Origin of the sequence: Pseudomonas sp. PS01298 (assembly GCF_029959745.1) — a bacterium.
Classification (GTDB): domain Bacteria; phylum Pseudomonadota; class Gammaproteobacteria; order Pseudomonadales; family Pseudomonadaceae; genus Aquipseudomonas; species Aquipseudomonas aylmerensis.
Genome location: NZ_JASCPP010000014.1, coordinates 1 through 57,671 on the forward strand (window position 1 = coordinate 1; position 57,671 = coordinate 57,671).

The following is a 57,671-nucleotide window of genomic DNA, read 5'->3' on the forward strand; positions in this document are numbered from 1 at the left end:
CCTCAATCCCCTGTGGGAGCTGGCTTGCCTGCGATAGCGGTGTATCAGAAATAGATGTGCTCACTGACCCACCGCCATCGCAGGCAAGCCAGCTCCCACATTGGAACGCCATATGTTTTGAGATTTGTGTTGGTTTCCGGGCTAGCATTGGCCCTTGTCTTCATTACTGTTACTCGCTTCGGATAGCCCTCCATGACCGCCCATCGAATTGGTTTCCTGATTTGGCCCAGCACGAAAGCACTGACGCTTGCGCTGGCTGAGGAGGCCTTGCGCGTTGCTCAGCGGGTGCATCCGGATGTGGTGTATGAGCTGTCGTTCCTGCTCGCCGAGCCTGCGACCGATGGCGCCTGGCAGCTGCCGGGCGAGCCGTGGGCGGGCAAGCTCGAAGGCTTCCAGAAGCTGTTCCTGCTGGCGGACGAACCGCCGACCGTGATCGCCTCCCAACTGAGCACCGCGCTCAAGCAACTGGTGCGCGCCGGGTGTGTGATCGGTGGCCTGTCGGCGGGTGTCTACCCGTTGGCCCAGCTCGGCTTGCTCGACGGCTACCGCGCCGCCGTGCACTGGCGCTGGCAGGACGATTTTGCCGAGCGCTTCCCCAAGGTCATCGCTACCAGCCACCTGTTTGACTGGGACCGTGATCGCCTGACCGCCTGCGGTGGCATGTCGGTGCTCGACCTGCTGCTGGCGGTACTGGCCCGTGACCACGGCGCCGAACTGGCCGGTGCAGTCTCCGAGGAACTGGTGGTGGAGCGCATCCGCGAAGGCGGCGAGCGCCAGCGTATTCCTTTGCAAAACCGCCTGGGTTCCAGCCATCCGAAGCTGACCCAGGCGGTGTTGCTGATGGAGGCCAACATCGAAGAGCCGTTGACCACCGACGAAATCGCCCAGCACGTGTGCGTGTCGCGACGACAGCTCGAAAGGATCTTCAAGCAATACCTCAACCGCGTTCCCAGTCAGTACTACCTCGAGTTGCGCCTGAACAAGGCGCGCCAGATGCTCATGCAAACCAGCAAGTCGATCATCCAGATCGGCCTGTCCTGCGGCTTCTCCTCGGGGCCGCACTTCTCCAGCGCCTACCGCAACTTCTTTGGCGCCACCCCGCGCGAAGACCGCAACCAGCGGCGCAGCAGCAGCCCGTTCGAGCTGTCGTCGGTACCGTCCGAACGCGGCTGAGGGTTACTCCTCCATGTCTACCGGGGTGTCAGGTGGCGCCAGCGGGAACCCCTGTTCGTCCTCCATGGCTTCTTCCACGCCCAGTTCGTAGCCCGTCTGTTGATAATAGCGGCGCAACAACGCAAGGCTCTGCGCCGACAGCGGGTTGTCACTCAGGTCGGAGTCGTCGTTGAGTGGCAGGGGCATTTCCAGCAAGTCACTGGGCAGGTGCTGGATCAGGTTGCTGCTCAGGTCGAGCGCTTGCAGGCGCCCCAGCCCGAAAACGCTCTCGGGCACTTCACTCAGCCCGCAGTTGTGCAGGTACAGCGCCTTCAAGCGCGACAGGTTGCGCACATCCGGCGTCATGCCGAGCATGTTATCGCTCATGTCCAGATGCTCCAGTCCCCCCATGCCCGCCAGTAGCGCCTTGCTGCGAGGGGTCAGTTGTATGCGGTTGTCGGAGAGCGAAAGTTGGCGCAGGTGCTGCAGGCTGAAGATGGGCTCGGGAATATCCCCCAGGGCATAACGCTCGACGGTCAGGTGCGTGAGGTTGGGCAGGCACCTCAGCAGCTCGTCAATGCTCTGGTTGGACCGCTCGCCGATCAGCTCCAGCAGTGTAACGTGAGGAAGCTGCGCATTCAGTTGCGGCAGATCCCCCAGCAACTGGGCATGAAAAACCAGCTTGTAGCTGTGTCGAGGCGGGAGTTCGCCGCCTTCGTCCAGCTCGGTTTCCCGGCGCCAGCAACGTTCCAGCAGGTCCTTGAAGTGGGCGCGTCGCAACTGCTCCTCGGCGCGGGTGCCCATGTCCAGCACGGTATCCAGAATCGGATCACGCTCGGGGACATTGAGCACCCATTCCTGAAGCCGGGTACTCATCTGGTGGTATTCGGCCTTCAGTCGTGCCATGGCCGGTAGCGCCGCGTCGATATCGCCTGGCAGTTGAAAGAAGATGCGCCCCAGCTCGGTATCCGTGAGGCTGGGATACAGCGTCTTGAGCTGACGCAATACGGTGTAGGGCGGGCTGATTTTCCAGGCGTTATCGGTGCCCTGGAAGTGGATTTTGACCTGTTGCAGGGTTTGGGCTGACAACGGGTTATTGGACAGGTCGAAGGCGGCCGACAGGTCGGCGCGCAACGTGAACAGCTGCGCCGGCACTTGGGTGATCTGGTTGTGGCTCAAGTCGATAGCCGTCCTCGGCGTGGCGGGCGATAGCAGGCTCGCCGGGATGTGGGTCAGCCCCGTGTTGCTCAAGGACACCTGGCCGAGCCTGTTCAAGCGGCGCACATCCGGCACCTCGCCGAGTGGGTTGTGGCTCAAGTCGAGGGATTCCAGCTGGCTCATCGCAGCCAGTGCATTGGCGGTGGAGGGTGACAGGCGGAGGCCGTTGCGGCGCAGGCGCAGGTACGTGAGCTGGCGCAGTGACGCGATGCCGAGGGGAAACTCTGCCAGCGCATATCGATCGAGGGTCAGGCGTTTCAGGCCTGGAAATGCCTGCAGGAATGACCCCGGTTGCAGGGGCGCGCCACTGCCCTCCAGCACCAGCGCCGTCACATGTGGAAGTGTGATGCGCAGCGTTGCAAGTGTGCCGCTGACGGGCATGGCGAGGGTCAATGCATAACCGGGGGCAATCCCGTGATGCTGGGGATCCAGCGGCACTTCCCGACGCCACCCCGCTTCAATGGCCTCGATGAAGCGCGCGCGGTTGATGCGTTCTGCATGACTGGCAAGCGGGTCGTTTGCCCAGGGCGTCATATCGGTGCGAATGGCCTGGTACTCGATTTGGAAGCGCATCAAGGCGAGCCTGCCGGCCTCCAGGTCACCTGGCAGGGCAAACACGAAATGATTGATTTCGTCGTTGCTGAAGCTTGGGTAGAGCTGTTTAGCCAGCGCGAGGTCGGCCAAGGGCGCGTCGATTTCCCAGCGTTTGCCAGTGCGATGGTAATAGGCTTTGACGCGCTCCATCGATGCCTTTGTCAGCGGATTCGCAGACAGGTCGAATTTATCGCTGGTGGCTGCCGGCAGGTTGAACAGCGCGTCTGGCAGTTCGCGCAGCTGATTCTGCGAGAGCAGGGCCAGCTCCAGGCTCGGACGGTTGAGGAGGCCGCGCGGCAGTGCGCTGATGCCGGTCCTGCTCAGGTCCAGGTAGCGCAGATCCGGCATGCGCTCGACGCTGGGGACCTGATTCAAGGGGTTTTTGTACAGGTCCAGCGTAACCAGGCGGCTCATGGCGCTGAGTGCCGTCAGCTGTTCGGTCGTCAGGGTCAGCTGGCAGTCGCTGAGGATCAGCTCGTTCAAGTGGGGCATCGAAAACACGGGGGCGGGAAGCTGCTCCAGCCCGACGTGGCGGATCGTCAAGTGACGCAGCCTGGGGAACAAACGCAGAAAATCTTCGACCTGCTGAGTGCTGTGGTTGCCTTGCAACTCCAGCAGAGAAACATGGCTGAAGCGCGCGCGCAGTTGCGGCAGCGGGCCCTGCAGCGGGACCGGCAGGCTGAGCCGATGGCCATTGCGCGCGGGCGTTTCGAAGTGATCGTCGATCTCGGTTTCGCGGCGCCAGGCCCGCTGGATTTCGTGGGCCCACAGACGGCGGTCACGTCGTGCGTAGTCGTACTCCTCGGCACTCAGCGGGGCGCCTGTCTGTGGGTGCAGACGAGGTGTACTTCCCACCCAGCGCGCCAGGTCGTGGGTCATCCTCAGGTATTCGGTTTGCAGCGAAAGCAGGGTGGCCAACGCGCCACCGGGTTGGCTTTCGAGGCTTTGCACCAGCTCGCGGATCTGCGCGGTGGACAGCGCCGGCAGCAGGTCATGGGCAAGCTCTTCAGCGGACACCACGCGGTTTTCGTCCAGCCCCAGAGGCGCGACCGCGCGGTAACCCGCATCGCCGCCACGCAAGCGCATGAACTTTGGGTCGTACTCAGGTTTTTGCGCGGGGTCGGTGTCGAGTAGTCGACGCAGGGCGTCGCGCCCCAATGCATGTTCGGCGAGGGTCTGTTTGAGCCGCTCGCCTTGGCCGATATGGAGGTTCAGTGCAGTGCGCCGGCTGTCTGGCAGGGCCTGGAGAATCGCGGTGTAAACGTCGCTTTGGCCAAACAGTTCGGTCTGGTCCGCATACGGGACGTATTGGCCGTCGGCCGTGGCGACCAAGGTCCGGCTGATTTGCGCGTCAGGCGGGCCGATGGCGTCCAGCAAGGCACCATCGATCCGGTATTGGCGGACTTCAAGGCGCGTGCCCGGCTGCCATCCCGGTAGATTTTCCAGTGAGTGCAGGGCCAGCGTGGCGGTGTCCGGGCTTTCGACGGTCTCCAGGTACAAACCTTCATACGCGCGGGTGGTCCTGACCTCCTGTTGGCCCCAGTGCGCCAGGTCGCGCAGGCGCTTGGGGAGTGTTCCGGCATCGATTGCCCGCAGTTCCTCGCCACTGGCACTGGCAAGGATTTCTTCGCCGACGCTGGTAGGCAGCCCGGCCTCGGGCGCCGCGTCGAGGATCTTTTGCACGCGGGAATGGCGGGCGCGATCTTCACCGCGATAGCGCGAATCGAACAGCGAGAAGCGCTTGTCGTAAGCCAGGCGCGCGAGCTTTTTGCGTAACACCTTTGCCCGGGTTTGCGCCGAGGCGGGCGGTGTGCCGAAAGGCTCTTCCAGCAGGGTCTTGCGCTCCTGTTCATCCAGGCTTTCCAGAAGGATCTGCAGCAGGTCGCCGTTTTTCATCTGGGCCTGGTGGACTTGCACCACGCTGGCCCCGTCGGCCCTGGCGAATTCCCAAAGTGTGTGGCCCTGGGCGTCGAGGAAACGCAGGGTTTTGGTCTGCGGCCATAACCCATAGCTGACCAGCAGTTGCAGCTGGGTTTGCGCGTCGGCCTGGTGAGAAATGGCCGGGTCGTCGCTGTTCATCTGCGTAATGAAATCCTGCAGGTCCTGGTCGATCCTGAAACGCTTGAGGGTGTCGGCCAGCAGCGGTGGCGCCGGCTGCTGGTTGAGGTGCAGGTGGCGCAAGCCGTTGTCGTGGGTGTCGCTGACCCGGCGCGCCTGTTGCAGGCGGCTGTCGCTGAGGCCTTCGGTCCGGTAGCCGAGGCGGCGCATCAGGGTGGTGCTGTCCCAGCTCAATGGGCGTTCAAGCTCCGTTACCCAGGCGCCTTCGCCGTTGGTCATGACCTGTGGGCGGTAGGCGCTGGCGCGCTGGGGGTGCTTGAGGGTGTAGCGGGCAGATTCGGCCTCATGGTGCACTGCATAGTGCTCCTCGCCCAGGCGCAGGATCGATTCGCCGTGGTGCTGATACAGTCCCTGCTCATCGGGCCGCGCGCCCTTGGGCAGTTTTATTGCCCTGCGATAGGGGGCAAGATCCGGCTGCCACAGGCGCGCTGAGCCATCGGGCCGCGTCACGGGTTTCAGGCGCTCGAAGAATCTGCTCAGTTCGGCAGGTAGCGCGGCGCGTAGCAGGTCCTGGGCGATGGGTATGCCGATGGCAAACATCCCCAGTTGCACCAGTTGCTCAACCAGCGCCAGGGTATGCCCCAGGGCTTCGCGCTGCAGGCCTTCGACCCAGTCGAAGGCACCTTCGAAGGCATCGTCCAGCACCTGGTAGGCGGTGTAGCCGAGCATCAGCGCGCCCAGTGGCGGCACGAACGGCACGGCGATAAAGGCGATGATCTGCAACAGCGTGCTGCCGACTTTTTCAATCAAGGCCCAGCGTTCCCAGCGGGCTTTGCGGTCGGTGCTGGCGGTGGAGACGGCGCGGCTGCGGGCGTCATCGAGCAGTTTGCTGAGTTTCATCTGGTAGAGGTGTTCAAACAGGTCGCGCTCGATCTTTGCCGCGCGAAATTGCAGGTTGGGTCCGGCTACCGGGGTCTGGCGCCAGCTGGGCAGCGGGTCGCCGGGGGTATGGGCATGCCAGGTCACCTGGGTGAGGCGCTGATTGAGGTCGGCGAAAAACAGGCTCAGGTCTGCGGCGCCGATAAAACGACTGAAGAAGCGCTGGTAGTCGGGCGTGCGCAGCTTTTCGCAGAGGGCGAGCCTCAAGGCGCGGGTGCTGGGGTACTGCTTGATCGGGTGTTCGGGGTCGTCCGGGATCCAGGCGATGACCGGCACCACCCGCCGGCTGGCGTCCAGGTCTTCGGCAAACAGCACGATGCCGGTGAGGCGCGTCGACATGATCACCAACTCGTAACACAGCAGGGGCTTGCAGCCGTTGGCACTGCTCGGCTGGCCCTGCAGCAGGCCCATGAGGGTGTCGTGGCTGGCCTGGGGCAGGTCTTGTTTAAGCACGGCCATGTACAGCGCCAGTTCGAGGCTCGCCAGGTGGCTGCGCTTGATCGTGTGCTGCAGGCTGGCCTGGGCTACCGGGTTGTCCAGCCCGAGGTAGTCGCTGAGATAGCGCTGGTAGCGCTCGCCGATGTCCAATGTCCTGCAGAGGGTGGTGAACTGCGCAATCGAGAGCTTCGCGCCGATGGCCGGCAGTGGCTGGAACTGCCCGCCAGCGCCAGGACGCGTGGTGAAACCGGAGTTGGCGTCATAGCCGTCGACCGCCGTTTCGGACTCTTCGAAGTTATGCAGGGCGGCATCCAGCAGCGACACGCTCCAGGTGCGCGCGGCCCCGGGTTTGAGCGTAAACCCGGCGAGCGTCAGGGGAATGTAGAGCTGCAGGTAGGTGTTGCGCACGTCTGGCTCGAGGCCGTACTGATCCTTGAGTGCCGTTTGCAGGATTTCGGCGGCAAAAACCTCGGGGCTTTTGAGGCGCTCCATGGCCTGGTCCACACGGTTTTGTGCGCTCCAGGCCTGGCTGTTGAGGCGTTTAAGTGCTTGGTGCTGTTGCTCACTGGCATTTTTGAAGCCGTCGGCGAGGATCAACGCCGGCTGGGCCAGGGCATTGCGTTTAAGGGCCGAGGCGGCGCCCAGCCAGTCGGGCAGGGCATGTTTGAGGATTTCGTAATGCGGTACGGTGCTGCTGGGCTGTTCGGCCATGGGTCGTTCCTTGACGATCGCTGGGAGGTTGCAGCAAAACAGCTGGCAGGGTGGGCAGGGTGGTAGACAGTTAGCGCCGCAGGGATTTGCACGCATCCACCGATCAGCCTGCCCACGGAGGGCGCGCACGGTTTAAACTGCGCCATTGCGACGCTATTTGTCGCATTGGCGTAAACCCGCGTAAAACCGGGGTTGGCGCTATAAGAAGTTGTCGCTTGGCGACAAGGTCGCGCTGAAAACTGTCCTTACAATCCCTGCATCGCCCGCCAGTTCCAGGCAGGCGTTCCTCTTCAGGAGACTCCGATGTCCGTTGAGCAAGCCCCGGTGCAACGTGCCGATTTCGACCAGGTCATGGTTCCCAACTATGCACCTGCTGCCTTTATTCCCGTGCGTGGCGAAGGCTCCCGCGTCTGGGACCAGGCGGGTCGCGAGCTGATCGATTTTGCCGGCGGCATCGCGGTCAACGTATTGGGCCACGCCCACCCGGCGCTGGTCGGTGCACTGACCGAGCAGGCCAGCAAGTTGTGGCATGTCTCCAACGTCTTCACCAACGAGCCGGCCCTGCGCCTGGCCCACAAGCTGATCGACGCCACCTTTGCCGAGCGCGTGTTCTTCTGCAACTCCGGCGCCGAAGCCAACGAGGCCGCCTTCAAGCTGGCCCGTCGCGTCGCGTTCGACCGTTTCGGCACTGAGAAGTACGAGATCATCGCCGCACTGAACAGCTTCCACGGCCGTACCCTGTTTACCGTCAACGTCGGTGGCCAGTCGAAGTATTCCGATGGATTCGGTCCGAAAATCACCGGCATCACCCACGTGCCTTACAACGACCTGGACGCGCTGAAAGCCGCTGTCTCGGACAAGACCTGCGCCGTGGTGCTGGAACCGATCCAGGGCGAAGGCGGCGTACTGCCGGCCGAACTGGCCTACCTGCAAGGCGCCCGCGAGTTGTGCGACGCCAACAACGCGCTGCTGGTGTTCGACGAGGTGCAAACCGGCATGGGCCGCAGCGGCCACCTGTTCGCCTACCAGCACTACGGTGTGGTGCCGGACATCCTCACCAGCGCCAAGAGCCTGGGCGGCGGCTTCCCGATTGCGGCGATGCTCACCCGTGAAGACCTCGCCAAGCACCTGGTGGTCGGCACCCACGGCACCACCTACGGCGGCAACCCGCTGGCCTGCGCGGTCGCCGAGGCGGTGATCGATGTGATCAACACGCCCGAGGTGCTGGCCGGCGTCAACGCCAAGCACGACCTGTTCAAGGCGCGCCTGGAGCAGATCGGCAAGCAGTACGGCATCTTCACCGAAGTGCGCGGCATGGGTCTGCTGATCGGTTGTGTGCTGAGCGATGCCTTCAAAGGCAAGGCCAAGGACGTGTTCAACGCCGCCGAGAAAGAAAACCTGATGATCCTGCAAGCCGGCCCCGACGTGGTGCGTTTCGCCCCGAGCCTGGTGGTGGAAGACGCGGACATCCAGGAAGGCCTGGACCGTTTTGAGCGTGCCGTGAAGACGCTGACACACGCTTGATGGACCGTTCGGTGCCCAAACGATTGGGCATCGAACCTAAATTTTTGTGCCGGGCCTCTTAATTGGAGCTGTGTAGATCCAATGTGGGAGCGGGCTTGTTCGCGAAAGCGGTGGTTCAGTCACCTGAAATGCTGAATGACACACCGCTTTCGCGAGCAGGCCCGCTCCCACACTTGACCTCACTGGTTTCAAGACCGTGCCTGGCATTTTTTCCTGTGAGTTTTTCGAGTTAAGGAGTGACACCATGCTGGTGATGCGCCCCGCGCAAATGGCTGATCTGGGCGAGGTACAGCGTCTGGCTGCGGACAGCCCGATTGGTGTCACCTCCTTGCCGGATGATGTCGAACGCCTCAGCGACAAGATCGCCGCCAGCGAAGCGTCCTTCGCTGCCGAGGTGAGTTTCAACGGTGAAGAAAGCTATTTCTTCGTGCTTGAAGACACCGAGACCGGCAAGCTCGCCGGCTGCTCGGCCATCGTCGCCTCGGCCGGTTACTCGGAGCCGTTCTACAGCTTCCGTAACGAAACCTTCGTGCACGCTTCCCGCGAATTGAAGATCCACAACAAGATCCACGTGCTTTCCCAATGCCACGACCTCACTGGCAACAGCCTGCTCACCAGTTTCTACGTGGTGCCGGAACTGGTCGGTTCGCCGTGGTCGGAACTCAATTCCCGTGGCCGCCTGTTGTTCGTCGCCAGCCACCCCGAGCGCTTTGCCGATTCGGTGGTGACCGAGATTGTCGGCTACAGCGACGAGAACGGTGATTCGCCGTTCTGGGACGCCATCGGCCGCAACTTCTTCGACCTCAACTACGCCGCCGCCGAGCGCCTGTGCGGGCTGAAAAGCCGCACCTTCCTCGCCGAGCTGATGCCGCATTACCCGATCTATGTGCCGCTGTTGCCGGACGAAGCCCAGGAAGCCATGGGCCAGGTCCACCCGCGAGCGCAGATCACCTTCGACATCCTGATGCGCGAAGGCTTCGAGACCGACCACTACATCGACATCTTCGACGGCGGCCCGACGCTGCACGCGCGGGTGTCGGGGATTCGCTCGATTGCCCAGAGCCGCGTGGTGCCGGTGAAGATCGGTGAGATGGTCAAGGGCGTCGGCCGCCAGTACCTGGTGAGCAACGCGCAATTGCAGGATTACCGCGCGGTGATGCTGGAGCTGGACTACGCGCCCGGCAAACCGGTGACCCTGGACCTGGCAGCGGCCGAAGCCCTGGGCGTCGGCGAAGGCGCGAGCGTGCGCCTGGTAGCGGTTTAAATAGAGTTTCGCGGGTGGCTGACAACAGCGGCCCGTTCGAGGAGATAGCATGATCGTTCGTCCCGTACGCAGCAGCGATTTACCGGCCCTGATTGATCTGGCGCGCAGCACCGGCACCGGCCTCACCACCTTGCCGGCCAACGAAGAGCGCCTGACCCACCGGGTTGGCTGGGCGGAAAAAACCTTTCGCGGCGACGCCGGGCGCGGCGATGCCGACTACCTGTTCGTGCTCGAAAACGACGAAGGCCGCGTGGTGGGTATTTCCGCCATCGCCGGCGCGGTCGGCCTGCGCGAGCCCTGGTACAACTTCCGGGTCGGCCTGACCGTCAGTGCATCCCAGGAACTGAATATCTACCGTGAGATTCCGACGCTGTTTCTGGCCAACGACCTCACCGGCAACTCCGAGCTGTGCTCGTTGTTCCTGCACGCCGATTACCGCAACGGCCTCAACGGCCGCATGCTGGCCAAGGCGCGCCTGCTGTTTATCGCCGAATTCCCACAGCTGTTCGGCAACAAGATCATTGCCGAGATGCGCGGCGTGTCCAACGATGCCGGGCGTTCGCCGTTCTGGGAGAGCTTGGGCCGGCACTTCTTCAAGATGGAATTCAGCCAGGCCGACTACCTCACCGGCGTGGGCAACAAGGCCTTTATCGCCGAGCTGATGCCGAAGTTTCCTCTGTACAGCTGCTTCCTTTCCGAGGACGCACGCAATGTGATCGGTAAGGTTCACCCCGATACCGAACCGGCGTTGAGCATGCTCAAGAGCGAGGGCTTCAGCTACCAGGGCTATGTCGATATCTTCGACGCCGGCCCGGCGGTGGAGTGTGAGACCACCAAGATCCGTGCCGTGCGCGACAGCCAGTCGCTGGTGTTGGCCATCGGCACGCCAGGTGACGACGCTACGCCGTTCCTGATTCATAACCGCAAGCGCGAGGAGTGCCGCATCACCGCCGCTCCAGCCCGTCTGGCGGCAGGTACGCTGGTGGTCGATCCGCAGACCGCCAAGCGCCTGCAACTGGTGGTGGGTGATCAAGTGCGTGCTGTTCCGTTGTCTGCTGCCCGGGAGTCCAAGTAATGAATTCGCTGTATATCGCAGGTAGCTGGCTGGCCGGCCAGGGTGAACTGTTTGAATCGCGCAACCCGGTGACCCAGCAAGTGCTGTGGGCCGGCAATGGCGCCACCGCCGAGCAGGTCGAGTCTGCCGTGCAGGCTGCGCGCCAGGCATTTCCGGGCTGGGCCCGGCGTCCGCTGGAAGAACGCATCAGCGTGCTCGAGGCCTTCGCCGCGACCCTGAAAAGCCGCGCCGATGAAATCGCCCGCTGTATCGGTGAGGAAACCGGCAAGCCGTTGTGGGAATCGGCCACTGAAGTCACCAGCATGGCCAACAAGATCGCGATCTCGGTGCAAAGCTACCGCGAGCGTACCGGCGAGAAGAGCGGCCCGCTGGGCGACGCCACCGCTGTGCTGCGACACAAGCCGCATGGCGTGGTGGCGGTGTTCGGCCCCTACAACTTCCCGGGGCACTTGCCGAACGGGCATATCGTCCCGGCGCTGCTGGCGGGCAATACCGTGCTGTTCAAGCCGAGCGAGCTGACCCCGAAAGTCGCCGAGCTGACGGTGCAGTGCTGGATCGACGCCGGTCTGCCGGCAGGCGTGTTGAACCTGCTGCAGGGCGCACGCGAAACCGGGATCGCCCTGGCGGCCAATCCGGGGATCGACGGCCTGTTCTTTACCGGTTCCAGCCGCACCGGCAATCACCTGCACCAGCAATTCTCCGGGCGCCCGGACAAGATCCTGGCGCTGGAAATGGGCGGCAACAACCCGCTGGTGGTCGACGAAGTGGCCGACGTCGATGCGGCGGTCTACACCATTATCCAGTCGGCGTTCATCTCGGCCGGCCAGCGCTGCACCTGTGCGCGTCGCCTGCTGGTGCCGGAAGGTGCCTGGGGCGATGCCCTGTTGGCGCGGTTGGTGGCCGTCAGCTCGACGATTGCGGTCGGCGCGTTCGACCAGCAGCCGGCGCCGTTCATGGGCTCGGTCATCTCCCTGGGCGCAGCGAAAGCCTTGATGGACGCCCAGGAACTGATGTTGGCCAATGGCGCCGTGGCGCTGCTGGAAATGACTCAGCCCCAGGATCAGGCTGCACTGCTGACGCCGGGCATCATCGACGTGACAGGCGTGACCGAACGCGAGGATGAAGAACTGTTCGGCCCGCTGTTGCAGGTGATCCGCTACGCTGATTTTGCTGGCGCGATTGCCGAGGCCAACAACACCCAGTACGGCCTGGCCGCTGGTCTGTTGTCGGATTCCGAAGCGCGCTACCAGCAGTTCTGGCTGGAAAGCCGCGCCGGTATCGTCAACTGGAACAAACAACTGACCGGCGCCGCCAGCACTGCGCCGTTCGGCGGGGTAGGGGCGTCGGGCAACCACCGCGCGAGTGCGTATTACGCGGCAGACTATTGCGCGTACCCGGTGGCCTCCCTTGAGACCCCGAGCCTGGTGTTGCCTGCGTCGCTGACCCCAGGCGTAACGCTTAAGTGAAAGTGACACCGATCTAATGTGGGAGCTGGCTTGCCTGCGAAGGCATCACCTCGGTGTATCTGCATGACCGAGTTGCCCGCATCGCAGGCAAGCCAGCTCCCACACTTGATCGGGTTAACAGATACAGATCTGCACTTGATGCCTATAAAAATACAGATGTTCGTGGAGCCTCGCCGATGAAATCCTATGAAGTCAATTTTGACGGTCTAGTGGGGCCGACCCATAACTACGGCGGTTTGTCCTACGGCAACGTCGCGTCCCAGAGCAACAGCCAGCAGTCTTCGAACCCGAAGGAAGCGGCGTTGCAGGGCCTGCAGAAAATGAAGGCCCTGATGGACATGGGCTTTGTGCAAGGGGTGCTGGCGCCGCAGGAACGTCCTGACGTGGCCGCCTTGCGCAACCTGGGGTTCAGCGGCACCGACGCCCAGGTTATCCAGCAGGCCGCCAAGCACGCGATGCCGCTGCTGGTCGCCAGTTGCTCGGCGTCGAGCATGTGGGTGGCCAACGCCGCCACCGTCAGCCCGAGCGCCGACACGGCGGATGGCCGCGTGCATTTCACCGCCGCCAACCTCAACTGCAAGTACCACCGCAGCATCGAACACCCGACCACCAGCCGTGTGCTGGGGGCGATGTTTGCCGATGCGCAACACTTCGCCCATCACGCCGCGCTGCCGGCGGTGGCGCAGTTCGGCGACGAAGGCGCGGCCAACCACACGCGTTTCTGCCGTGAGTATGGCGAAGCTGGCGTGGAGTTTTTCGTGTTCGGCCGCAGTGCATTCGACACTCGTTACCCGGCCCCGCAGAAGTACCCGGCGCGCCAGACCCTCGAAGCCTCCCAGGCGGTTGCACGCCTGCACGGCCTGAAGGATGAAGGCGTGGTCTACGCCCAGCAGAACCCGGCGGTGATCGATGCCGGCGTGTTCCACAACGACGTGATCGCGGTGGGTAACGGCGAGGTGCTGTTCTATCACGAGGATGCCTTCCTCAATACCGAGCAGATGCTTGGCGAACTGCAAGGCAAGTTGGGCAAATTGGGCGGCAACTTCCAGTCGGTCTGCGTGCCGCGCGCCCAGGTCAGCGTCGAGGACGCGGTGCGTTCCTACCTGTTCAACAGCCAGTTGCTGACCCGCGCCGACGGTTCGATGCTGCTGATCGTGCCGGAAGAGTGCCGTGCCAACGAACGCGTGTGGCAGTACCTGCAAAACCTCACGGCGTCAGGCGGGCTGATCCGCGAAGTGAAGGTCTTCGACCTCAAGCAGAGCATGCAGAACGGCGGTGGCCCGGCCTGCCTGCGCTTGCGCGTGGCGTTGAACGAAACCGAGCTGGCGGCGGTGAACCCAGGCGTTATCATGACCGCGCCGTTGTACGACACCCTGACCCAATGGGTGAACAAGCACTACCGCGACAGCCTGCGCGAAACCGACCTGGCTGACCCGCAATTGTTGCTGGAGTGCCGGACGGCATTGGATGAACTGACGCAAATCCTTAAACTGGGCGCGGTTTATCCTTTCCAGATCAATTAACGCCACCTTCTTTTACGCCCAATGCCGAGAGCTACTTTATGACCACCGACACCCTGAAACTGATTCTTGAAGACACCGACGGCACCCAGCTGGAAACCTCCTGCACCCGCGTCGCCGTGGTCTGGCAGGGCAAGGAAATCTGGATCCAGCACGACGGCCGTGGCCAACTGCTGATCGGTGTGGACGTGGAAGAAGGCGACGCCGAGTACGCCAACCTGCTGATGCGTCCGCTGGCCACCAACCTGATGAGCCTGCAACTGGAAATGGAACCGGCCGACGTTGAAGGTGATGACGACGATCACGTCCACGGTCCTGGCTGCAACCACTAAGGAAGCTGCGTATGCTCGCCCTCGGCAAACTGCTTGAACTGACCCTCGCCGGTCGTGAACCGGCGCAAAAAATTCAACTGACTGTCGACGGCGTGCAGATGCGCTGGCTCAGCGAGGGCGCGCTCGAAGTGCGTCCACCGCAAGCGAAGGACAACGGCAGCGACCTGCTGCTGTCGTCGGGCATCCATGGCAACGAAACCGCGCCGATCGAACTGCTCGACCGCCTGTTGCATGGCATAGCCCGTGGGGAGATCAAGCCCCGCACCCGTATTCTGTTCCTGTTCGGCAACCCCGAGGCCATGCGTCGCGGTGAGCGTTACCTCGAACTGGACGTCAACCGGCTGTTCAACGGCCGCCATGAGCAAAACATCGGCCCGGAAGCCATGCGTGCTGCCGAGCTTGAGCAACTGGCCCGCAGCTTCTTCAACCAGCCCGGTCGTTCGCGCCTGCATTACGACCTGCACACCGCCATTCGCGGCTCGAAGATCGAGCAGTTTGCCCTGTACCCGTGGAAGGACGGGCGCCAGCATTCACGTCACGAGCTGGCGCGCCTCAACGCTGCCGGCATGCAGGCGGTGCTGCTGCAGAACAAGACTTCGATCACTTTCACCGCATTTACCTACGAGCAGCTGGACGCCGAAGCCTTCACCCTGGAATTGGGCAAGGCGCGGCCGTTCGGGCAGAACCAGGGCGTGGACGTGTCCCGCCTGGAGACGCGCCTGAAGCAGATCATCGAGGGCAATGAGCCCGAGACCGACAGCCTCGACGGCCTGCAGCTGTTCGCGGTGTCGCGCGAAGTGATCAAGCACAGCGATGCCTTCCTGTTGCACTTGCCGGCGGACGTGGAGAACTTTTCGCCGTTGGCGAAGGGGTATCTGCTGGCCGAGGACGTGGCCAAGACTCGTTGGATCATCGAGGAGGAGGGCGCGCGTATCATCTTCCCCAATCCGAAGGTGAAGAATGGTTTGCGGGCAGGGATATTGATTGTGCCGACCACGGATGCGGGCCTGGCCTGATTCCCGCGGCTTGCCGGGATCCAAATGCAGGAGCTGGCTTGCCTGCGATCGGGTTGACTCGGTCCAACTGTTAGACCGAGTTGATCCTATCGCAGGCAAGCCAGCTCCCACACAAGCCCAGCGCTGAGGCTGGGCTGGGCTAGGGTGTGGCTTAGACGGCTACGGCACGCGGCTCGCTGCGACGGATCGCGCGTACTTTGTGCAGGGTGTCGGCGCAGGTACGTGCAGCTTCCTGGCCCTTGTGCACGAAGTGCTCGTAGAAGAAGGTGTGGTGCTCGCTGCCCGCGTGGAAGTGGTGCGGGGTCAGGGAGACCGAGAACACCGGCACTTCGGTTTCCAGCTGCACTTGCATCAGGCCGCTGACCACTGACTGGGCGACGAACTCGTGACGGTAGATGCCGCCGTCCACCACCAGCGCAGCGGCAACGATACCGGCGTAGCGGCCGGTCTTGGCCAGCAGCTTGGCGTGCAGGGGCATTTCAAAGGCGCCGCCGACTTCGAAGAAATCGATATCCGATTCCTGGTAGCCCTGGGCGATCATTTCGGCGAGGAAGCCTTTGCGCGATTGGTCGACAATATCCTTGTGCCAGCAGGCCTGGATAAACGCGACGCGCTCGCCGTGATGGTTTTTGCTTTTGCTGTCGATTGCGGTGGGTTGCATGTTCTGACTCCTGTTTAAGAAAAAAACAGGGCGTTATGAATCGAATGGGATTTAAGGGTACGGACGGCTGCGGCATGCAGGCATGCGGTCAGCGTTCGGCCCTCAGGTGCCAATCCCGTTCTCTCTTCATCCGGACTATGACCGTCGGCCCCGGGATCACACCGGGTCTGCTGACCTTGTCGCCGTCCTGCGTGAGCAGTTCGAGGCGCCAAGCGCTCGCGGGCTATGCACATTGCGTGCAATTACCGCCGGTGGGGAATTGCACCCCGCCCTGAGAACGTCGCCGCCAGAACCCTGGCGGCGGAGAGTTTTTAACATGGTTTTTCAGAAACTGCACGATTGCCGTGTCGATAAGCTATATCGGTTTGTTTGGTTGGTATTCGATTGAAGATGCATGGGGCTTGATATTCCGCGGCTTTGCCCGCAGTAATCATCCACAAAAGGAACTTACTCAACCCTTGAGAGGCGTGCTTCATGTCTGTGATCGACCTGCGCAGCGACACCGTGACCCAACCCACCCCCGGCATGCTCGACGCGATGGCCCATGCCGTCAGTGGCGACGACGTCTACGGTGAAGACCCCAGCGTCAATCGCCTGGAAGCCGAACTGGCCAAGCGCCTGGGGTTTGCCGCGGCGTTGTTCGTGCCCACCGGCACCATGAGCAACCTGCTGGCGTTGATGGCCCACTGTGAACGCGGCGAGGAATACATCGTCGGTCAGCAGGCCCACACCTACAAATACGAAGGCGGTGGCGCCGCCGTGCTCGGTTCGATCCAGCCGCAGCCGCTGGAAGTGCAGGCGGACGGCTCGCTGGACCTTGCCCAGGTGCTGGAAGCGATCAAGCCCGACGATTTCCACTTCGCGCGCACCCGGCTGTTGGCCTTGGAAAACACCATGCAAGGCAAGGTGCTGCCGCTGGCGTACCTGGCGAAAGCGCGGGCGTTTACCCGCGAACACGGCCTGGCGCTGCATCTGGACGGCGCGCGCCTGTACAACGCGGCCGTCAAGCTTGGGGTGGATGCGCGCGAGATCGCCCAGCATTTCGATTCGGTGTCGGTGTGCCTGTCCAAGGGCCTTGGCGCGCCGATCGGCTCGGTGTTGTGCGGTTCCACGGCGCTGATCGCCAAGGCCCGGCGCCTGCGCAAGATGGTCGGCGGCGGCATGCGCCAGGCCGGCTCACTGGCGGCGGCAGGGCTGTATGCCCTGGATCACCAGGTAGAACGCCTGGCCGACGACCACGCCAATGCCCAGTGGCTGGGAGAGGCGTTGCGCAACGCCGGTTACGCAGTGGAGCCGGTGCAGACCAACATGGTCTACGTGCAGATCGGCGATCGCGCCCAGGCCTTGAAGGCGTTTGCCGCCGAGCGCGGGATCAAATTGAGCGCCGCACCGCGCTTGCGTATGGTCACGCACCTGGACGTCAGCCGGGCGCAGATCGAGCAAGTGCTGGAGACATTCGTCGAATTCTCACGCAAATGACCGTGCAGACCGTCTAATTGAGCCGCTCTATCGCATAAACACGCTGTACCACCGGCAAAGGGCCGATATAATGCGGCCCTTTGCCGTCGCTTCGTCTGATGATGTTGCGCACTGGCCTTTGGCCGCAGCCTCCGTGGAAGAACCTAATGAAAAGCGCAGAAATCCGTGAAGCCTTCCTTCGCTTCTTCGAAGAGCAAGGTCACACCCGTGTCGCCTCCAGCTCCTTGATCCCAGGCAATGACCCCACCCTGCTGTTCACTAACGCGGGGATGAACCAGTTCAAGGACTGCTTCCTGGGCCAGGAAAAGCGCGCCTACACCCGCGCCGTCAGCAGCCAGAAGTGCGTGCGCGCCGGTGGTAAGCACAACGACCTGGAAAACGTCGGCTACACCGCCCGTCACCACACCTTTTTCGAAATGCTCGGCAACTTCAGCTTTGGCGATTATTTCAAGCAAGACGCGATCAACTTCGCCTGGACCTTCCTCACCGGCGTGCTGAAACTTCCGAAGGAAAAGCTCTGGGTGACCGTCTACGCCAGCGATGACGAAGCCTACGACATCTGGACCAAGGAAGTCGGCGTGCCGGCCGAGCGCATGGTGCGTATCGGCGACAACAAAGGCGCACCGTACGCCTCCGACAACTTCTGGACCATGGGCGATACCGGCCCGTGCGGCCCCTGCACCGAGATCTTCTACGACCACGGCGCCGACATCTGGGGTGGCCCACCGGGCTCGCCAGAAGAAGATGGCGACCGTTACATCGAGATCTGGAACAACGTGTTCATGCAGTTCAACCGCACCGCCGACGGCGTGTTGCATCCGCTGCCAGCGCCGTCGGTAGACACCGGCATGGGCCTGGAGCGGATCAGTGCGGTGATGCAGCACGTTCATTCCAACTACGAAATCGACCTGTTCCAGAGCCTGCTGGCGGCTGCCGCCAAGGCGATCGGTTGCGCCAATGAAGAGCAGGCATCGCTCAAAGTGGTGGCTGACCATATCCGTTCCTGCGGCTTCCTGATTGCCGACGGCGTGCTGCCGTCCAACGAAGGCCGTGGCTACGTGCTGCGTCGCATCATTCGTCGCGCCTGCCGTCACGGCAACAAGTTGGGCGCCAGCGGCAGCTTCTTCTATCAGATCGTCGCGGCCCTGGTCGCCGAGATGGGCGATGCGTTCCCGGAACTCAAGCAGAACCAGGCGCACATCGAGCGCGTGCTCAAGGCCGAAGAAGAGCAATTCGCCAAGACCCTGGAGCAGGGCCTGAAAATCCTCGAGCAAGACCTCGCCAACCTGCAGGGCACCGTGGTGCCGGGCGACGTGGTGTTCAAGCTCTACGACACCTACGGTTTCCCGATGGACCTGACCGGCGACATCGCCCGTGAGCGCAACCTGACCCTCGACGAGGCAGGTTTCGAGCGCGAGATGGAAGCCCAGCGTGTGCGTGCACGTTCCGCCAGCTCGTTCGGCATGGACTACAACAGCCTGGTCAAGGTTGACGTGGCCACCGAATTCACCGGCTACAAGGCCACCAGTGGCGCGGCCAAAGTGGTTGCCCTCTATAAGGAAGGCCAGTCGGTCGACGTGTTGAATGAAGGTGACGAGGGCGTGGTCGTGCTCGACCAGACGCCGTTCTACGCCGAATCCGGTGGCCAGATTGGCGACTGCGGTTTCCTCAACGCTGCGAACGGCCGTTTTGACGTGCGTGACACCACCAAGACTGGCGGCGCCTTCCTGCACCACGGTGTACTGGCCTCGGGCAACCTGACCGTCGGTGCGCCGGTGGAGGCCCAGGTGGACGCCGACGTGCGCCACGCGACTTCGTTGAACCACTCGGCGACTCACCTGCTGCACGCCGCGCTGCGCCAGGTATTGGGCGAGCACGTTCAGCAGAAGGGCTCGCTGGTCGACAGTCAGCGCCTGCGCTTCGACTTCAGCCACTTTGAAGCGATCAAGCCTGAGCAGATCAAGGCCCTGGAAGACATCGTCAACGCCGAGATTCGCAAGAACAGCCCGGTGGAAACCGAAGAAACCGACATTGAGACCGCCAAGGCCAAGGGCGCCATGGCGCTGTTTGGCGAGAAGTACGGCGACAACGTGCGCGTGCTGAGCATGGGCGGCAGTTTCTCGGTGGAACTGTGTGGCGGTATCCACGCCAACCGTACCGGCGACATCGGCCTGCTGAAAATTATCAGCGAAGGCGGCGTGGCCTCGGGCGTGCGGCGCATCGAGGCGGTAACCGGTGCTGCGGCCCTGGCCTACCTCAATGCGGCTGAAGAACAACTCAAGGAAGCGGCCACCCTGGTCAAGGGCAGCCGCGACAACCTGATCGACAAGCTGTCCGCCGTGCTGGAGCGCAACCGTGCGCTGGAGAAACAGCTGGAGCAGTTGCAGGCCAAGGCCGCCAGTGCTGCGGGCGACGATCTGTCGGCCGCTGCCGTGGACGTCAAGGATGTGAAAGTGCTGGCCGCACGCCTGGACGGTCAGGACGGCAAGGCGCTGTTGGCGCTGGTCGATCAGTTGAAGAACAAGCTCGGCCGCGCAGTGATCCTGCTCGGCAGTGTCCATGAGGATAAGGTCGTTCTGGTTGCCGGTGTAACCAAGGACCTGACTGGCCAACTCAAGGCCGGTGATTTGATGAAGCAAGCCGCCGCGGCAGTGGGCGGGAAGGGCGGTGGTCGTCCGGACATGGCGCAAGGCGGTGGTGTAGACGCCGGTGCCCTGGACGCGGCCCTGGCCCTGACCGTGCCGTTTGTCGAGGCAGGTATTTAAGGCGCTGTTAACCCGCTCGTGGTCTAGTCGCGGGCGGGTGCAGTGCGGATGGATTGGATAATAGGCGCCCCTTTACGGGCTGAGGCGGCTTGGAAATGGCTTTGATCGTACAGAAATTTGGAGGCACCTCGGTCGGCTCTGTCGAAAGAATCGAGCAGGTGGCCGACAAGGTTAAGAAATTCCGCGACGCCGGCGATGACCTGGTGGTGGTGCTGTCGGCCATGAGCGGCGAGACCAATCGCCTGATCGATCTGGCCAAGGCAATCAGCGGCGACCAGCAACCGCTGCCGCGTGAGCTGGATGTGATCGTGTCCACCGGCGAGCAGGTGACCATTGCCCTGTTGGCCATGGCGCTGAACAAGCGTGGCGTGCCAGCGGTGTCCTACACGGGCAGCCAGGTGCGCATCCTCACCGACAGCGCGCACACCAAGGCGCGCATCCTGCAGATTGACGATCAGAAAATCCGCAGTGATCTGAAAGCCGGCCGCGTGGTAGTTGTAGCGGGCTTCCAGGGTGTGGACGAGCAGGGCAACATCACCACCCTCGGGCGTGGCGGTTCGGACACTACCGGCGTGGCGCTGGCAGCGGCCCTGAAGGCCGATGAGTGCCAGATCTACACCGATGTGGACGGCGTCTATACCACCGACCCGCGTGTGGTGTCCGTGGCCCAGCGCCTGGACAAGATTACCTTCGAAGAGATGCTGGAAATGGCCAGCCTCGGTTCCAAGGTGCTGCAGATCCGTGCGGTGGAATTCGCCGGCAAGTACAACGTTCCGCTGCGCGTATTGCACAGCTTCAAAGAGGGTCCGGGCACCCTCATTACTATTGATGAAGAGGAATCCATGGAACAGCCGATCATTTCCGGCATCGCTTTCAACCGCGATGAAGCCAAGCTGACGATCCGTGGCGTGCCAGACACCCCGGGCGTGGCATTCAAGATCCTGGGCCCTATCAGCGGCGCGAACATTGAAGTCGACATGATCGTGCAGAACGTTTCGCACGATAACACCACCGATTTCACGTTCACCGTGCACCGCAACGAGTACGATGCGGCGGAGCGGATCCTGCAGAACACGGCCAAAGAGATTGGCGCTCGCGAAGTGGTTGGCGATACCAAGATTGCCAAGGTGTCGATCGTGGGCGTGGGCATGCGTTCCCATGCCGGCGTTGCCAGCCGCATGTTCGAGGCCCTGGCCAAGGAAAGCATCAACATCCAGATGATCTCCACCTCGGAAATCAAAGTCTCGGTGGTGATCGAAGAGAAGTACCTGGAACTGGCTGTACGCGCGCTGCACACCGCTTTTGAGCTGGATGCTCCGGCCCGACAGGGCGAGTGATGCAATGCCAGGAAGGCGCGGTTACCGCGCCTTTCATTTTTTTGTAGGGCGCATGGTCTTTTGTGTGCGCTCGACAATACTTAGGTCGTTAGGGCTATGACTGTCAGGTCGTAGGTCGAACGCCTTTTTTTTGCAGACTGTTGTTCCTGAACTGAAATGCGTGAGGAGAAAGGTATGCTGATTCTGACTCGTCGGTGCGCAGAAAGCCTGATTATCGGTGATGGCGAAATCACCGTGACCGTGCTCGGCGTCAAAGGCAATCAAGTGCGTATCGGGGTTAACGCTCCGAAAGAGGTCGCGGTACACCGCGAGGAAATTTACCTGCGGATCAAGAAAGAGAAGGACGAAGAACCAAGCCTTTAATTTTTATCGTTTTTTATGTTTGCAAACGGGGATGAACGTGGTTAATATACGCCCCGTGTTGCGGAGAGCTGGCCGAGTGGCCGAAGGCGCTCCCCTGCTAAGGGAGTACACCTCAAAAGGGTGTCGGGGGTTCGAATCCCCCGTTCTCCGCCATTATTTGCTTAGTACGTTGCAATCTGGTTTTTTCGCTAAGTTGTTGAAACTAAACGAAAAAATAGCTTTACATAGAGATTGAACGGCCTATAATGCGCGGCAACAAATGCACTCGTAGCTCAGCTGGATAGAGTACTCGGCTACGAACCGAGCGGTCACAGGTTCGAATCCTGTCGAGTGCACCATTTAAGAGTTAGTTGCAGTAATGCAGGTAGCTCGGCTTCAACCAGTTGTGATCTGGTCTAAAAACACAATCTGCACTCGTAGCTCAGCTGGATAGAGTACTCGGCTACGAACCGAGCGGTCACAGGTTCGAATCCTGTCGAGTGCACCATACAAACAAAAAGCCCGCCTAGTGCGGGCTTTTTGCCGTCTGGGATTTGTGTCGGATTTTATCTTTTTCTGCTGCTTCCTGTGTTTTCCTTCCGGGCTGCGTCGTCGCAGTTCATAGATGCGGCCAATGCTCAGCTTTGGCTCGCAAGCGCTTGTTCTTTCCAGTTTTTTAACGTTAAAAGCGAGCGCACGGTGTATCATTGCGCCCGTCAGCCCCGCCGGGGCTTGTGGAATACCTCCATGGACTTACCCAGTAGTTACTCAGTACCCCGTTTTACCAATCATGAATTGACTGATTGATCCTTCCGGCGTGCCCCGCTGCTGGGAGTGGAGTTCGCCTATGACCGAAGTAGAAGTAAAGAAAACTCAAGAAAGCCTGCAGGATCGCCTGGCTCAAGTCATCGAGCTGCTGCAGCGCCAGCGTGTGGTCGAAGAACTCACGCACCGCCAGGATGGCCCGAATCGCGACCGCGTTGAAAACCTGGTTCACCGGCAAAACCTCGTCGAGCTGCAACGCAAGCTCGATGACCTGCACTCCGCCGACGTCGCCTATATTCTCGAAGCCTTGCCACTGGATGATCGACTGACCCTCTGGCAGTTGGTCAAGGCCGACCGCGACGGCGACATCCTGCTTGAAGTCTCCGACTCGGTCCGTGAAACCCTGATCGCCGACATGGACGATCACGAGCTCCTGGCTGCGGCCAAGGAGATGGACGCTGATGAGTTGGCCGACCTGGCCCCTGAGCTGCCCCGTGATGTTGTCCATGAGCTGATGGAAGCCCTCGATGGCCAGCAGCGTGAGCGTGTGCGCTCCGCGTTGTCCTATGACGAGGATCAGGTCGGTGCCCTGATGGACTTCGAGATGGTCACCATCCGCGAAGACGTCAGCCTGGAGGTCGTCCTGCGCTACCTGCGCCGTTTGAAAGAGTTGCCCGGCCATACCGACAAATTGTTTGTGGTCGACTACGAAGGCATTCTCAAGGGCGTGTTGCCGATCAAGCGCCTGCTGGTCAACGACCCCGAGAAGAAAGTTGCCGATGTGATGGCCAGCGACCCGGTGAGTTTTCACCCGGACGAAGACGCCTATGACGCCGCGCAGGCGTTCGAGCGTTATGACTTGATCTCCGCTCCAGTGGTCGACAAGAACGGCAAGCTGATCGGCCGTCTGACCATCGATGAAATGGTCGACCTGATTCGTGAAGAGAGCGAAACCGAAGTCCTCAACATGGCGGGTCTGCGTGAAGAGGAAGACATTTTTGCGTCAGTCTGGCGTTCGTTGCGCAACCGCTGGGCCTGGCTGGCCGTCAACCTGATCACGGCCTTCATCGCGTCGCGGGTGATCGGGCTGTTTGAGGGCTCTATCGAGAAGCTGGTGGCTTTGGCGGCATTGATGCCGATCGTGGCGGGGATTGGTGGCAACTCCGGCAACCAGACCATCACCATGATCGTACGCGCCATGGCGCTCGACCAGGTCAATACCGGTAACACCTCGCGGCTGATGCGCAAGGAGCTGGCCGTGGCGCTGATCAACGGCGTGGTGTGGGGCGGCGTGATCGGTATCGTCGCTTACTTGCTGTATGGCAGTTGGTCACTGGGCGTGGTGATGACTGCTGCCATGACTCTCAACCTGCTGCTGGCTGCGTTGATGGGGGTGTTGATCCCCATGACCCTGGCGCGCCTGGGGCGCGACCCTGCGATGGGTGCCAGCGTGATGATTACCGCCATGACCGACAGTGGTGGCTTCTTCATCTTCCTGGGTCTGGCGACAATCTTCCTGCTCTGATCCTCCACGGCAAGCCAGTTCCTCTTTAGGAGCTGACTTGCCAGCGTTGCCTTCACAGGCCGCCTCGCCTGGATCGCCACCAAGCGGGCTCCTGCACAAATTCCAGGCAAAAAAAAGCCAGCACATGGCTGGCTTCGGCTTTCATTTGTAACTTAATTGGCTTCTGCGGCCGCCTCAACGTCGTGCGCGATAAGCGAGACGAGAGCATTTTGCTGGCGGTGGGAGAGCTGACGAAAACGCTGCAGCAGTTCGCGTTCGTGCAGCGACAGCTCGGGGCTGTCCAGGCGCATGCTCAACTCGTCGCCCAACGCACCTTCCTGAATGAGGCTCTGTTCCAGGCGCGCGATGATTTCGGAGTTCATGCTGCGGTGATGATTGCGAGCCACCTCGGCAATGCGTTCCCGCATTCCGTCTGGCAGACGTACGACGAACTTGTCAGCCGTACGGCTGGAATAAATTGCCTGTTTCAATGGGCGCATATATTTAACCGGTTAGTTCAGGGGAGCGGTTTTTGGAATTGGCCGCAAGATGAGTGTTAAGACAAGACTCACGACCAAAGTTCAACCCTAATTGCAAAGAGGCCGCATCATGCCTCAGATTTGACATTTCCTTGGCGTCAATTCTGTGACAAATATTGAACTGCCTAAAGGCTTTATGCCAGCACTCATTTGCATTTTTGCGGACTGGTTGGAAAACTTCTGCACGAGTGATCCCGCCAGGGAACTTCCCGTAAGTCCAGGCCACCACAGGGTTTAAGGCCGCACATCGTATAGCAAAGTGGCCTTTTGCCCTTATCTTTAAGACTAGTGGCAATTTGCCGATTTACTAGGACGAGGCGACATAAGGTAGGCGGGGGTGATGCGAGAGGGGGTTAGCGTAGCACCGGGTCAAACTTGATTTTGCGGCCGACGATGAGCGTCAGCAGCAGCAGGCTTGCGCAGATGCCAGCCGCAACAAAGGCGGTGGTTTGCCCGTCCTGGGACTCGGCACCCAGACCCAGGATGCCAGTGGCGACGGTCAAGCACAGGAACAGCCAGGCAGATTTGGTCATCAGTTGTTTCCTCAGAAAACCCAGTGTTCGGAGGCAGGCGCCGCTTGGGTGCCTTGGGTCAGGCGCACTGGCGATTGCGCGTTGGGTGTCATCACCGCCAATTGCGGACGTTGCTGCAGATGGTGTGGCACCGCCTGGCTGATCTGGGCCGGGTCGTTGCTGCCGGTCGATTGAAAATGAAACATCACCAGTGCAGCCAGGGCAACGGTGTTGAGGGCTAACAGAAGGGCACTGTTCATGGTCATGTTCTCCGCTTAACGCCGTGGCTGAAGGGGTTTATAGGAGAAGTATTGCAGGTCTCGTGCCAATCTATTATTTCAATAAAATCAATGGCTTGAGTCTACTTTAAAACGCTGAAAGGTTGCAATTTGCAATGCTGGCATTTTGAGGGAGTGCATTTTGCACGATGGCGCCCAAGTGCCCGTGTTTACGGGCCGAAACTGCATTGCGCCAGGCAAGGATTGGCCTACATTCAAAAAGCCAACGGACGACATGACAAAACCTACCTCGGCCGTTAACATGCACGCCGTCCGTCGCAGCGCCCCTGGCCTGATGGATGTCATTGGTCCCAGTAGCTCAATTGGATAGAGCATCCCCCTCCTAAGGGGAAGGTTGGCCGTTCGAACCGGCCCTGGGACACCAGATTCGCAGTTCACAAACAAGCCCCGTACAGCACCTGCTGGCGGGGCTTTTTTGTGCGCGCCGGGGCTTTTCACACTTGAGTCGAACCTTGCCGCCGATCGAGGTTCACAGCAGGTGCCGCCGGCTATTTTTCGCAACGCTGTACCTTGCATACCCTCCGGCAGCGTCTGAACCGTGAAGCAAAATAATCCCCGGAAACAGCGCCTTTCGCCTGTCCGGAACCTGCAACCCCGGACTATCATGCCGATAGCCCTGTCTCTTACCGCAAGGAGCCGCTCGGAACGCCGATGCGCCAGATCTGGAAATCTTTTCGAGCCCTTTATTTCGCCTCCTTGATGATGCTGATCGGCTCCGGCCTGCTCAGTACTTACCTGGCCCTGCGCCTGGCGGCCGACCATGTCGACAGCCTGTGGGTGGGTGCGTTGATGGCAGCCAACTACTTTGGCCTGGTGCTGGGCGGCAAGATCGGGCATCGCCTGATTGGCCGGGTCGGGCATATCCGTGCCTATGCCACCTGTGCCGGGATCGTTGGGGCGGCGGTGCTGGGCCATGGCTTGATCGATTGGCTGCCGGCCTGGATCGTGCTGCGTACGATCGTGGGCCTGGGGATGATGTGCCAGTACATGGTCATCGAGAGCTGGCTCAACGAGCAGGCGGACGCCAAGCAGCGTGGCGTGGTGTTCAGCGGCTATATGATCGCGTCGTATCTGGGGCTGGTCCTCGGTCAACTGATCCTGGTCATGCACCCGCAGCTCGGCCTCGAATTGCTGATGCTGGTCGCGCTGTGTTTTGCCTTGTGCCTGGTGCCGGTGGCCATGACTCGCCGCATTCACCCGGCGCCCCTGCATCCGGCGCCGATGGAGCCGCGCTTCTTTATCAAGCGCGTGCCGCAGTCGCTGAGTACCGTGCTCGGCGCCGGGTTGATCGTCGGTTCGTTCTACGGCCTGGCGCCGCTCTATGCCTCTCAGCAAGGGCTGACGACAGAGCAGGTGGGCCTGTTCATGGGTAGCTGCATTTTTGCCGGCCTGGTGGTGCAGTGGCCGCTGGGTTGGCTGTCGGACCGCTACGACCGCGCGCTGTTGATCCGTTGCTTTGCGTTGTGCCTGGCGGTGGCGGCGTTGCCCTTGGCGGTAATGACCCAGGTGCCGCTGGAAGTGCTGTTCGTGGCAGGCTTCGTGTGTTCCCTGGTGCAGTTCTGCCTGTACCCGCTGGCCGTGGCGTTCTCCAATGACCATGTGGAAGGCGATCGTCGCGTGTCGCTCACCGCCATGTTGCTGGTGACCTACGGCGTCGGCGCCAGTGTCGGGCCGCTGCTGGCGGGTGTGGTGATGAAGATGTTCGGCAGCCACATGCTGTACGCGTTTTTCAGCCTGTGTGCGCTGATCCTGGTATGGCGTATCCGGCCGAAAGCCGTGACCAACCTGCACCAGGTGGACGACGCACCCTTGCACCACGTGGCGATGCCCGACAGCATGTCCAGCTCGCCATTGGTGGCTGCCCTTGATCCGCGGGTGGATGAGCAAGTGGTGCAGGAGCAGATGCAGGTATCCGTACCTGAACCAGAGCCTGAAATCGAGCCCGAGTCTCCCGCTGATGAGCCGGTGGTCGAGGCGCCAGTCGATCCGCTCGACCCGGACGAGCATCCCCATGATTTGAGCAGGGCACGCCCCTGAAAACAAAAAACGGGCAGATCCCCTCAGGATCTGCCCGTTTTTTATGACGCCAAGCTTTAAAAATCGTCGTCTTTATCGAAGCGGCGTGCTTCGCGTTGCAGCTGGTAGACGAAACGCTCGACCTGGCGCTGCACCAAGCCACTCATGTTGTGGAAGCGCACGCCGGCGAAGGTGGTGTTGATCTTCTCTTCGAAGTGCAGGTAACGCAGCTCGACCGAGGTGGTCATGCTGCCAAAGGGCAGGGCGGCGATGAAGCGGTCGTAGACCTGGCCCAGTTGCAGGCGCTCGGAAATATCGCCTTCAAAGCGCAGTTTGCAGCCGGTGGCGGAAATATCCAGCAATTTGCCACTGATCGGCGCCTTGAGTTTCTCGCCGCCCAGTTCGATGTTGACCAGTTGAGCCAGCTTCAAGGCGGCCCGGAAAGCATTGCGACGCTGATGGTAAACCACCTCGTCGGGCAAGCTGCCGGTGTAGATGCGGTGGCCGTCCTTTTCGCTGATGCTCATGGCGCCGTTGCTTTCCCACGCAACGCGCACGCCGTCGTGGAAGCCTTCGATGCGGAACGGCTCACCGTTTTCAAGGTGGCGTTCGCCGTCACGCGGGATCATTTCATCCAGGGCCAGGGTGCCGCCCTCGCGGTCGACATCCACCAGGTAACTCTGGAAGCGTTGGCTGCGTTCGTGGAAGGTGATGATCAGCGGGTCATGGCTTTCTTGCAGCATCCGCAAGGTGCCGGCGATTTCCAGAGGCGTGGTGAGGACCTTGGGTGGCTGCGGGGCATCTTCCGCATTAAGGGCGTTGAACACGGTTCTTCCATCTCCAGACAAAATACGACTACACGCAAGAGCAGGCATTTTGCCAGTATGTGGCGCGACTTGGATAGGCCGCGCGGTAAACGGGCATCAGGCTTGGCTGCGGGTGCTTGGCTTGACCAGGCGCGAGGTGGATCCCTGGGCGTTGTAAAGCGCCGGAGGCTCACCGCCGTGAAGTATACGCAACTGGTTGGCGGTCGTAGCTTGCTGAAGCTGGATCGACTGACCGTTGAGCAGGTTGGCTTCCTGGCACTGGGCGAGCAATTGATTGAGTTCTTTGCTCTGGGCCAGCAATTGATCGCCGACCGAGGAGTGGCTGGCCAATTGTGCCAGGCCATCATGGTCTGCCGGCAGGCCGAGGCTGATGAGGATTTCGCTGCGTTTTTTGCCGTGCTGTTCCAGCAGGACAATCAGCGATTGTTTGCGCGCCAGAATTTCTTCCAGCAAGGGCATGTCCCGGCCGAAGAGTGCCAGGGATTCTTCTTTCAGCAGCTCGAGCAAGTGTTGCGTCGGCGCTAGATCATCAATGATCAGTTGAAGCAAATGTTCGTCGTGATGCATGGCTGGCCTTGGGGTTTAAGCGTCCAAAAGCCCGGCGCAGGCCTGTGCCTAGCGCTCGGCTTCGAAATTAAGCAGCTTGCTGGCTACACGGTTGCTGTCGACTTTATAGCTGCCATCGGCGATTGCCTGTTTCAATTCGGCCACACGGGCTTTATTGACTACCGGTTGATCGCGCAGCGAGTCAGTGACCTTCTGCAACTGTTGAGCCTCATTGCTCAGGTGTACGGATTCCCCGCTCTGGCTGGCGCTCGCCTGCTCTGCCTTCGCGGGCAGTGGCTGGGCCTTGGCTTCTACGCTGTCCTTGGTACCGCTGGTACGCGTAGGGCCTGACGTTGCCGGGGTGTTATTCAAACGACTGAAATCGATGACCATGATAAAAAACCTCTGGGTATTTGGACGCTTGCCATGTTTTCGGCCATACCCGGACAAACTTTAGGCGCAATTGACAATAAACTGCACAGGCCGGCACCCAACCCACAGTGTAGGAAAAGCCGGCGTCCGATACCAGCGGTCTATAAAGCCACCTCCACTTGGCCGGGTGCCGTCACCCGCGCCTTGATCACCCGGTTCGAGTTGAGGTTCTTCACCCGGATCTGCTCGCTCATGCCGCCATTGGACAGCGCCTCGCCTGGCATCTTTACCTGCAGCGCGCCGCTGCTGGCGGAAATTACCACCTGATCGCCCTTGCGGATCACCTCCGCCTGCTCCAGGTGCACCAGGGTAATGACCTGGTCGGTGACCACTGGTCGGGTCAATTTCTGTCCGACGGCCTGGTCGAGGGAGGTCAGGTAACCCTGATTGATCATGCTGATGTCGCGTTCACGCAGGACAACGTCCTCGAAACCGATGATGCCGGTGCGTTTCAGCGGGCGGGCCACCACCACCACATCGCGGAACAGTTTGACCTGCGCTGGCACGAACACGGTCCAGGGCGAGGCACCTTCGCAGCGAACTTTCACCGTCACGCGGCCGATGGGCTGGGCGGGACTTTCCAGGGTGGCTGTCAATTCCTTGTCGCACATTGGCATGCGCAGGCGCGGATCGAGCTGGCTGACCTGGATTTCATAACGCCCTGGTGTCTGGGTGGTCGCCAGATAATCTTCTACAGTGAACTCAAGAAAGCCCTGAGTGACGCCGATAAGTAGATCAGGCAAGGTGACGTTATCGGCGCGGGCCGTGGTTCCCAGGCTCAAGGCGAGCAATGCCATCGAGACGCAGAGCAATCTGCAGTACCGTGGGAAGCCGGGGCGTCGGGAAACTGTCGTTTTAATATCCATGATCTGTAAATTGCAAAGCTCGTGCCGTTTAGTGTTGGGTGCGCGTCTGCCCTTTAGGGAACAGGCCAAAGGTTTTAGCGTAGGAGTAAAGGCATGGCAGGAGTAATGGATTCAGTAAACCAGCGGACACAGCTGGTAGGGCAGAATCGCCTGGAGTTGTTGCTTTTTCGCCTGGATGGCAAACAGTTGTATGGCATCAACGTGTTCAAGGTGCGCGAAGTGTTGCAGTGCCCCAAGCTGACGATCATGCCCAAGTCCAGTCCCGTGGTGTGCGGCGTCGCCAACATCCGCGGCGCGACCATCCCGATTCTCGACCTGGCGCTGGCCACCGGTTCGCCGGCCCTGCAGGACCGCGAGAATCCGTTCGTGATCATTACCGAGTACAACACCAAGACCCAGGGTTTCCTGGTGCGCTCGGTGGAGCGCATCGTCAACATGAACTGGGAAGAGATCCATCCGCCGCCCAAGGGCACCGGCCGCGATCACTACCTCACGGCGGTGACGCGGGTCGATAACCAGTTGGTGGAAATCATCGACGTGGAGAAGATCCTCGCCGAAGTGGCGCCGACCTCGGAATCGATTTCCGTGGGCGTGGTGGACGCCGAGACGGCACACAAGGCGATTTCCTTGCGTGTGCTGACGGTGGACGACTCCTCGGTGGCGCGCAAGCAGGTGACCCGTTGCCTGCAGACCGTCGGTGTGGAAGTGGTGGCGCTCAATGATGGTCGCCAGGCGCTGGATTACCTGCGCAAGCTGGTGGACGAAGGCAAGAAGCCGGAAGAAGAATTCTTGATGATGATCTCTGACATCGAGATGCCGGAAATGGACGGCTACACCCTCACGGCCGAGATACGCAATGACCCACGCATGCAAAAATTGCATATCATCCTGCATACTTCGTTGTCGGGTGTATTCAATCAGGCGATGGTCAAGAAGGTCGGTGCCGATGACTTCCTGGCCAAATTCCGCCCTGATGACCTGGCAGCCCGGGTAGTCGACCGGATCAAGGCAGCAGATCACGGCTAGGGGATGTCCCCTGGCGGTCACACGATTTAAGAGGCGGTATCATTGTCTACGGGTAATTTGGATTTCGAACAGTTCCGGGTCTTCCTGGAAAAAGCCTGTGGCATATTGCTCGGTGAGAACAAGCAGTACCTGGTATCCAGCCGTCTCAACAAACTGATGGAACAGCAGGGCATCAAGTCGCTGGGCGAGTTGGTCCAGCGCATCCAGGGCCAGCCGCGCAGCGGGCTCAAGGAAATGGTGGTCGATGCCATGACCACCAACGAAACCTTGTGGTTTCGCGACACCTATCCGTTTGAAGTGCTCAAGAGCAAGGTGCTGCCGGAAGCCATCAAGGCCAGCCCGGGCCAGCGCCTGCGCATCTGGTCGGCGGCCTGCTCCTCGGGGCAGGAACCGTACTCGATCTCGATGTCCATCGATGAGTTCGAGCGGACAAACATGGGCCAGCTCAAGGCCGGTGCGCAAATTGTCGCCACTGATCTGTCCGGCACCATGCTCACCAACTGCAAGACCGGCGAGTACGACAGCCTGGCCCTGGGCCGTGGCTTGTCCCAGGAGCGCCTGCAACGTTACTTCGACCCGAAAGGGGCCGGGCGTTGGGCGGTCAAGGCGCCGATCAAGAGCCGCGTGGAGTTTCGCTCGTTCAACCTGCTCGACAGCTACGCCAGCCTGGGCAAGTTCGACATGGTGTTCTGCCGCAACGTGCTGATCTACTTCTCGGCCGAAGTGAAGAAAGACATCCTGTTGCGCATCCACGGCACGCTCAAGCGCGGTGGCTATCTGTTCCTCGGCGCATCCGAAGCGCTGAACGGCCTGCCCGATCATTACCAGATGGTGCAGTGCAGTCCTGGGATCATCTACCAGGCCAAGTGACGGTTTGAAGTGTGCTTCGACAAAAAAGGGAGCCCCGCAAAGGGCTCTCTTTTTTTGTGCGCCAAGTCTGAATACCCGGGTGAGCGTAAGCCTTCCGGAACTCATGTTTCGCCATTTTCCACGAACCTGTGGAAGGGGGTGAAGTGCCTACGCCTCCAAAACTTCAGGTGTGCGAGTGGGATTGAATATTCCTCTTCGGCTCATAGTAGAGGGAAGGTCTATGGACAATATTTGGGTGGAGTCTCGCGTTGCGGCACGGTCTGGTTTTGATCCTGCTGTTCAACAACAGCCTTCCGCTGCGCGTGTAGCGCGTTCAGCAACACAACAAACTGGTTCGGGGCCTGTGTTTGGCGTTCAGGACGCCAGGCCGCCAGTCATCAATTTTTCCCCAAGCGACTATGGTTCATCTCAGCAGCCCTATAGCTACGGGGCCTATTTGTCTAACGGCCTATCCTCTTCAATTGCTGACGCGCCCGCGGCTATCCTCCCTGGTAAAGCGCGTGGGGGAATCTGGAACAAGGCAAAGGATATTTTTGGAGGGTTTTTTCAGAGCCAAAATGGCAACTGCGCCACTATCTCAGGCATTAAGGCATTGAGCGCGCGTTATGGTTCGAAACCAACTGACCTCTTTTCGAAGGTGGAAGATCTCGGCGACAGGTATCGCGTTACCAAACGCGATGGGAAGGTCGTGGAGTTTACCCACGAGGAGTATATGCAGGTTAGGAAGGACGCGGGGATTGACGGCAGTGACCCTATTGCGCGCGATAACGCGGCCTTTGCGTATGCAGTCGCTGCCAAGCAGGCTGAGTACGATAATCACGAAGGCTCGAAAGGAAACTTCACCAAAGCCCTGGCGTCTCTGAAAAACGGCGAATATACCAAGGATCTTTTCGACCGACTGGGCTTCAAGGGGCTTTACAGGAAAGGAACCGTTGAGGAATTGAGAAATGGCAGCGTGGGCATTATAGAAAAAGATGTTGGGGGAGCAGGTACGGGGCATTCGATGGCCGTGATTGCGGGCGTCGAAGAGCGCTGGGGAAAAAGGGGGAATCTTGTTACACACGGAAAAATCACAGACACCAACGGCAACCAGTGGTCGGACAATGTACTGGTTTTGACTTGATTACTGCTTGCCGCATTGCGCACGTGGGGGATCTCCAGGTCTCGCAGACACGCAGTGCACGGGCGGCTTTTTGACCGCCCGGCTGTTCGGCCCTGAAAAAACGGCAATGCTGATTGCCGCTTTCCTGACGCTTCGCGGAAATCCATTGCCGCTTTTGCGCTGTTGCCACCGGCAACCTTCCTCTAAACCCCCGATTTAAGGGGCTTTCAATTATTGGCATGAGCCTTGCTATAACCCTGTTAACGAACAGCAGGTCAGCCTAAAGGTTTCCGCCATGAGCATCAGCTTCGATAAAGCGCTCGGTATCCACGAACAAGCCCTGGGCTTCCGCGCCCAGCGTGCCGAAGTCCTGGCCAACAACATTGCCAACGCCGACACCCCGAACTACAAGGCTCGGGACCTGGACTTCTCCGCCGTGCTCGCCGCACAGCAGGACAAGACCAAGAACGGCACCTTCGCCTTGAACATGACCAACAGCCGTCATATCGAAGCGCAAGGCCTGGGCAATGGTGACGAGTCGCTGCTGTATCGCACGCCGATGCAGCCATCGATCGACCAGAACACCGTCGACGCCCAGCTGGAGCAATCGGCCTACGCCGAGAACTCGGTGAACTTCCAGGCCAGCTTCACCCTGCTCAACAGTAAATTCAAAGGGCTGATGTCAGCCCTGCGTGGAGAGTAAGCCATGTCCCTGTCCAGTGTTTTCAATATTGCCGGCAGTGGCATGAGCGCGCAGACCACGCGTTTGAACACCGTCGCCAGTAACATCGCCAACGCCGAGACCGTGTCGTCGAGCATTGACCAGACCTACCGCGCCCGTCACCCGGTGTTCGCCACCATGTTCCAGGGCGGCCAGAGCGGCGGCAGCGATTCGCTGTTCCAGGACCAGGGCGCTGCAGGTTCCGGCGTGCAGGTGCTCGGTGTGGTGGAAGACCAGAGCAACCTGGAGGCCCGCTACGAGCCGAATCACCCGGCGGCGAACGAAAAAGGCTACGTCTACTACCCGAACGTCAATGTGGTCGAGGAAATGGCAGACATGATCTCCGCCAGCCGCTCGTTCCAGACCAACGCGGAAATGATGAACACCGCCAAAACCATGATGCAGAAGGTCCTGACCCTGGGTCAGTGATAAGGGGCGCCACTAATGGCCATCGTTGATACGACAAACAACACGGCAGTCCAGGACCTTTTCAACTCCAAGGTCAAGACCGCCACAGATAACAGCAGCGTCGGTGACGCCTCCAAGGCGGCGACGGGCAACCAGTCGCTGGGCAAGGATGCATTCCTGCAACTGCTGGTGACCCAGCTGAAAAACCAGAACCCGCTGTCGCCCCAGGACAACGGCGCGTTCGTGGCCCAGCTGGCGCAGTTCAGCAGCCTGGAAGGCATCAATACCCTGAACGACTCGGTGAATGCGATCTCGAGCAACTTCAGCTCCTCGCAAGCGCTGCAGGCATCGTCGCTGGTCGGGCGCTCGATCATCACCCAGACCGACAAGGCCCTGGTGGACACAAGCAAGAGCATGACCGGTTCGGTCGCGGTGACCTCTGCGGTGGGTAACGTCTCCATCAAGATCACTGACAAAGATGGCAACGTGGTGCGCACCATCGACATGGGCGCCCAGAGCGCGGGTAACTCCGACTTCATCTGGGACGGCAAGAACGACAAAGGTGAAGTGGCCCCCGCAGGTACCTACACCTTCGCGGCCACCACCAAAAATGACAAGGGCGACTCGGTAGCCCTGGCGACCTCGCTGCCCGCGACGGTGACCAGCGTGACGTTGAGCAAGACCGGCGGCGAAATGCTGTTGAACCTTGCAGGTGGCATGGGCAGCGTCAAGCTGTCGCAAATTCAGACTATCGGTACATAGAGCCGGCTAAATACGGCAGAGGGAGAGAAACATGTCTTTTAATATCGGCCTTAGCGGCCTCTATGCGGCCAACAAACAACTGGACGTGACCGGCAACAACATCGCCAACGTCGCGACCACTGGCTTCAAGTCGTCCCGTGCGGAATTCGCGGACATCTACGCCGCCTCCAAACTGGGCACCGGCCAGAACAGCATCGGCAATGGTGTGAACCTGGCGGCTGTGTCGCAGCAGTTCACCCAGGGTGACGTCAACAACAGCGGCGGTATCCTGGACATGGCGATCCAGGGTGGCGGCTTCTTCGTGCAGAAGGGCAGCGACGGCTCGCTGGAATACACCCGCAGCGGTGCGTTCCGTGCCGACAAAGATGGCTACATCACTAACAACACCGGTACTTCGCGCCTGCAAGGCTACGCGGCGGACGCCGATGGCAAAATCGTCAAGGGTGGCCTGGTCGACCTGCAGCTGAACCTGGCGAACCTGCCGCCGAAGGCGTCCACCAAAGTGGACTCCACCAGTAACCTGAATTCTTCGGACCTGCCGATCAATCAGACGGACCACCCGTTCGATCCGACCAAGACCGACAGCTTCAACACCCAGTACTCCACCACGCTCTACGATACCCAGGGCAACGCCCACTCGATGGTGCAGTACATGGTTAAAACCGATGGCAACGTCTGGCAGTCCTACACGCTGATTGACGGCCGTAACCCGGATGGCACGCCGATCAGCGGTACCGGTGCCGTTGCCCCAGTGCCGTCTACGCTGACCTTTGATACCTCTGGCAAGCTCGAAAAAATTGTCGGCGCCAACGTCAAGGACACTACCATGACCATTGACGACTGGAAGCCGGGCGGCCTGGTCGATGGCGTTTGGAAGGACAACGGTGCTGCTGCCAACACCGGCGGTATTGCCGTCAACATGGGTAACATCACCCAGTACAACTCCGCCAGCTACCGCAACCCGCCGGTCACCGATGGCTACGCCACCGGCCAGATCACCGGCCTGAAAATCGACGGCAGCGGTGTACTGTTCGCCACGTTCAGCAACCAGCAGAGCAAGGCTATCGGCCAGATCTCCCTGGCCAGCTTCAACAACGAACAGGGCCTGCAGCCCTCTGGCGGCACCACCTGGAGAGAGACCTTCGCCTCGGGCCAGCCGGGTTATGACAGCCCGCAAGCCGGGACCTTGGGTTCGATCGTGGCCAACTCGCTGGAGAACTCCAACGTCAACCTGACCAACGAGCTGGTGGACCTGATCAAGGCGCAGAGCAACTACCAGGCGAACGCCAAGACCATCTCCACCCAGAGCACCATCATGCAGACCATCATTCAGATGACCTGATGCAAAAGCGCTCGACAAGAAGCCCCTCGTAAGAGGGGCTTTTTTGTGGGCGTAGGAAAATAACCCATGACACTACAGGTTACGCGTTGAATTTCTGGGGAAGGAACACTCCATTTCTGTCTTGCCACTGATGGTCAAGAGCCTTGTCGGCTCACCAATCAGTGGGAGTGCCGAAGATGGGAAGTTCAGGAGTATCCGCCTCGGGGGCGCGGCGTACCGCCTCTGTGGCTGGGGTTGCGCGAGGTGATTCGCCGCCCGTTAAACCTGTGGATCACGCATCGACGGTCAAGTCGTTCCTCCAACAGTTGTTCGACGCCGAGAAAGACGGCAAAACCCAGTCGGCCCAGGACTTGCGCAACAAATTGAGTGAACTGCGTGAGAATTTGGGTGATGAAAAATTCAAGGAGATCCTCAAGAAGCTCATCGAAGAATCCGATAGCAAGTACCTTGAGCTTCTCAAGCGGCTGCTGAAGGAGTGGTTTCCCGATGCGGATGATGTCCCACCACCGAACACGCCACCGCCGGGAGGTGGCGGAGGGGGGGGTAGGGGCGGCGGTAGAGTGGACCCTGCGGGGTTTGGTCCTGCCGAGCAAATGGGCAATCGGCCTTACACAAAAGGGCAGAATTATTTCAACTACAAGCCTGATAACAGTAACCCCGGGCAAAAGCCGGGAACTGGAAAAGAACAGGGCAATATCTGGACGGGTTTCAAGCAAGGGCCTGACGGCAATTGTGTGACGGTTTCCGCAATCAAGGCCGCCATGATGCGGTATGGCAAGGAGCCTACGGATGTATTCAAGGAGGTAAAAGAGGCGGGCGATGGCTATGACGTGACGATGCGCGATGGATACAAGGTTCATTTTTCCAAGGAGGAATTCAAGCTGGCGGCAAAGGAGGCCCGATTCGAGGGCGATGATCCTTCGATGATAACGTCTGCCAACTTCATGTTTGCCGCGAGCGCCAAGCGGGCCCAGATGGAAAACAACGACGGCACGGCAGGGGGCAGTTTCATGGCTGCCATGAAGAGCCTCAACGATGGGGAGTACTCCCGGGAAGGCTTGGACCGCTTGGGATTGAAGGGACTTTACAGGCCGGCGACCGATGCCGACTTGAGAAACAGCAAAGTCGGGACAGTGGAGTACAACGGTCATTCGATGGCGGTGATTAACGGTCGCATTGAGTTGTGGGGACAGCGGGGCGGCGTGCCTGCATCGGGTATAGCTACCGTGTTGATCTAGTCTCGTACGGGGTTTTTACCGGGCAAAAGAAAGCCCCCGATACACGTTAAGTGTATCGGGGGCTTTTCAGCCTTGGGGGGTTAGCCCCAGGGCGGGCTCAGCTTATTGGCAAGCTTCGCAATCCGGCTCGTCAATCGCGCAGGCCTTTGGCACTGGCGCCGGGCCGGCCGGGGCGGCGAGCACCGAATCATCACCGTGGTTACCGCTGGACACAGCGTTCAGCTTGCCGGTGTTGATGGTCGACTTCTCGGTGCTGGTCGCGGCCAGGGCACGGAGGTAGTAAGTGGTTTTCAGGCCACGGTACCAAGCCATGCGGTAGGTCACGTCGAGCTTCTTGCCCGATGCGCCGGCGATGTACAGGTTCAGCGACTGAGCCTGGTCGATCCACTTCTGGCGACGGCTGGCGGCGTCCACGATCCACTTGGTGTCCACTTCGAAGGCAGTCGCGTAGAGCTCTTTAAGTTCTTGCGGGATGCGCTCGATCTGCTGCACCGAACCGTCGTAGTACTTCAGGTCGTTGATCATGACCGAGTCCCACAGGCCACGGGCCTTGAGGTCGCGAACCAGGTACGGGTTGATCACGGTGAATTCGCCCGACAGGTTCGATTTCACATACAGGTTCTGGTAGGTCGGTTCGATCGACTGCGATACGCCGGTGATGTTGGCGATGGTCGCGGTCGGCGCGATGGCCATGATGTTGGAGTTACGAATGCCTTTCTGCACACGGGCACGTACCGGCGCCCAGTCCAGGGATTCGTTCAGGTCGACATCGATGTACTTCTGGCCACGGGCTTCGATCAGGATCTGTTGCGAGTCCAGCGGCAGGATGCCTTTGGACCACAGCGAACCCTGGAATGTCTCGTAGGCACCGCGCTCGTCGGCCAGGTCGCAGGAGGCCTGGATCGCGTAGTAGCTGACCGCTTCCATGGACTTGTCGGCGAACTCGACCGCAGCATCCGAACCGTAAGGAATGTGCTGCAGGTACAGCGCATCCTGGAAGCCCATGATGCCCAGGCCAACCGGACGGTGCTTGAAGTTGGAGTTCTGCGCCTGTGGCACCGAGTAGTAGTTGATGTCGATCACGTTATCGAGCATGCGTACAGCGGTGTTGACGGTGCGTTCCAGCTTGGCGGTGTCCAGCTTGCCGTTGACGATGTGGTTCGGCAGGTTGATCGAGCCCAGGTTGCAAACGGCGATCTCGTCCTTGTTGGTGTTCAAGGTGATCTCGGTGCACAGGTTCGAGCTGTGGACCACGCCGACGTGCTGCTGCGGGCTGCGCAGGTTGCACGGGTCTTTGAAGGTCAGCCATGGGTGGCCGGTTTCAAACAGCATGGAGAGCATTTTGCGCCACAGGTCTTTGGCCTGGATGGTCTTGAACAGCTTGACCTTGCCTGGGTATTCGGTGAGGGCTTCGTAGTACTCGTAGCGCTCTTCGAAGGCCTTGCCGGTCAGGTCGTGCAGGTCCGGGACTTCGGAGGGCGAGAACAGGGTCCACTTGCCGTCATCGAAGACGCGCTTCATGAACAGGTCAGGGATCCAGTTGGCGGTGTTCATGTCGTGGGTACGACGACGGTCATCACCGGTGTTCTTGCGCAGCTCGATGAACTCTTCAATGTCCATGTGCCAGGTTTCCAGGTAGGCACATACAGCGCCTTTGCGCTTGCCACCCTGGTTCACGGCGACGGCGGTGTCGTTCACCACTTTCAGGAACGGTACAACGCCCTGGGACTTGCCGTTGGTGCCCTTGATGTAGGACCCCAGTGCACGCACCGGGGTCCAGTCGTTGCCCAGGCCACCGGCGAATTTGGACAACATGGCGTTGTCGTGGATCGCGTGGTAGATGCCCGACAGGTCGTCCGGCACGGTGGTCAGGTAGCAGCTGGACAGCTGTGGACGCAGGGTGCCGGCGTTGAACAGGGTCGGGGTCGACGACATGTAGTCGAAGGACGACAGCAGGTTGTAGAACTCGATGGCGCGGTCTTCTTTCTGCTTCTCTTCAATCGCCAGGCCCATGGCCACGCGCATGAAGAACACTTGCGGCAGTTCGAAGCGGATACCGTCCTTGTGGATGAAGTAACGGTCGTACAGGGTTTGCAGGCCCAGGTAGGTGAACTGCTGGTCGCGCTCGTGGTTGATCGCCTTGCCGAGTTTTTCCAGGTCGAAGGTGGCCAGGACCGGGTTCAGCAATTCGAATTCGATACCCTTGGCGATGTAGGCCGGCAGGGCCTTGGCGTACAGGTCGGCCATCTCGTGGTGGGTGGCGCTGTCGGCGACTTTCAGGAAGCCCAGGCCTTCGGCACGCAGGGTGTCCATCAGCAGGCGCGCGGTCACGAACGAGTAGTTCGGCTCGCGTTCAACCAGGGTACGGGCGGTCATCACCAGGGCGGTGTTGACGTCGGTCAGGGCCACGCCGTCGTACAGGTTCTTCAGGGTTTCGCGCTGGATCAGGTCACCGTCGACTTCTTCCAGGCCTTCGCAGGCCTCGGTGATGATGGTGTTCAGGCGGCCCAGGTCGAGTGGGGCGAAGCTGCCGTCGGCCAGGGTGATGCGGATCGACGGGTGCGCTTGCACGGCAGCTTCTTCAGCCGGGGAACGTACGGCACGTTCCTTGGCGCGCGAGTCACGGTAGATCACGTAGTCGCGAGCGACTTTCTGCTCGCCGGCACGCATCAGGGCCAGTTCGACCTGGTCCTGGATTTCTTCGATGTGGATGGTGCCGCCCGATGGCATGCGACGCTTGAAGGTCGCGGTGACTTGTTCGGTCAGGCGGGCAACGGTGTCGTGGATGCGCGACGAAGCGGCAGCGGTGCCGCCTTCAACTGCAAGAAACGCTTTGGTGATGGCGACGGTGATTTTGTCATCGGTGTAAGGAACGACAGTGCCGTTACGCTTGATCACACGCAATTGGCCGGGCGCGGTGGCGGACAGATCCAGGTTCGAATCAGCAGCCTGCGGCACGGAGCCTTGCGGGTTCTCGCGAGTTGTGTCGGTTTGCATGGGGGGTTGTCTCCACATTCTATATTTATTTGGGCACCATCTCGGTGCCCACCGTTCCGTCCTGAAGCACTTACAACAGGCCTTTGGCCTGGCATAACAACTTCGGGACAGGAGGAAGGGAGCTATTCGCGCCGCTTCCATGCCGAAGTCTTCGGTTCAAGGCGTAAAAGCCTCTGGCCGTATTCCTGTTGGGTGACAGTCGCCCGGTTCAAGCGCTGCAACACCCGTACCGTTTTGCGCTGTTGAAGCGTGAAACGGTTGCCATCCGCGTGCGCGGTGTGGGCTTTCAAAAAATGCTTTGGTTAGACCAAACAGGAGCAAGAAAGGGCTTGAGTTTCTTGTCTGATTTGTGTTGGGTCTTTTCGCTCAAAACCCTACATGTAGGGTTTTTTTAGCGCCGAGCTACAAGATAATGCGTTTTGGGGGGCTTAGCAACGCACTACCTGTGGATAACGCTGTGGGTAAAATGTGTATGAAACGTGGAACAGCCGTGTAGGCCGCAGTACTGCTGGATTCAGCCGTTTGTCACCGAATATTCCAAGATAAAAACAGCCGATTGGATTTTTGAGGGCGCGAACCCTATCACAAAAAAATGCGATCACCGAATGGATTTCCCGGCTTGTGCTTGAGGGTTGGGGCATGGCTACAATCGGGGTTTGTTATGCCCTCAAAACATTACAAATAAGGTATGCCGGGCGCAGATCAAACAGGTGGATCGGGCAATCTCGCTCCCCCCTTTGACGGCACTGGCTGACTAATCCCTTGATAAAAACGAGGATCACGCATGGAGCAGGAAGCCTGGCAGGTATTGATTGTCGAGGACGACGAGCGATTGGCCGAGTTGACCCGTGATTACCTGGAGAGCAATGGCCTGCGGGTTTCGGTCGAGAGTGACGGCGCCCTGGCGGCGGCACGCATCATCGCCGAACAACCCGACCTGGTGATCCTCGACCTGATGTTGCCTGGGGAAGACGGCCTGAGCATCTGCCGCAAGGTTCGCGAGCACTACGATGGCGTGATCCTGATGCTCACCGCGCGTACCGACGACATGGACCAGGTGCTCGGCCTGGACATGGGCGCCGACGACTATGTGTGCAAACCGGTGCGGCCGCGCCTGTTGCTGGCCCGCATCCAGGCCCTGCTGCGGCGCAGCGAACCGGCGGAACCTGCCGCCGTGGAGAACCAGCGCCGCCTGCAGTTCGGCCCGCTGGTGGTCGACAACGCCCTGCGCGAAGCCTGGTTGCACGCGGGCGAAATCGAACTGACCAGCGCCGAATTCGACCTGCTGTGGCTGTTGGTGGCGAATGCCGGGCGCATCCTGTCCCGCGAAGAAATCTTTATCGCCCTGCGCGGTATCGGCTATGACGGCCAGGACCGCTCCATCGACGTGCGCATCTCGCGGATCCGGCCGAAAATCGGCGACGATCCGATCCACCCGCGCCTGATCAAGACCATTCGCAGCAAAGGCTACCTGTTCGTCCCCGAAGCCGCCGTTGATCTGCCGCTGTGAACTCGATCTTCCTGCGCATCTATGGCGGCATGTGTGCGGCGCTGATCCTGGTGGCGTTGCTCGGTGTGCTGGCCTTGCACCTGCTCAACGAGGTGCGCAGCGGCCAATACCGCGAGCGCCTGGCCCATGGCACCTTCGCGCTGATGGGTGACAACCTGCAGCCGATGAGCGCCATCGAGCGTCAGCGCGCCCTGGCGGTGTGGGAGCGCCTGCTCGGTATCCCGCTGCAATTGCGCACCCTCAGCGACGCCCAGTTGGACCTTAGCCAGCGCAATCGCCTGCAACGCGGTCAGGTCCTGGTAGAACAGACCGGCCCCCATGCGGCACGCGTGCTGCGCCTGGTCAGTGAGCGGGAGCAACTGGTGTTGACCGGCGAAGTGCAGCAGATCAGCGAACAACTGGCCCGTGCGACGATTTACCTGCTGGCCGATGAACTGGTGCGCTTCCCGGTGGCCGAACAGCCGCAACGCCTGGCCGCTATAAAAGAAGCCAAGGGTTTTGGCTTCGAGATGCACCTGATGGCCCTCGACCAGGCCGACATGGACGAAGACCAGCGTCGCCGCGTGTCGGAAGGCGATACGGTGATGGCCCTGGGCAAGGGCGGCGATTCGATCCGCGTCTTCGCCGGCATGGTCGGCACGCCCTGGGTGCTGGAAATCGGCCCACTGTTTCAAATGAATCCTTACCCGGCGCAATGGCTGATCCTGATCGCCTTGATCGGCCTGAGCCTGATTGGCCTGATCGTCTATCTATTGGTGCGTCAGCTGGAGCGGCGCCTCAAAGGCCTGGAAGCGGCCGCGACGCGTATCGCCAAGGGCAACCTGGAGGTGCGCGTGCCAGCCCGGGGTGCTGACTCGGTAGGGCGCCTGGCCGCGGCGTTCAATGGCATGGCCGAGCACTTGCAGCAATTGCTCGCCATCCAGCGCGAACTGGTGCGCGCGGTGTCCCATGAGCTGCGCACCCCGGTGGCGCGCCTGCGCTTTGGCCTGGAGATGCTCGGCGACGCGACCACCGCTGACGCCCGGCGCAAATACCTGGAAGGCATGGACAGCGATATCCAGGACCTCGATGGCCTGGTGGATGAGATGCTCACGTATGCGCGCCTGGAACAGGGCGCGCCGGAGCTGAATTTCCAACGGGTCGACCTCGATGCGCTGCTCGATCAGGTCATCGGCGAATTATCGCCACTGCGCCCTCAAGTCGCGGTGAGTCGGGGCATTTGCCTGTCTTCGGCGCATTGGGATGACGCCTGGGTCGACGCCGAACCGCGCTATCTGCACCGCGCCCTGCAAAACCTGGTGAGCAATGCCATGCGCCACGCCCAGGGCCAGGTCTTGATCAGTTACCAGGTGGGGCAGGTGCGCTGCCGTATCGATGTGGAAGATGATGGCCCCGGTGTGCCGGAGAGTGCCTGGGAGCGCATTTTCACGCCGTTCCTACGCCTGGATGACAGCCGCACCCGCGCCTCTGGCGGGCATGGGTTGGGGTTGTCGATTGTGCGGCGGATCATTTATTGGCACGGCGGGCGGGCGTTGATCAGCAAGAGCAACAACTTGGGTGGGGCTTGCTTTAGCCTGAGTTGGCCGCGAGACCAGGATAAGCCTTGATAGTGCTCTCGCCGGCAAGCCGGCTCGTGCATTTGCAGTGCATTCCCTTGCCGGCGCCAGCGCCCTATCAGGCGCCTACCGCCACCAGGCTCAACAGCTGTCCGTCATCCAGCGCAAACTGCCCCGTCAATTCCTTGCCATGGCACCACTCTTCGGACAAATCCGTCAGCAGTCGCAGCCGCAGGTGACCGGCCTCTGACCACTCCACCACCTCGGCATGCTCGAAATAGAAGCGCTTCTGCACGATCGGATAAAGCGCCTTGAACAGACTCTCCTTGGCCGAAAACGTCAGCGTCACCAGCAAGGCGACCTGTTCGCGAGGGAGGGCGGCCATGCGCTGCAGTTCATCGGCGGTCAGGATTTCCCCGGCCAGGCGTTCCGCGCGTTCCAGGCTCAGGATGTTCTCCAGGTCCATGCCCAGCCCGCGCCATTGCGCCTTGTGCCCGACAATCGCGGCGGCATGCCCGGTGCTGTGGGTGATCGAGCCACTGATATGCGCCGGCCACACCGGTGCGCGGTCGTCGCCAATCGCCGGCACACAATCCAGGTGATCCAGCCGTTGCAGGGCAGCGCGGGCACACAGTCGACCGGCAAGAAACTCGGCCTGGCGCTTGGCCACCGAGCGCTGGATGCTCGGCGGTGGCGGCACGGCGCTGCGCTGGAAATCCCCGTCAGCCAGCAAGGCCGGGTCAAACCGGGTGCTGAGAAATACCGTGCCCGGCAAGGGGGCGGGCAGCGGCCAGTGGGCATCGAGTGGGGTGCAGCAAGCGGGTAGGGGATTCATGGGCGGTATTTTGCCGAGTTGCTGCGCCGCCGGATAGCCCGCAACGGTTCAGGCGAGGTTCAGAGCCTGTTCAGGGGGAGTTCAGGGGCGTTTGCGTAGGCTGGTCTCAACACACCACAGCCCTGCGCGTATGAGGTAACACCATGACTGCGATCAAAAAGCTGATGTTGGCGTTGACCATGCTGAGTGCCACTGCCGGGGTCCAGGCCTCCGATGGCGCCTTTGCAGGATTCGGTCGTGAGAAAACCAAGAAAACCAGCACGCTGATCCAGCGTGTGAGTTTCGAAGAGGCGGGCAGCCAGCCCACGCCTTGGGGCCAGTCCCTGGGCCTTGCGGCCCCGCAGCAGGGCTATCGCGCCGGTTATCAACACCTGACCGGCCAGTACAATGGCATTAAAATGCGCCAGCAAGACTTGCAGGGCCGCTATGATATCCCCCTGTCGGACAGTTGATTTGCTTTGGAGAGCCTTATGAAATTGCTGGTGGTGGAAGATGAGGCGCTGCTGCGTCATCACCTGTTTACCCGCCTGACCGACAGTGGGCATGTGGTCGAGGCCGTGGCCAACGCCGAAGAGGCCCTGTACCAGACCGGCCAATTCAATCATGACCTGGCGATCATTGACCTCGGCCTGCCCGGCATGGGCGGCCTGGACCTGATCCGCCAATTGCGCGCCCAGGCCAAGACCTTCCCGATCCTGATCCTCACCGCGCGCGGCAACTGGCAGGACAAGGTCGAAGGCCTGGCGGCGGGCGCCGACGACTACGTGGTCAAGCCGTTCCAGTTCGAAGAGCTGGAGGCGCGGATGAATGCCTTGTTGCGCCGCTCCAGCGGCTTTACCCAATCGACCATCGTCGCCGGGCCGTTGCTGCTGGACCTCAATCGCAAGCAGGCGTCCCTTGACGAACAGCCGCTGGCACTGACCGCCTACGAATACCGGATCCTCGAATACCTGATGCGCCATCACCAGCAAGTGGTGGCCAAGGACCGTTTGATGGAGCAGCTCTACCCCGATGACGACGAGCGCGATCCAAACGTGATCGAAGTGCTGGTCGGCCGCCTGCGCCGCAAACTCGAAGGCCCGGCGGGGTTCAAGCCGATCGACACCGTGCGCGGCCTGGGCTACCTGTTCAATGAGCGCTGCCGTTGATTCGCTCGCTACGCGTGCGCTTAATGCTGGCGGCCGCCACCCTGGCCGTGCTGTTCATGCTGGGTTTGTTGCCGGCCATGCAGGGGGCGTTCAGCCTGGCGTTGCAGGATTCCATCGAGCAGCGCCTGGCGTCGGATGTCACTACCCTGATTTCGGCGGCACGCGTCGAAAACAACCGGCTACTGATGCCGGCGCAGTTGCCTGACGAACGTTTCAACCTGACTGACAGCCGCCTGTTGGGCTACATCTACGACCGTGAGGGCCATCTGGTGTGGCGCTCGCGGGCGACCAAAGAAGAAAACATCAACTACAAGCCGCGCTATGACGGACGCGGCAATGAATTTGCGCGGATTCGCGAAGCCAACGGCCAGGAATTCTTTGTCTATGACGTCGAGGTCAAGCTGCTCGGCGGCAAGAGCGCGGCGTTCAGTATCGTCGCCCTGCAGCCGGTGCGCGAATATCAGCTGACCCTCGAAGGCCTGCGCGAAAACCTGTACCTGGGCTTCGGCGCAGCCTTGCTGGTGCTGCTGACGTTGCTATGGCTGGGCCTGACCTGGGGCCTGCAAGCCTTGCGGCGCCTGAGCCAGGAACTCGACCAGATCGAAGGCGGCACCCGCGAAAGCCTCAGCGAAGAACATCCCCGCGAACTGCTGCGCCTGACCGGCTCGCTCAACCGTTTGCTGCACAGCGAGCGCGAGCAACGGGCGCGCTATCGCGACTCCCTCGACGACCTGGCCCACAGCCTGAAAACCCCGCTGGCAGTATTGCAGGGCGTAAGCGAGGACATGGCCCAGCGTCCGGAAGACCGCGACCAGGCCTGGGTCCTGCAATCGCAGATCGAGCGCATGAGCCAGCAGATCAGCTACCAGTTGCAGCGCGCGAGCCTGCGCAAAAGCGGTCTGGTACGCCACCAGGTGCGCCTGGAACCGGTGCTGCAAAGCCTGTGCGACACGCTGGACAAGGTCTACCGCGACAAACGCGTGACCGTGTCTTTTGATCTGCCGGAAGAGTGCGACGTACCGATCGAGAAAGGCGCCTTGCTCGAATTGCTCGGTAACCTGCTGGAAAACGCCTACCGGCTGTGCCTGAGCGAAGTGCGCATCAGCCTGGTGGAAAGCCTGGAAGGCACCGAGCTGTGCATTGAGGACGATGGGCCCGGGGTGCCACCGGATCAGCGTGCACGGATCCTGCAGCGGGGCGAGCGGCTGGACCGCCAGCATCCGGGGCAGGGCATTGGCCTGGCGGTGGTCAAGGACATCATTGAAAGCTACAGCGCGCGGCTGACCCTGGGTGATTCACCATTGGGTGGGGCGGCGTTCAAGATTCACTTTCCGGCGGTGTGAGCTTTATCGGCGGTGACGGCCTCATCGCCGGCAACACACCTCTAACTTTCCTGCGCGCGGTACGCCCCCGGCGTCAGCCCCGTCCACTTCTTGAACGCCCGATGAAACGCCGACGGTTCGGAAAATCCCAACTGCTCGGCGATCTCCTGCAATGACAGATCCGCCCGCCCCAGGTGATAGATGGCGATGTCCCGCCGCAGCTCATCCTTGAGTGCCTGGAAACTGGTGCCTTCCTCTCGCAGATGCCGGCGCAGGGTTTGCGGGCTGATGTGCAGGTGCTGGGCGACGGCTTCCAGGTCCGGCCAGGGCGTGCGGTCGCGGCTCAGCAGGCGCCGCAGTTGGCTGCTCAGGCTGTCGCCCTCATCGGGGCGCGACAGCAAATCCGCCGGCGAGCGTTCCAGGAAGTGCTTGAGCGTACGCTCGTCCTGCAGCAGCGGCAGGCTCAGGTAGCGGCTGGGAAATACCAGGCTGCTGCTCGAGGCGCCGAACACCAGGGTGCACGGAAACAGCAGGTCGTATTCAGTGGCATGGGCCGGCATCGGGTAGCTGAATGTGGCCTGGTGCAGCCGAATCCGTTGGCCGATCAGCCAACTGCCCAGGCGGTGCCAGATCACCAGCAGGCATTCGCTGAGGAAATGGTCCGGGTCCCACAGTTGCGAGTCGTCGAGGCTCAAGCGGGCCATGTCGCCTTCGCGGGTCAGCTGCCAGCGCGGACCTTGTGGGAATAGGCTATAAAATAATAAGCCGCGTTCCAGCGCTTTCTCCAGGGTGCGGCAGTGGATCAGCGCGTGGCACATCATGGCGAAAGTGCCGCGTTTGCTTGGGCCGTCGGCAAAGCCCAGGTATTCGTCGTCCAGCGCCAGCCAGAGCATTTGCAGCAGTCGGGTAAATTGCTCCGGTGCAATACGGGCGCGAGGTTCGCTCAGTAATTGCGGGGTAATACCGACCTGCAACAACAGGCCCGAATAATCGTAGCCGGCTCGGCGTGCACCGCCGAGGGCCGCCCGGGCGTAATGACTGGCGATGGTACGTTCACGCATGCGAAGGCCTCGTCCATGGAGTGGCCGATGGTAGCCACCCCCTGGGAGAGGGACAAGGCGGATATCCGCCAAATTGTAGGACGGGATTGGGCGAGTGGGCGGAAATCCGCCACCTGTTTGCCTGCGTTAGAAGGGGCCGGAAATCCCCCAGCCCTGATGTCTAAAGGCCTGTAGGATTTTTACCAAAGCTGGCACGCCGTTTGCGATACATACAACAGCGCAGGCCTGGTCCTACAAGCCTCGCAAACAACAAATCCCTCCAGTGCAGGAGGGTTCGCAATTCAAGTGTCGTGGGCAATGGCGGATATTTGCCACACGGGACGATTGAGGAACTTTGCAATGACGACTCGTCAGCCAATCTACAAATCCCTGTATTTCCAGGTGATCGTTGCAATCGTTATCGGTATTTTGCTCGGTCACTTCTACCCACAGACCGGCGTGGCCCTCAAGCCACTGGGTGACGGCTTTATCAAGCTGATCAAAATGGTCATCGCCCCGATCATCTTCTGCACCGTTGTCAGCGGCATCGCTGGCATGCAAAGCATGAAATCGGTCGGCAAAACCGGCGGCTACGCGCTGCTGTACTTCGAAATCGTTTCCACCATCGCCCTGCTGATCGGCCTGATCGTCGTCAACGTTGTGCAACCGGGCGCCGGCATGCACATCGACGTGGCGACCCTGGACGCCTCCAAAGTCGCGGCCTACGTGACTGCCGGTGCAGACCAGAGCGTGGTTGGCTTTATCCTCAATGTGATCCCGAACACTATCGTCGGTGCGTTCGCCAACGGTGACATCCTGCAAGTGCTGATGTTCTCGGTGATCTTCGGTTTCGCCCTGCATCGCCTGGGTGCCTACGGCAAGCCGGTCCTGGACTTCATCGATCGCTTCGCGCACGTGATGTTCAACATCATCAACATGATCATGAAGCTCGCCCCAATCGGTGCCCTGGGCGCCATGGCGTTCACCATCGGTGCCTACGGTGTCGGTTCGCTGGTGCAACTGGGCCAGCTGATGATCTGCTTCTACATCACCTGCATCCTGTTCGTGGTCGTGGTGCTGGGCGCCATCTGCCGCGCGCACGGTTTCAGCGTGCTGAAGCTGGTTCGCTACATCCGTGAAGAACTGCTGATCGTGCTGGGTACTTCCTCCTCCGAATCCGCACTGCCACGCATGCTGATCAAGATGGAGCGCCTGGGCGCGAAGAAGTCCGTTGTAGGCCTGGTGATCCCGACTGGCTACTCGTTCAACCTCGACGGTACTTCGATCTACCTGACCATGGCTGCCGTGTTCATCGCCCAGGCGACTGACACCCACATGGACATCACCCACCAGATCACCCTGCTGCTGGTGCTGCTGCTGTCCTCCAAAGGCGCTGCAGGCGTGACCGGTAGCGGCTTCATCGTACTGGCTGCAACCCTGTCGGCCGTCGGCCACCTGCCGGTTGCCGGCCTGGCGCTGATCCTGGGTATCGACCGCTTCATGTCCGAAGCCCGCGCGCTGACCAACCTGGTCGGTAACGCCGTTGCCACCATCGTCGTGGCCAAGTGGGTCAAGGAACTGGACACCGACAAGCTCCACAGCGAGTTGGCTTCCGGCGGTACCGGCATCTCCGACACCCGTGTGGAAGATGACCTGGGCGTCGCCGAAGGTCCTGCTCCTGCTTCGGTGAAGTAAGCGCTTCCCGGTGTGAATTGACACCGACGCTTCGCACAAACGCCCCGACTTGTTCGGGGCGTTTGCGTTTCGGGTGGATCACTTTTTCGATTTTTTGATTTACATTAAGTAAACACTTCATCAGATTGCATTGAAGCCCGTCTTTATCGGACTGCCATTCACCTGGGTCGGTCTACGCTGATGAAACTCGCGCAGGGTTGCCCGTTCTAAAATCCATTGGCCAGCCGCTTGGCTGCGCTGCACGCTTGCAGGAGTGTTGATGGACAGTGTGGATCTGAATGTCTTGCGCAGCGTGCTCGAATGGCGTCGCGCCGGTCAGCCGGTGGTGTTGTACAGCGTGGTCCAGACCTGGGGCAGTGCACCACGGCCGCCGGGGGCCATGTTGGCGCTGCGTGGCGACGGCGTGGTGATCGGCTCGGTGTCCGGCGGTTGCATCGAGGATGACCTGATTGCGCGCTTGCAGGACGGCCGCCTGGCCGGTGACGGACCGCCGGTGCAGTTGGTCACCTACGGCGTCACCCGCGATGAAGCGGCGCGCTTCGGCCTGCCTTGCGGCGGCACGCTGCGCCTGACCGAGGAGCGTGTGCAGGATTGGGACTGGGTCGCGCAATTGCTGGCGCGCTGCGAAGCGCATGAAATTGTCGCCCGCGAGTTGGACCTGGCCACTGGCGCCGTGACCCTGAGCAGCGCGAGCAAGACCGACATCGTCAGCTTTGATGGCGAGCGCTTGCGGGCCATCTACGGCCCGCGCTGGCGCCTGCTGTTGATCGGTGCCGGGCAGCTGTCACGCTACGTGGCGGAAATGGCGCGCTTGCTGGATTTCGAAGTCCTTATCTGCGACCCACGCGACGAATTTGTCTACGGCTGGGAAGAGCAGCATGGCCGCTTTGTGCCGGGCATGCCGGATGAGGCTGTGTTGAATATCCAGACCGATGAGCGCACCGCTATCGTCTGCCTGACCCACGACCCGCGGCTGGACGACATGGCCTTGCTGACGGCGTTGAATTCCAGCGCGTTCTACATCGGCGCGCTGGGGTCACGGGTCAACAGCCAGAAGCGCCGGGAAAACCTCGCGGCGCTGGGCTTGTCTGCCGAGGCAATCGCGCGTTTGCACGGGCCGATTGGTTTGCATATCGGTAGCCATACGCCGTCGGAGATCGCGTTGTCGCTGATGGCGGAAATTGTCGCGATCAAGAATGGCGTAGCGCCAATGCAGAAAAAGCCGCTGCCGGTGGTGGCGGAGTGACGATTACCGCGATTGTTTTGGCGGCCGGCCAGGGCCGTCGTTTTCGTGCCGAGGCCGGCGCCGATCAAGACAAGTTGCTCGCCGATTGCGTCGGCCTGGATGGCGTGACGCGGCCGGTGATCGAACAGGTGCTTTTGGCGCTGCCGCCGCGGGTGGTAAAACGCTGGGTGGTGACTTCGCCGGAGCGCCTTGAGGTGATTCGCTTGGCGCAAGCCTACGGCTGCGAAGTGTTGCTGCTGGATTCAGCAGGGATGGGCGACAGCATTGCGGCGGCCGTCGCGGCCAGTGGCACCGCTGAAGGTTGGCTGGTGGTGCTGGGGGATATGCCGTTTGTGCAGTCGTCGAGCATCGAGCGGGTGATCGCTGCGCTGGAGGAGGGCGGTATCAGCGTGCCGCTGCAGGATGGGCAGTATGGGCATCCCGTGGCGTTTGACCGGGCGCTGGCACCGGGCCTGATGGCGCTGACCGGTGACCGAGGGGCCAGGCCGCTGTTTGCACAGGCGACCGTCAGCGAGGTGTCGGTAGATGATCCGGGCGTACTCTGGGACGTCGACCTGCCGCAGAGTTTGAATTTCTCCCCCATCCAACGGTAGGAGCCGGCCAGCCAGCGCCTGCAGGCGAATGGATTCCAGGGATAAAGCTTGGTTTCTTGCGCTCAATAAAAAGCCCCGCCTGATCACTCAGGCGGGGCTTTTTAGTGGCGGTTGGAATCAGACGAGAGGTTTAGGCTCGTGCTCTTCTTCCAGGGCCTTTGGGTGGTGCTCTGCCACTTCTTCGACGGCGCGCGGGGCTTCGTCGACGATCGGGGCAGTGTGTTCAACCACGGCTTCAGCGGCCGGGGCCGGTGCTTCGGCGGCAGCAGCTGCTGCAGCGGCGGCCTCGGCTTCTTTGCGACGACGGCGCACTTCACGTGGATCGTTCGGCGCACGACCATTTTCGGTCAGGGCGCTGGCAGGTGCTGCTTCAACCACCGGAGCGGCGACTTCGGCAACCACTGGCGCTTCAACCACTGGCTGAGGCTCGACCACCGGCGCAGGCTCGGCAACCACGGCTTCGACCACCGGCGCTGGCGCTTGCTCTACCACAGGGGCAGGTGCTGGCGCTTCAACCGGGGCGGCTGGCTCAGGGGCCGTCCACTGGAAGGCGGTCTGTTCTTCGCGAACTTCACGCACTGCCGGGGCAGCCTCTTCGACAACCGGGGCTTCAGCTGGTGCTTCAACGGCGGCTTCAATCACAGGCTGAGGCTCAACCACCGGTGCTGGCTCGATAGCGGCCACTTCGGCTTCCGGCTGGGCTTCGCGAACTTCGCGAACCACCGGAGCCACTTCCACTTCCGGCACCACTGGGGCTTCGATCGGGGTGGTGGCTTCTACGACCGGTGCTTCAACAGCTGGCGCTTCTTCCACTGGGGTGTGCGCGACAGGTGCTTCAACCACAACGGTTTCTTCGACAGCGGCGGTAGCGCGTTCAGCTTGCTCGTGCGCCTGGGCTTCAGCAGGGGCGCTGATCACCGAGCTGGCCACTGCAGCGGTAACGGCCAGACCTGCAGCCAGTTCGGCGCCGGTCGGTTCGCTGGTCGCGGCTTCTGCGTTTTCGCCGGCTTCTTCCGAGCCTTCGATCACATTGCCGTTGGCATCACGCTGACGCTCACGACGGTTGCTGCGACGACGCTGGCCACGGGAGCGGCGGCGTGGACGATCGCCTTCGGCGTTGTCCTGACCGTCGTCCTGCAGTTGCTCTTCGCCGGTCAGCACTTCTTCTTCGCTGGCAGCAGCGGCTTGCTCGGCACGCGGCTGGCGCTCTTCACGCGGTGGGCGCGGCTGGCGCTCTTCGCGAGGGGCGCGCTCTTCGCGTGGCTGGCGAGCTGGACGCTCTTCAGCAGCGACAGCGCCGGCAGCAGCGGCAACGGCAGGTGCAGCGTCCAGCGGCTCGCGCAGTTCACGCACGCGTTCTTCACGCTCGCCACGTGGCTTGCGATCTTCACGCGGTGCACGTGGAGTACGCGGTGCGCGCTCTTCACGCGGTGCGCGTTCTTCACGGGCTACGGCTGGTGTGTCTTCACGGGCTTCGCGTGGCGCGCGCTCTTCGCGGGGTGCGCGTTCTTCACGTGGAGCACGTTCTTCGCGAGGCTTGCGCTCTTCGTCACGGCGACCGTTGCGGTTACGGCTTTGCTGGCGACCGTTGCGACGCTCTTCGTTACGGGCTGGACGCTCAGCGGCAGGTTTTTCAACCACCACCGGCGCGGCCGGCTCTTCCTTGGTGGCGAACAGGCTGACCAGCGACTTCACCAGGCCCTTGAACAGGCTTGGCTCAGGCAGGGCGGCCGGCGCGGCAACCGGGGCGGCAACTTCAGTCGGTACCGGTGCGTTGGCACGCGCCGGTGCCGTCTTCACGGCTGCTTCCTGGCGAACCAGGGTGCGGGTCGCAGCGGCTGGCTGGACTTCTTCCACTTCGGCAGCGGCAGCGGCGATTTCGTAGCTGGACTGGCCGCTGTGGGCTTCCGGGCTGTCGTCGCGCAGGCGCTGCACTTCGAAGTGCGGGGTCTCGAGGTGATCGTTCGGCAGGATCACGATGCGGGCACGGGTGCGCAGTTCGATCTTGGTGATCGAGTTGCGTTTTTCGTTGAGCAGGAAGGCTGCAACCGGGATCGGCACTTGCGCGCGGACTTCGGCGGTGCGGTCTTTCAGGGCTTCTTCTTCGATCAGGCGCAGGATCGCCAGCGACAGCGATTCAACATCACGGATGATGCCGGTGCCGTTGCAGCGTGGGCAAACGATGCCGCTGCTCTCACCCAGGGATGGGCGCAGGCGCTGACGGGACATTTCCAGCAGGCCGAAGCGCGAAATGCGGCCAACTTGCACGCGGGCACGGTCGGCTTCCAGGCATTCGCGGACTTTCTCTTCCACGGCGCGCTGGTTCTTGGCGGGGGTCATGTCGATGAAGTCGATCACGATCAGGCCGCCGATGTCACGCAGGCGCAGCTGGCGGGCGATTTCTTCAGCCGCTTCCAGGTTGGTCTGCAGGGCGGTTTCTTCGATGTCGCTACCTTTCGTGGCGCGCGCCGAGTTGATGTCGATGGACACCAGGGCTTCGGTCGGGTCGATCACGATGGAGCCGCCGGAAGGCAGTTCGACGACGCGCTGGAAAGCGGTCTCGATCTGGCTTTCGATCTGGAAACGGTTGAACAGCGGCACGCTGTCTTCGTAGAGCTTGATCTTGCTGGCGTACTGCGGCATTACCTGGCGGATGAAGGTCAGGGCTTCGTCCTGGGCTTCAACGCTGTCGATCAGCACTTCGCCGATGTCCTGGCGCAGGTAATCGCGGATAGCGCGGATGATCACGTTGCTTTCCTGGTAGATCAGGAATGGCGCGGAACGATCCAGGGACGCTTCCTTGATGGCGGTCCACAGTTGCAGCAGGTAGTCGAGGTCCCACTGCATTTCTTCGCTGCTGCGACCCAGGCCGGCAGTGCGAACGATCAGGCCCATGTCGGCCGGTGCGATCAAACCGTTCAGCGCTTCACGCAGTTCGTTGCGCTCTTCGCCTTCGATGCGACGGGAAATACCGCCGGCACGCGGGTTGTTCGGCATCAGTACCAGGTAACGACCGGCCAGGCTGATGAAGGTGGTCAGGGCGGCGCCCTTGTTGCCACGTTCTTCTTTTTCGACCTGGACGATGACTTCCTGGCCTTCGCTCAGGACGTCCTTGATGTTCACGCGGCCTTCAGGGGCTTTCTTGAAGTATTCGCGGGAGATTTCTTTGAGGGGCAGGAAGCCGTGGCGCTCGGAGCCGAAATCGACAAAGGCAGCCTCAAGGCTTGGTTCGATGCGAGTAATACGGCCTTTGTAGATGTTGGCCTTCTTTTGCTCGCGTGCACCGGATTCGATGTCCAGGTCGTAGAGGCGTTGGCCATCTACCAGTGCAACACGCAACTCTTCGGGTTGAGTTGCGTTAATCAGCATTCTTTTCATGTTGTACCGTCGGTTTCCGGGCTGCCGGAAACGGCGTTCGGCACACACGACTTCTCACGGTCGGTGTCAGGTGCGTCAAGAGTGGTTGGCCACTCCAGTGTCCAGCAAAACCTGCCAATTGGGCCGGTATCGCGACGGACGCGTCCTGCTTGTTAGCGGTGGTGACAAAGGCACCACTTCAACAAAAGCTAAGGTCAGGAGGAGGAATCAACCGGCGACTGTGGACGAGATGAAGCGTCTAAATATAAGCCTAGTGCTACACGGTCCGACGGTTGTGCATCTCCACCCTACACGTATCCCTGATAATTCGGGTGCTGCCGCGCGCAGAATCCGCAGCGGGTTGGCATTTACCGTGTTCTCCAATGGGGAGTCCACGCTCATGGCTAAACAAGACTAGGTGTGGGCGACTGCGCTCTCACTCAGCTCTTAACAGGCGTTGTTTCCGAAACATTCGCCATGGTCTGGCCCAAGACTGACTGCACTTTGTGAACTGGCCGTAAATATCGGCGCAGAATGCGAGTATTCACTCTGCTTTCTGCACTCGCTTCAGGCCTCATGTCACCTGCGCTTGTTACAATCTCGAGCCTTCCAGGGTGGCGAAAGCCCCGTAGGACGGCCTCGCGTCCTGATGAATTGCGATGGTCAGGGCCGGCAGTTTGCCGCAAGTCCTCTGTCCAGGCCGCTTTTGGCGGCGTTCGCGACTATAGCAGTAATGATTAAGTGCTTCAATTCCATAAAAAATTGTTATCATCGCCGCCATGACGACTACCGCCCCCCAGACCCCCAGCGTCCAGCTGCTCGAGGTCTCGCCGGAATATGCCGGCCAACGCATCGACAATTTTCTCCTGGCCAGGCTCAAAGGCGTGCCCAAGACCTTGATTTACCGCATCTTGCGTAAAGGTGAAGTGCGCGTGAACAAGGGCCGCATCAAGCCCGAGTACAAGTTGCAGGCGGGCGATATCGTCCGCGTGCCACCGGTGCGCGTGCCAGAACGCGACGAGCCTGTGCCGTTGGCCCAGGGCCTGTTGCAGCGCCTTGAAGCCTCGATTGTCTTCGAAGATAACAAGCTGATCGTGATCAACAAGCCCTGCGGCATTGCGGTTCACGGCGGCAGCGGCCTGAATTTCGGCGTGATCGAAGCCTTTCGTCAGTTGCGCCCGGATGCCAAGGAGCTGGAGCTGGTCCACCGCCTGGACCGTGACACCTCCGGCCTGCTGATGATTGCCAAAAAGCGCAGCATGTTGCGCCACCTGCACACCGCCCTGCGTGGCGATGGCGTGGACAAGCGCTACATGGCGCTGGTGCGCGGCAACTGGGCCAGTTCGATCACGAGCGTTCGTGCGCCGTTGCAGAAGAGCAACCTGCGTTCCGGCGAGCGCATGGTCGAAGTGGACGAGGAGGGCAAAGAAGCCCTGACCCTGTTCAAGGTGCTGCGCCGTTTCGGCGATTTCGCCACCCTGGTCGAGGCCAAGCCGGTCACCGGGCGTACCCATCAGATTCGCGTCCACACGCTGCACGCAGGCCACTGCATTGCCGGTGACACCAAGTACGGCGATGAGGATTTCTCCAAGGAGATCCGCGACCTGGGCGGCAAGCGCCTGTTCCTGCACGCCTACATGCTCACTGTCCCGCTGCCCGACGGCGGCGAGCTGAAGCTGCAGGCGCCGGTCGATGAGATGTGGGCCAAGACCGTGGAGCGTTTGAGTGTCGCACCTTGATTACAAACTGCTGATTTTCGATTGGGACGGCACCCTGTGTAATTCCATTGGCCGGATTGTCGAGTCGATGCACGCCGCTTCGACCCGTTCCGGCTACGCACTGTGCAGCGACCTGGCGGTCAAGGGCATTATCGGCCTGGGCTTGCCCGAGGCGATTCGCACCCTGTACCCGCAGATCAGCGACGCTGAGCTGGTGGCGTTCCGCGACCATTACGCCGATCACTACATTGCGCTGGAGGCCACGCCTTCGCCGTTGTTCGAGGGCGTGATGCAGTCGTTGGAAGCGTTTCGCGCCGAGGGGTATCACCTCGCTGTTGCCACCGGCAAGGCCCGTCGCGGGCTGGATCGGGTGCTCAAGGCGCATGGTTTTGAAGACTTCTTCGATATCACCCGCGCCGCGGATGAAACTGCCAGCAAACCTCACCCTCTGATGCTTGAGCAGATCCTGGCGCATTGTGGTGTAGCGCCGCGCCAGGCACTGATGGTGGGCGATGCTTCTTTCGACCTGATGATGGCGCGCAATGCCGGCATGGACAGCGTGGCGGTCAGCTACGGTGCCCAGGCAGCTGAAGCCTTGCAGCAATACGAGCCCAGGCTGACGATTGATCATTTTTCTGAACTGCAGGCCTGGCTCAGCCAGGCCCGATAAGTCTTTGCTGGGGTTAATGGCATGAGTGACGAGTGGAAAGCGCCCGAAAAGGCCGATAGCAGTGATGACAAGAGCTGGAAGCTGCTGGAGAAAACCCTCCTGGCCAGTGTCCAGGAGCAGCGCCGGGCACGGCGTTGGGGGATTTTCTTCAAGTTGCTGACCTTTGTCTGGCTTATTGCCATGCTCGCGTTGTTCAGCCCGTTGATGGACATGGAAAAAAGCGCAACCCGCGGCGCCAACTACACCGCCCTGATTGAAGTGCGCGGGGTGATTGCCGACAAGGAGTCGGCCAGCGCCGACAATATTGTCAGCAGCCTG

The 57,671-nt window shown here is 61.0% G+C and carries 46 protein-coding genes, 4 tRNA genes and 1 riboswitch (1 of these 51 running past the window's edge); of the genes, 37 read left to right on the plus strand and 13 right to left on the minus strand.

Annotated features, from left to right (window positions below; translation table 11 throughout):
* Positions 1-192: 192 nt before the first annotated feature.
* Positions 193-1,173 (plus strand): transcriptional regulator ArgR, encoded by a 981-nt coding sequence (gene argR / locus QMX97_RS08105; RefSeq protein WP_065909207.1) that lies wholly within the window; start codon positions 193-195, stop codon positions 1,171-1,173.
* A 3-nt stretch (positions 1,174-1,176) separates the two neighbouring features.
* Here the strand turns inward: argR and QMX97_RS08110 are convergent, their stop codons facing one another.
* Positions 1,177-7,110, minus strand: a complete 5,934-nt coding sequence (locus QMX97_RS08110; protein ID WP_282396685.1) for a DUF6543 domain-containing protein — start codon at positions 7,108-7,110, stop codon at positions 1,177-1,179.
* 303 nt (positions 7,111-7,413) lie between these two features.
* Between QMX97_RS08110 and QMX97_RS08115 the strand changes: the two genes are divergently transcribed.
* The 7 genes from QMX97_RS08115 to astE all read left to right on the plus strand — a co-directional run bounded on the left by QMX97_RS08115 (position 7,414) and on the right by astE (position 15,307).
* On the plus strand, positions 7,414-8,634 hold the full coding sequence (locus QMX97_RS08115) for an aspartate aminotransferase family protein (protein WP_106802838.1): 1,221 nt from the start codon (positions 7,414-7,416) through the stop codon (positions 8,632-8,634).
* Positions 8,635-8,878: 244 nt separating this feature from the next.
* Positions 8,879-9,898: an arginine/ornithine succinyltransferase subunit alpha gene (gene aruF, locus QMX97_RS08120; RefSeq protein WP_003175655.1), complete on the plus strand. Its 1,020-nt coding sequence runs from the start codon at positions 8,879-8,881 to the stop codon at positions 9,896-9,898.
* 49 nt (positions 9,899-9,947) lie between these two features.
* Positions 9,948-10,973, plus strand: a complete 1,026-nt coding sequence (astA, locus tag QMX97_RS08125; RefSeq protein WP_065909213.1) for an arginine N-succinyltransferase — start codon at positions 9,948-9,950, stop codon at positions 10,971-10,973.
* Positions 10,973-12,439 (plus strand): succinylglutamate-semialdehyde dehydrogenase, encoded by a 1,467-nt coding sequence (astD, locus tag QMX97_RS08130; RefSeq protein WP_065909214.1) that lies wholly within the window; start codon positions 10,973-10,975, stop codon positions 12,437-12,439. The genes astA and astD overlap by 1 nt, the downstream gene beginning before the upstream one ends.
* A gap of 176 nt (positions 12,440-12,615) precedes the next feature.
* Positions 12,616-13,962 carry an N-succinylarginine dihydrolase gene (gene astB / locus QMX97_RS08135; protein ID WP_065909216.1) on the plus strand — a complete coding sequence of 449 codons (1,347 nt, stop codon included), beginning with the start codon at positions 12,616-12,618 and terminating at the stop codon, positions 13,960-13,962.
* Positions 13,963-14,000: 38 nt separating this feature from the next.
* Positions 14,001-14,291 (plus strand): hypothetical protein, encoded by a 291-nt coding sequence (locus tag QMX97_RS08140; RefSeq protein ID WP_003214319.1) that lies wholly within the window; start codon positions 14,001-14,003, stop codon positions 14,289-14,291.
* Between the two features lie 11 nt (positions 14,292-14,302).
* Positions 14,303-15,307, plus strand: coding sequence for a succinylglutamate desuccinylase (gene astE / locus QMX97_RS08145; protein WP_282396686.1), 1,005 nt, complete (start codon positions 14,303-14,305; stop codon positions 15,305-15,307).
* 151 nt (positions 15,308-15,458) lie between these two features.
* On the opposite strand, the gene QMX97_RS08150 is transcribed toward astE, so the two are convergent.
* Positions 15,459-15,968, minus strand: a complete 510-nt coding sequence (locus QMX97_RS08150) for a 6,7-dimethyl-8-ribityllumazine synthase (protein WP_003233516.1) — start codon at positions 15,966-15,968, stop codon at positions 15,459-15,461.
* Between the two features lie 113 nt (positions 15,969-16,081).
* Positions 16,082-16,251, minus strand: a riboswitch (FMN riboswitch).
* A 191-nt stretch (positions 16,252-16,442) separates the two neighbouring features.
* Between QMX97_RS08150 and ltaE the strand changes: the two genes are divergently transcribed.
* From ltaE to mgtE, 8 genes are all read left to right on the plus strand, one after another.
* Positions 16,443-17,447, plus strand: a complete 1,005-nt coding sequence (ltaE, locus tag QMX97_RS08155) for a low-specificity L-threonine aldolase (RefSeq protein WP_106802841.1) — start codon at positions 16,443-16,445, stop codon at positions 17,445-17,447.
* A gap of 146 nt (positions 17,448-17,593) precedes the next feature.
* The gene (gene alaS, locus QMX97_RS08160; RefSeq protein ID WP_282396687.1) at positions 17,594-20,212 is read left to right on the plus strand and encodes an alanine--tRNA ligase; all 2,619 of its coding nucleotides are present in this window, start codon (positions 17,594-17,596) and stop codon (positions 20,210-20,212) included.
* 95 nt (positions 20,213-20,307) lie between these two features.
* Complete coding sequence (locus QMX97_RS08165) at positions 20,308-21,549, plus strand: aspartate kinase (protein ID WP_065909223.1); 1,242 nt, start codon at positions 20,308-20,310, stop codon at positions 21,547-21,549.
* Positions 21,550-21,723: 174 nt separating this feature from the next.
* Positions 21,724-21,912, plus strand: coding sequence for a carbon storage regulator CsrA (gene csrA, locus QMX97_RS08170; RefSeq protein WP_003175645.1), 189 nt, complete (start codon positions 21,724-21,726; stop codon positions 21,910-21,912).
* Between the two features lie 62 nt (positions 21,913-21,974).
* Positions 21,975-22,065 (plus strand) — tRNA-Ser (locus QMX97_RS08175).
* Between the two features lie 108 nt (positions 22,066-22,173).
* Positions 22,174-22,250, plus strand: a tRNA-Arg gene (locus tag QMX97_RS08180).
* 72 nt (positions 22,251-22,322) lie between these two features.
* Positions 22,323-22,399: transfer RNA gene (locus QMX97_RS08185), tRNA-Arg, on the plus strand.
* Between the two features lie 339 nt (positions 22,400-22,738).
* The gene (gene mgtE, locus QMX97_RS08190; RefSeq protein ID WP_106802843.1) at positions 22,739-24,181 is read left to right on the plus strand and encodes a magnesium transporter; all 1,443 of its coding nucleotides are present in this window, start codon (positions 22,739-22,741) and stop codon (positions 24,179-24,181) included.
* Positions 24,182-24,333: 152 nt separating this feature from the next.
* Here the strand turns inward: mgtE and QMX97_RS08195 are convergent, their stop codons facing one another.
* The 3 genes from QMX97_RS08195 to QMX97_RS08205 all read right to left on the minus strand — a co-directional run bounded on the left by QMX97_RS08195 (position 24,334) and on the right by QMX97_RS08205 (position 25,471).
* On the minus strand, positions 24,334-24,660 hold the full coding sequence (locus tag QMX97_RS08195; RefSeq protein WP_003175643.1) for an Arc family DNA-binding protein: 327 nt from the start codon (positions 24,658-24,660) through the stop codon (positions 24,334-24,336).
* Positions 24,661-25,052: 392 nt separating this feature from the next.
* The gene (locus QMX97_RS08200) at positions 25,053-25,232 is read right to left on the minus strand and encodes a PA3371 family protein (protein WP_106802844.1); all 180 of its coding nucleotides are present in this window, start codon (positions 25,230-25,232) and stop codon (positions 25,053-25,055) included.
* Positions 25,233-25,243: 11 nt separating this feature from the next.
* Complete coding sequence (locus QMX97_RS08205) at positions 25,244-25,471, minus strand: hypothetical protein (RefSeq protein WP_065909230.1); 228 nt, start codon at positions 25,469-25,471, stop codon at positions 25,244-25,246.
* Positions 25,472-25,797: 326 nt separating this feature from the next.
* Between QMX97_RS08205 and QMX97_RS08210 the strand changes: the two genes are divergently transcribed.
* Together QMX97_RS08210 and QMX97_RS08215 are read left to right on the plus strand one after the other, a co-directional pair.
* Positions 25,798-25,874 (plus strand) — tRNA-Arg (locus tag QMX97_RS08210).
* Positions 25,875-26,161: 287 nt separating this feature from the next.
* On the plus strand, positions 26,162-27,547 hold the full coding sequence (locus QMX97_RS08215; RefSeq protein ID WP_106802847.1) for an MFS transporter: 1,386 nt from the start codon (positions 26,162-26,164) through the stop codon (positions 27,545-27,547).
* Positions 27,548-27,603: 56 nt separating this feature from the next.
* Here QMX97_RS08215 and QMX97_RS08220 read toward each other — a convergent pair whose 3' ends face one another.
* The 4 genes from QMX97_RS08220 to flgA all read right to left on the minus strand — a co-directional run bounded on the left by QMX97_RS08220 (position 27,604) and on the right by flgA (position 30,197).
* Positions 27,604-28,353, minus strand: a complete 750-nt coding sequence (locus QMX97_RS08220) for a flagellar brake protein (RefSeq protein WP_106802848.1) — start codon at positions 28,351-28,353, stop codon at positions 27,604-27,606.
* A 96-nt stretch (positions 28,354-28,449) separates the two neighbouring features.
* Complete coding sequence (locus tag QMX97_RS08225; RefSeq protein WP_065909236.1) at positions 28,450-28,920, minus strand: flagellar protein FlgN; 471 nt, start codon at positions 28,918-28,920, stop codon at positions 28,450-28,452.
* Between the two features lie 48 nt (positions 28,921-28,968).
* Positions 28,969-29,292, minus strand: a complete 324-nt coding sequence (gene flgM / locus QMX97_RS08230) for a flagellar biosynthesis anti-sigma factor FlgM (RefSeq protein WP_065909237.1) — start codon at positions 29,290-29,292, stop codon at positions 28,969-28,971.
* 140 nt (positions 29,293-29,432) lie between these two features.
* The gene (gene flgA / locus QMX97_RS08235; protein WP_065909238.1) at positions 29,433-30,197 is read right to left on the minus strand and encodes a flagellar basal body P-ring formation chaperone FlgA; all 765 of its coding nucleotides are present in this window, start codon (positions 30,195-30,197) and stop codon (positions 29,433-29,435) included.
* 93 nt (positions 30,198-30,290) lie between these two features.
* On the opposite strand from flgA, the gene QMX97_RS08240 reads away from it, so the two are divergent.
* The 8 genes from QMX97_RS08240 (at position 30,291) to QMX97_RS08275 (ending at position 37,666) form a co-directional block, all read left to right on the plus strand.
* Positions 30,291-31,223: a chemotaxis protein CheV gene (locus QMX97_RS08240; RefSeq protein WP_106802849.1), complete on the plus strand. Its 933-nt coding sequence runs from the start codon at positions 30,291-30,293 to the stop codon at positions 31,221-31,223.
* 42 nt (positions 31,224-31,265) lie between these two features.
* Entirely contained in the window at positions 31,266-32,093 is an 828-nt protein-coding gene (gene cheR / locus QMX97_RS08245) for a protein-glutamate O-methyltransferase CheR (RefSeq protein ID WP_016979774.1), read from the plus strand.
* Between the two features lie 220 nt (positions 32,094-32,313).
* The gene (locus QMX97_RS08250; protein ID WP_162946124.1) at positions 32,314-33,216 is read left to right on the plus strand and encodes a hypothetical protein; all 903 of its coding nucleotides are present in this window, start codon (positions 32,314-32,316) and stop codon (positions 33,214-33,216) included.
* 274 nt (positions 33,217-33,490) lie between these two features.
* Positions 33,491-33,898, plus strand: coding sequence for a flagellar basal body rod protein FlgB (gene flgB / locus QMX97_RS08255; protein ID WP_003214246.1), 408 nt, complete (start codon positions 33,491-33,493; stop codon positions 33,896-33,898).
* A 3-nt stretch (positions 33,899-33,901) separates the two neighbouring features.
* Positions 33,902-34,345 (plus strand): flagellar basal body rod protein FlgC, encoded by a 444-nt coding sequence (flgC, locus tag QMX97_RS08260; protein ID WP_015885456.1) that lies wholly within the window; start codon positions 33,902-33,904, stop codon positions 34,343-34,345.
* 15 nt (positions 34,346-34,360) lie between these two features.
* A complete protein-coding gene (gene flgD / locus QMX97_RS08265; protein ID WP_065909244.1) occupies positions 34,361-35,086 on the plus strand; it encodes a flagellar hook assembly protein FlgD in 726 nt (241 codons plus the stop codon).
* Positions 35,087-35,117: 31 nt separating this feature from the next.
* A complete protein-coding gene (gene flgE / locus QMX97_RS08270; protein ID WP_065909246.1) occupies positions 35,118-36,428 on the plus strand; it encodes a flagellar hook protein FlgE in 1,311 nt (436 codons plus the stop codon).
* A gap of 176 nt (positions 36,429-36,604) precedes the next feature.
* Positions 36,605-37,666: a hypothetical protein gene (locus QMX97_RS08275; protein ID WP_282396688.1), complete on the plus strand. Its 1,062-nt coding sequence runs from the start codon at positions 36,605-36,607 to the stop codon at positions 37,664-37,666.
* A 102-nt stretch (positions 37,667-37,768) separates the two neighbouring features.
* On the opposite strand, the gene QMX97_RS08280 is transcribed toward QMX97_RS08275, so the two are convergent.
* A complete protein-coding gene (locus tag QMX97_RS08280; RefSeq protein ID WP_065909250.1) occupies positions 37,769-40,663 on the minus strand; it encodes a ribonucleoside-diphosphate reductase subunit alpha in 2,895 nt (964 codons plus the stop codon).
* 784 nt (positions 40,664-41,447) lie between these two features.
* Here QMX97_RS08280 and QMX97_RS08285 point away from each other — a divergent pair.
* Both QMX97_RS08285 and QMX97_RS08290 read left to right on the plus strand, forming a co-directional pair.
* Positions 41,448-42,173, plus strand: coding sequence for a response regulator (locus QMX97_RS08285; RefSeq protein WP_282396689.1), 726 nt, complete (start codon positions 41,448-41,450; stop codon positions 42,171-42,173).
* Complete coding sequence (locus tag QMX97_RS08290) at positions 42,170-43,780, plus strand: ATP-binding protein (protein ID WP_106802853.1); 1,611 nt, start codon at positions 42,170-42,172, stop codon at positions 43,778-43,780. Before QMX97_RS08285 ends, QMX97_RS08290 begins: the two co-directional genes overlap by 4 nt.
* A gap of 67 nt (positions 43,781-43,847) precedes the next feature.
* Here the strand turns inward: QMX97_RS08290 and QMX97_RS08295 are convergent, their stop codons facing one another.
* Positions 43,848-44,564: a 4'-phosphopantetheinyl transferase gene (locus QMX97_RS08295; protein WP_106802854.1), complete on the minus strand. Its 717-nt coding sequence runs from the start codon at positions 44,562-44,564 to the stop codon at positions 43,848-43,850.
* Between the two features lie 143 nt (positions 44,565-44,707).
* On the opposite strand from QMX97_RS08295, the gene QMX97_RS08300 reads away from it, so the two are divergent.
* Genes QMX97_RS08300 through QMX97_RS08310 form a run of 3 tightly spaced genes read left to right on the plus strand, consistent with a single transcriptional unit; the run spans position 44,708 to position 47,055 of the window.
* On the plus strand, positions 44,708-45,016 hold the full coding sequence (locus QMX97_RS08300; RefSeq protein ID WP_106802855.1) for a hypothetical protein: 309 nt from the start codon (positions 44,708-44,710) through the stop codon (positions 45,014-45,016).
* Positions 45,017-45,034: 18 nt separating this feature from the next.
* A complete protein-coding gene (locus QMX97_RS08305) occupies positions 45,035-45,712 on the plus strand; it encodes a response regulator (protein WP_065909260.1) in 678 nt (225 codons plus the stop codon).
* A complete protein-coding gene (locus tag QMX97_RS08310) occupies positions 45,709-47,055 on the plus strand; it encodes an ATP-binding protein (RefSeq protein WP_065909262.1) in 1,347 nt (448 codons plus the stop codon). The genes QMX97_RS08305 and QMX97_RS08310 overlap by 4 nt, the downstream gene beginning before the upstream one ends.
* 41 nt (positions 47,056-47,096) lie before the next feature.
* Here QMX97_RS08310 and QMX97_RS08315 read toward each other — a convergent pair whose 3' ends face one another.
* Positions 47,097-48,095, minus strand: coding sequence for an AraC family transcriptional regulator (locus tag QMX97_RS08315; RefSeq protein ID WP_065909264.1), 999 nt, complete (start codon positions 48,093-48,095; stop codon positions 47,097-47,099).
* Positions 48,096-48,434: 339 nt separating this feature from the next.
* Between QMX97_RS08315 and QMX97_RS08320 the strand changes: the two genes are divergently transcribed.
* The 3 genes from QMX97_RS08320 (at position 48,435) to QMX97_RS08330 (ending at position 51,608) form a co-directional block, all read left to right on the plus strand.
* Positions 48,435-49,769, plus strand: coding sequence for a dicarboxylate/amino acid:cation symporter (locus QMX97_RS08320; protein ID WP_065909268.1), 1,335 nt, complete (start codon positions 48,435-48,437; stop codon positions 49,767-49,769).
* A gap of 259 nt (positions 49,770-50,028) precedes the next feature.
* Positions 50,029-51,015, plus strand: a complete 987-nt coding sequence (locus QMX97_RS08325; RefSeq protein ID WP_065909273.1) for an XdhC family protein — start codon at positions 50,029-50,031, stop codon at positions 51,013-51,015.
* Positions 51,012-51,608, plus strand: coding sequence for a nucleotidyltransferase family protein (locus QMX97_RS08330; protein ID WP_282396690.1), 597 nt, complete (start codon positions 51,012-51,014; stop codon positions 51,606-51,608). Before QMX97_RS08325 ends, QMX97_RS08330 begins: the two co-directional genes overlap by 4 nt.
* Positions 51,609-51,725: 117 nt before the next feature.
* Here the strand turns inward: QMX97_RS08330 and rne are convergent, their stop codons facing one another.
* Complete coding sequence (gene rne, locus QMX97_RS08335; protein WP_282396691.1) at positions 51,726-54,977, minus strand: ribonuclease E; 3,252 nt, start codon at positions 54,975-54,977, stop codon at positions 51,726-51,728.
* 767 nt (positions 54,978-55,744) lie between these two features.
* Here rne and rluC point away from each other — a divergent pair.
* The 3 genes in view from rluC to QMX97_RS08350 are tightly spaced (at most 21 nt apart) and all read left to right on the plus strand, a layout consistent with a single transcriptional unit that may run on beyond the window.
* A complete protein-coding gene (rluC, locus tag QMX97_RS08340) occupies positions 55,745-56,704 on the plus strand; it encodes a 23S rRNA pseudouridine(955/2504/2580) synthase RluC (protein ID WP_282396692.1) in 960 nt (319 codons plus the stop codon).
* Positions 56,691-57,353 carry an HAD-IA family hydrolase gene (locus QMX97_RS08345; RefSeq protein ID WP_120449549.1) on the plus strand — a complete coding sequence of 221 codons (663 nt, stop codon included), beginning with the start codon at positions 56,691-56,693 and terminating at the stop codon, positions 57,351-57,353. The genes rluC and QMX97_RS08345 overlap by 14 nt, the downstream gene beginning before the upstream one ends.
* 21 nt (positions 57,354-57,374) lie before the next feature.
* On the plus strand, positions 57,375-57,671 hold the 5' end (the start) of the coding sequence (locus QMX97_RS08350) for a S49 family peptidase (protein ID WP_065909277.1). 687 nt of this gene lie beyond the right edge of the window; only the first 297 of its 984 coding nucleotides appear in the window; the start codon lies at positions 57,375-57,377; the stop codon falls past the right edge of the window.

What these genes read in the sequence shown, in the direction of transcription:
- argR (WP_065909207.1), top strand. Translation starts at nt 193, where the DNA reads ATGACCGCCCATCGAATTGGTTTCCTGATTTGGCCCAGCACGAAAGCA.
- QMX97_RS08110 (WP_282396685.1), bottom strand. Translation starts at nt 7,110, where the DNA reads ATGGCCGAACAGCCCAGCAGCACCGTACCGCATTACGAAATCCTCAAA.
- QMX97_RS08115 (WP_106802838.1), top strand. Translation starts at nt 7,414, where the DNA reads ATGTCCGTTGAGCAAGCCCCGGTGCAACGTGCCGATTTCGACCAGGTC.
- aruF (WP_003175655.1), top strand. Translation starts at nt 8,879, where the DNA reads ATGCTGGTGATGCGCCCCGCGCAAATGGCTGATCTGGGCGAGGTACAG.
- astA (WP_065909213.1), top strand. Translation starts at nt 9,948, where the DNA reads ATGATCGTTCGTCCCGTACGCAGCAGCGATTTACCGGCCCTGATTGAT.
- astD (WP_065909214.1), top strand. Translation starts at nt 10,973, where the DNA reads ATGAATTCGCTGTATATCGCAGGTAGCTGGCTGGCCGGCCAGGGTGAA.
- astB (WP_065909216.1), top strand. Translation starts at nt 12,616, where the DNA reads ATGAAATCCTATGAAGTCAATTTTGACGGTCTAGTGGGGCCGACCCAT.
- QMX97_RS08140 (WP_003214319.1), top strand. Translation starts at nt 14,001, where the DNA reads ATGACCACCGACACCCTGAAACTGATTCTTGAAGACACCGACGGCACC.
- astE (WP_282396686.1), top strand. Translation starts at nt 14,303, where the DNA reads ATGCTCGCCCTCGGCAAACTGCTTGAACTGACCCTCGCCGGTCGTGAA.
- QMX97_RS08150 (WP_003233516.1), bottom strand. Translation starts at nt 15,968, where the DNA reads ATGCAACCCACCGCAATCGACAGCAAAAGCAAAAACCATCACGGCGAG.
- ltaE (WP_106802841.1), top strand. Translation starts at nt 16,443, where the DNA reads ATGTCTGTGATCGACCTGCGCAGCGACACCGTGACCCAACCCACCCCC.
- alaS (WP_282396687.1), top strand. Translation starts at nt 17,594, where the DNA reads ATGAAAAGCGCAGAAATCCGTGAAGCCTTCCTTCGCTTCTTCGAAGAG.
- QMX97_RS08165 (WP_065909223.1), top strand. Translation starts at nt 20,308, where the DNA reads ATGGCTTTGATCGTACAGAAATTTGGAGGCACCTCGGTCGGCTCTGTC.
- csrA (WP_003175645.1), top strand. Translation starts at nt 21,724, where the DNA reads ATGCTGATTCTGACTCGTCGGTGCGCAGAAAGCCTGATTATCGGTGAT.
- mgtE (WP_106802843.1), top strand. Translation starts at nt 22,739, where the DNA reads ATGACCGAAGTAGAAGTAAAGAAAACTCAAGAAAGCCTGCAGGATCGC.
- QMX97_RS08195 (WP_003175643.1), bottom strand. Translation starts at nt 24,660, where the DNA reads ATGCGCCCATTGAAACAGGCAATTTATTCCAGCCGTACGGCTGACAAG.
- QMX97_RS08200 (WP_106802844.1), bottom strand. Translation starts at nt 25,232, where the DNA reads ATGACCAAATCTGCCTGGCTGTTCCTGTGCTTGACCGTCGCCACTGGC.
- QMX97_RS08205 (WP_065909230.1), bottom strand. Translation starts at nt 25,471, where the DNA reads ATGAACAGTGCCCTTCTGTTAGCCCTCAACACCGTTGCCCTGGCTGCA.
- QMX97_RS08215 (WP_106802847.1), top strand. Translation starts at nt 26,162, where the DNA reads ATGCGCCAGATCTGGAAATCTTTTCGAGCCCTTTATTTCGCCTCCTTG.
- QMX97_RS08225 (WP_065909236.1), bottom strand. Translation starts at nt 28,920, where the DNA reads ATGCATCACGACGAACATTTGCTTCAACTGATCATTGATGATCTAGCG.
- flgM (WP_065909237.1), bottom strand. Translation starts at nt 29,292, where the DNA reads ATGGTCATCGATTTCAGTCGTTTGAATAACACCCCGGCAACGTCAGGC.
- flgA (WP_065909238.1), bottom strand. Translation starts at nt 30,197, where the DNA reads ATGGATATTAAAACGACAGTTTCCCGACGCCCCGGCTTCCCACGGTAC.
- QMX97_RS08240 (WP_106802849.1), top strand. Translation starts at nt 30,291, where the DNA reads ATGGCAGGAGTAATGGATTCAGTAAACCAGCGGACACAGCTGGTAGGG.
- QMX97_RS08250 (WP_162946124.1), top strand. Translation starts at nt 32,314, where the DNA reads ATGGACAATATTTGGGTGGAGTCTCGCGTTGCGGCACGGTCTGGTTTT.
- flgB (WP_003214246.1), top strand. Translation starts at nt 33,491, where the DNA reads ATGAGCATCAGCTTCGATAAAGCGCTCGGTATCCACGAACAAGCCCTG.
- flgC (WP_015885456.1), top strand. Translation starts at nt 33,902, where the DNA reads ATGTCCCTGTCCAGTGTTTTCAATATTGCCGGCAGTGGCATGAGCGCG.
- flgD (WP_065909244.1), top strand. Translation starts at nt 34,361, where the DNA reads ATGGCCATCGTTGATACGACAAACAACACGGCAGTCCAGGACCTTTTC.
- flgE (WP_065909246.1), top strand. Translation starts at nt 35,118, where the DNA reads ATGTCTTTTAATATCGGCCTTAGCGGCCTCTATGCGGCCAACAAACAA.
- QMX97_RS08275 (WP_282396688.1), top strand. Translation starts at nt 36,605, where the DNA reads ATGGGAAGTTCAGGAGTATCCGCCTCGGGGGCGCGGCGTACCGCCTCT.
- QMX97_RS08280 (WP_065909250.1), bottom strand. Translation starts at nt 40,663, where the DNA reads ATGCAAACCGACACAACTCGCGAGAACCCGCAAGGCTCCGTGCCGCAG.
- QMX97_RS08285 (WP_282396689.1), top strand. Translation starts at nt 41,448, where the DNA reads ATGGAGCAGGAAGCCTGGCAGGTATTGATTGTCGAGGACGACGAGCGA.
- QMX97_RS08295 (WP_106802854.1), bottom strand. Translation starts at nt 44,564, where the DNA reads ATGAATCCCCTACCCGCTTGCTGCACCCCACTCGATGCCCACTGGCCG.
- QMX97_RS08300 (WP_106802855.1), top strand. Translation starts at nt 44,708, where the DNA reads ATGACTGCGATCAAAAAGCTGATGTTGGCGTTGACCATGCTGAGTGCC.
- QMX97_RS08305 (WP_065909260.1), top strand. Translation starts at nt 45,035, where the DNA reads ATGAAATTGCTGGTGGTGGAAGATGAGGCGCTGCTGCGTCATCACCTG.
- QMX97_RS08315 (WP_065909264.1), bottom strand. Translation starts at nt 48,095, where the DNA reads ATGCGTGAACGTACCATCGCCAGTCATTACGCCCGGGCGGCCCTCGGC.
- QMX97_RS08320 (WP_065909268.1), top strand. Translation starts at nt 48,435, where the DNA reads ATGACGACTCGTCAGCCAATCTACAAATCCCTGTATTTCCAGGTGATC.
- QMX97_RS08325 (WP_065909273.1), top strand. Translation starts at nt 50,029, where the DNA reads ATGGACAGTGTGGATCTGAATGTCTTGCGCAGCGTGCTCGAATGGCGT.
- rne (WP_282396691.1), bottom strand. Translation starts at nt 54,977, where the DNA reads ATGCTGATTAACGCAACTCAACCCGAAGAGTTGCGTGTTGCACTGGTA.
- rluC (WP_282396692.1), top strand. Translation starts at nt 55,745, where the DNA reads ATGACGACTACCGCCCCCCAGACCCCCAGCGTCCAGCTGCTCGAGGTC.